The following is a 57,030-nucleotide window of genomic DNA, read 5'->3' as shown; positions in this document are numbered from 1 at the left end:
GTGCGAGCGACCCGAGGCGACGACGAGGCGCTTCTTGGTCTTGGCGACAAGCCCGGGGGCGATGTCGTTGTCGCGGTCGAGATCTACACGGTTCTTCTTACGAGCCATCGCGCGCTTCCTGTTCACCCCGGGCCCGCGCGGCGACGTCCGCCGCGCCGGTGCCCGGTCGATTCTTCTCGACCCACCCCTCGATGTTCCGCTGGGGTGCAACGCTGAGTGCCAGCGCACCGGCGGGAACGTCCTTGCGGATCACCGCGCCGGCACCGGTCTTGGCGCCATCCCCAATCGTAACGGGCGCGACGAAGACGTTGTGCGAACCGCTGTGCACCTCGTCGCCGATCACGGTGCGATGCTTGGTGATGTCGTCGTAGTTCGCGGTGATGGCGCCCGCGCCGAGGTTGACGTGGCGGCCGATCTCGGTGTCGCCGATGTACGACAGGTGCGGGACCTTGCTGCCCTCGCCGATCGAGGAGTTCTTCACCTCGACGAAGGTGCCCACCTTGCCGTTCACGCCGACCCGCGCGTTCGCCCGCAGGTACGCGAAGGGTCCGACCGTGGCGCCGGGTCCGACGACCGCGAGGGTCGCGTCGGTGCGGGTGATCGTGGCATCCTCGCCCACTTCGCAGTCCACGAGGCTCGTGTCGGGACCGACCGTCGCGCCGGCCGCGATCACGGTCGCGCCGCGCACGTGGGTGTTCGGCAGGAGGGTCACGTCCGGCGCGAGCACCGCGGTCACGTCGATCCAGGTCGTGGCCGGATCGATGACGGTGACGCCCTCGCGCTGCCAGTGCTGCACCGTCCGGGCGTTGAGCGTGCGCCCCGCCTCGGACAGCTGGATGCGGTCGTTCACGCCGAGCGCCGCGGCGGCGTCGGGAGTGACGGACGCCGCGACCCCCAGCTCGGCCTCGCGCAGCAGCGCGACGACGTCGGTGAGGTACTTCTCGCCCTGCGCGTTCGCCGTGCCCACGCGGGCGAGGTGCTCGCGCAGCGGCGCCGCGCGGAAGACGTAGACGCCCACGTTGATCTCGGTGACCGCGGCCTCGTCGGCCGTGGCATCCTTCTGCTCCACGATGCGGTGCACGCCGGCGACCTCGTCGCGGATCACGCGGCCGTAACCGTGCGGCTCGTCGACGCGGGCGGTGAGCAGGGTCACCGCCGTGCCCCCCGAGCGGTGCGTCTCGACGAGCTCTGCGAGCGTGTGCGACTCCAGCAGCGGGACGTCGCCGCTCAGCACCAGCACGTCGCCCGCGAAGCCCTCGAGCGCGCCGAGCGCGGCCTCGACCGCGCGCCCCGTGCCGGGGACCTCGTCCTGATCGACGATGACGACGCCCGGGGCGAGCTCGGTGATCGTCTCCGCCACGAGGTCGCGCTCGTGGCGCACGACCACCACGATGCGGGACGGATCGAGGGATGCCGCGGTGTCGAGCACGTGTCCGACGAGCGGACGACCACCCACCGCGTGCAGGATTTTCGGGATGCGCGATCGCATGCGGGTGCCCTGACCCGCGGCCAGGACGACGACGGCGAGCTCGGTCGATGAGGTCATGCTCCGCCGCCAGGATTCGAACCTGGACCTAACAGCTCCAAAGGCTGTCGTGCTGCCGTTACACCACGGCGGACCGTGCCCCGCGGGCACCGGTCAAGTCTGCCAGACGGCGGCGCCGGAGCGTTCTCGACATAATGAACGGGTGAGCCGGGAGAGCGACGAAGTCGATCGCATCGTCGAGGCGTGGGTGCGCCAGCGACCCGACCTCGACTTCTCTCCGCTCGAGGTGCTCTCGCGCGTCGCGCGCCTCTCCCGGCACCTCGACATCGCGCGGAAAGAGGCGTTCCGCCGCAGCGACATCGAGTCGTGGGAGTGGGACGTGCTGTCCGCCCTCCGCCGGGCCGGCGAGCCGTACCAGCTCAGCCCGAAGCAGCTGCTGCAGCAGACGCTCGTCTCCAGCGGCACCATGACCAATCGCATCGACCGGCTCGTCGCCCGCCGGTTCGTGCGGCGCGAGGCCGACCCCGGCGACGGACGGAGCATTCTGGTGACCCTGACCGACGACGGTCGCGTGCGCGTGGATGCCGCGATCACCCGCCTCGTGGATGCCGAGGCCCTGCTGCTGGACAGTCTGTCGCGCGGCGACCGGGAGCGCCTGGCGACGCTGCTGCGGAAGCTCAGCATGGGATTCGACGCGTGAGCGCCCCGGTGGCGAACCCGACCGCGTGGCAACGGGTGAAGGCCTGGCTGGACGTCCGGTTCCGCTCCCCCGCCGCGATCTACGGCCTCATCGTGTTCACGACGTTCGTGACGCTCGCCGACGACGAGGCGCACGACGTGGCCGAAGTGCTGCTGAACTCCACGGCGACCCTGATCGTCTTCTTCATCGCGCACGTGTTCGCCCACACGTTGACCGAGCACGGCGACCACGGCTTCCGCGGCTCGACCCGCAACGCCGTCCGTCACGCGTCCGGCATGCTGTACGCCTCCGTGCCGTCGATCCTGGCCCTCGTGTACGGCATCGTGACGCACCAGTCGGTCTCGGACGCCGTCGACAACTGCGTCACCGCGATGTTCATTGTCCTCGCGATCCTGGGCTACCAGGCGTTCCGTCGGCGCGGCTATCGCGTGTTCGGCCGCCTCATGGGCGCGCTCGCCACGTCGTTCCTCGGCATCGTGATCGTGATCCTGGAGATCGCGGTCCACTGACGCGGTGCGCCTCGCTCGGCGCGTTCCCGTCGCGGGCGCCCGCTCAGCCGATGGCTTCGGTGAGTTCGAACCAGCGCATCTCCAGCTCGTCGCGCTCGGACTCCCACTCGGAGATGCGTTGCATCTCCTTCCCGAGCCCGACGTAGTCCGCCTGGTCGTGGTCGGCGAGAGCCGCCTTCGCCCGGTCGATCTGAGCCTGCAGCTTCTCGATCTTCCGCTCGGTGGCCGACGCCTCCTTCTGCGCGGCGCGGAGGTCCGCCCCCTGGAGACCCGGGGATGCCACGGCCTCGGTCGTCGTCGAGCGTGACGGCTCGGCATCCTGGATCGCCCGAAGGCGCAGGTATTCGTCGACGCCTCCGGGGAGGTGGCGCAGACGCGCGTCGAGGATCGCGAACTGCTGATCGGTGACGCGCTCGAGGAAGTACCGGTCGTGCGAGACCACGATGAGGGTGCCCGACCAGGAGTCGAGCAGGTCCTCCATCGCCGCGAGCATGTCCGTGTCGAGGTCGTTGGTGGGCTCGTCGAGAATCAGCACGTTGGGCTGGTCGAGCAGGATGAGCAGCAGCTGCAGGCGCCGCTTCTGGCCACCGGACAGATCCTTCACCGGCGTCGAGAGCTGCGCGTTCGAGAACCCGAGTCGTTCGAGCAGCTGACCCGGGGTCAGCTCCTGCGCCTTCGAGCCCGAGCCGAAGGAGTACGTGGTGCGCAGGCCCGCGATGACCACGCGCACGGGGTCGTCCATGTGCTGCTCGAGTTCGTCGAGACGCTGGGTGAGGGTCGCGACCTTGACGGTCTTGCCGCGCTTGACGCGGCCGGCCGTCGGTTCGAGCGTCCCGGTGATGAGGCTCAGCAGGGTCGACTTGCCGGCGCCGTTCACCCCCAGGATGCCGGTGCGCTCGCCCGGTGCGATCCGCCACTCGACGTCTCTCAGCACCGTGTGGTCGCCGTAGGTCACGCCCGCGTCGAGGAGGTCGACGACGTCCTTGCCGAGGCGCGCGACGGCGAGGGATTGCAGCGCGACGCGGTCGCGGATCTCGGGGACATCGGCGATGAGCTCGTTCGCGGCGTCGATGCGGAACTTCGGCTTCGACGTGCGGGCCGGGGCGCCGCGACGCAGCCACGCGAGTTCCTTGCGCGCGAGGTTCTGTCGCCGCTGCTCGATCGTGGCGGCCTGGCGGTCGCGTTCCACGCGCTGCAGGATGTACGCCGCGTAGCCGCCCTCGAACGGCTCGACGATGCGGTCGTGCACCTCCCACGTCGTGTTGCACACCTCGTCGAGGAACCACCGGTCGTGCGTGACGACCAGCAGCCCGCCCGCGTTCGGAGCCCACCGCTTCTTGAGGTGCCCCGCGAGCCACGTGATGGCCTCGACGTCGAGGTGGTTGGTCGGCTCGTCGAGGAACAGCACGTCCCAGTCGCCGGACAGCAGCCGCGCGAGCGCGACACGGCGGCGCTGGCCGCCGGAGAGACCACCCAGCCGGGCGTCCCACGGCAGGTCGCCGAGGAGACCGGCGATGACGTCGCGCGTGCGGGCGTCCCCCGCCCACTCGTGCTCGGGCCGATCGCCGACGACCGCGTGGCCGATCGTGTCGTCGTCGTCGAGCGTGTCCTGCTGGTCGAGGACGCCCACCGTCACCCCGCCGCGCACCGTCACGCGCCCGCCGTCGGGTTCGCGGATGCCGGCGAGCATGCCGAGCAGGCTCGACTTGCCGTCGCCGTTGCGACCGACGATGCCGATGCGGTCGCCCTCGTTCACGCCGAGCGAGACGGAGTCGAACACGACCTTGGTGGGGTATTCCAGGTGCAGGGCTTCGCCCCCGAGCAGATGTGCCATATCCGTCCCAGGCTACGCGGCCCGCGAGCCGGTCGGCGGCGGCGGTGTCGGCCAGGTTGCGGCCCGGGTGCACCGCCGGGGCCGCGAGCCGGGGCCGCGAGACTGCAACCGGCTGACGAAACCGGCGCAGCCTGCAGTGGCTTCGTCAGGCGCGTGCAGTCTCGGCGTCCCGGGCACCCCGGACGCGCGCCGCACGGGACGCGCGTGCCCGGACGCGCGCAGCGGGGCCGCCCGGATTCCGGACGGCCCCGCTGGTGTGGCTTCGGCTCAGAGCTTGTTGTCGGCGAGCCAGGCCTTCGCGATGTCGGCCGACGACTGCTGGTCGACGGTCGACTTCACGTTGAGTTCCACGAGGCCCTCGGGGGTGAGGGCGGCGGAGACCTTGTTGAGGACGTCGGACACCTGCGACGCCACCTTCGAGTTCACGACCGGGACGACGTTCGACGCGAGGAAGAGGCCCTTCGGGTCTTCCAGCGTGACGAGGTCGTCGGTCTTGATGCGCGGGTCGGCGGTGTACACGTTCGCGACCTGGATCGTACCGGCGACGAGGTCGTCGACGGTCGTGTCACCGGTGGCCGAGAACTGCACGTTCACGCCGTAGGTGGACTTCAGACCGTCCGGGCCGTACGGGCGCTCGGCCAGTTCGGCGTTGCCGCCGAGGGTCAGCGGCGTGGTGACCTTGGCCAGGTCGGCGATGGTCTTCAGGCCGTTGGCATCCGCGAAGGCCTTGGTGACCGTGTACGAGTCCTGGTCGGTGGCCGACGACTGGTCGAGCACCTCGAGGCCCTCGGGCAGCGCCTTCGGCAGGGCCGCGTAGACCTCGTCGGCGGTGCGCGCCGTCGTCTCCTTGTCGAAGAACTGCAGAAGGTTGCCGGTGTACTCGGGGAACACCGTGACCGTGCCGTCCTCGAGCAGCGGGATGTACGCGTCGCGCTGACCGATCTGGAACTGACGCTTGACCGTGAGGCCGGAGTTCTCCAGGGCCTGCGCGTAGATCTCGGCGATGATCTCGTTCGAGAAGTACGCCTGCGAGCCGACGACGATCTCCGCCGACGACGCGCTCGCGTCGCCGCCGTTGTTGCTCAGGGGGTCGCTCGAAGCGCCGCATCCGGCGAGGGCGAGCGAGGCGACCGCGAGTCCGGCGAGAACGCCGAGACCCTTGCGAGTTCGTGCTGTGAACATGGTTCCTCTTTCTGGTGGTGGGGAGTCGGGTGAGTCAGGAAGCCGAGGGAGGGGTGGCCGGAACGCCGACGGCGACGGCCTCGGCCCGGCGTTCACGGGCCGACCGGGCCCGCGGGGAGGCGGCACCGGCGGCACGGATGCCACGGGGCACGACGAGGTGCTGGAGCAGGGCGAACAACCCGTCGGTGACGAGCGCGAGCACCGCGACCAGGATCGCACCGCCGATCAGGATGTCGAAACGGCGGAGCGGAATGGCCGCGATGATGTACTGGCCGAGTCCGCCGAGTCCGATGTACGCCGCGATCGTCACGGTGGCCAGCACCTGCAGGGTCGCGGCCCGGATGCCTCCGACGAGCAGCGGTAGACCGAGCGGGACCTCGATGCGCCACAGGATCTGCGCCTCGGTCATTCCCATCGACCGCCCGGCATCCAGGACCCGACGATCGATCGCCTCGAAGCCGGTGTAGGCGCCGGCGAGGAGGGACGGGATCGCGAGGATGACGAAGGAGATGATCGCCGCCTCGGGCTTGTGGAGGACGCCGAGGAGCAGCGTCAGCAGGATGAGCAGACCGAAGGACGGAATCGCGCGAGCGGCGCCCGAGATCGCGACCGCGGTCTCTCGACCCTTCCCGGTGTGACCGATGTACCAGCCGAGCGGGATCGCGATGGCCGCGGCGACGAGCACCGAAACGACGGTGTACAGCAGCTGCACGCCGATCGCCGCGGGAATCGAGTCGAAGCCCGTGCCGGGGTTGCCCGAGAAGATCCAGGCGAACGCTTCGCCGATGAGGTTCATGCCTTCACCAGCGTCCGGTTGGCCTGGCGGGAGACGGTTTTGGCGCCCCGCGTCCAGGGCATCAGCGAGCGCCCGGCGAGGACGAGAAGCAGGTCGATCACGAGAGCGATCACGACCACCGCGAGCACACCCGTGAACACCTCGGGCAGGATCCGTCGCTGCAGGCCGTTCGTGAAGAGGTAGCCGATGTTCTGGATGCCGACCAGGATGCCGACGGTGGCGAGGGCGATCGTGCTCGCCGAAGCGACCCGCAGCCCCGCGAGGATCACCGGCCCCGCGAGCGGGAACTCCACGGCCCAGAAGCGCCGGAACGAGCTGTAGCCCAGGGCGGTCGATGCCTGGCGCACCCCGGCATCCACAGAATCCAGTCCGTCGGCGACGGCCCGCACGAGGATCGCGACGGCGTAGATCGCCAGCGCGACCACGAGATTCACGGGGCTCACGATCGAGTACCAGCCGGTGATCACCGGCATCAGGATCAGTAGCGCGAGGGACGGGATCGTGTACAGCAGACCGGTGATCGTGATGACGCTGCTGCGCACCAGCCGGTAGCGCCAGGCGAACCAGCCGAGCGGAACGCTCACGACGAAACCGGCGATCAGCGCGATCAGACTCTGCTGCAGATGCACCAGCGTCAGCTCGCCGATCAGGCCGAGGTTGTTGAGGACCCAGGTCACGCGCGCGGCTCCTCCACGAGAGCGCCCTGCGTGCGGCCCTCGGAATCCACGACGACCGTGCCACGCTCGGTCTTCTTCAGGTGCAGGGCGCGCTTGCCCTTCACCGCCCCGATGAAGCTGGCGACGAAGTCGTTCGCCGGGCGCTCGATGATCTCGCTCGGCGCTCCGACCTGTGCGACGTGGGCACCCTTCTCGAGCAGCACCACCTGATCGCCGAGCAGGAAAGCCTCGTCGATGTCGTGCGTGACGAACACGATCGTCTTGCCGATCTCGTTCTGCAGGCGGATGAGCTCCTGCTGCAACTCGTCGCGCACGATCGGGTCGACCGCGCCGAACGGCTCATCCATCAGCAGGATGTTGGGGTCGGCGGCGAGACCGCGCGCGACGCCGACGCGCTGCTGCTGGCCGCCCGAGAGCTGGCTCGGATAACGGTCGGCCATCGCGGTGTCGAGGCCCACCGTTTCCATGAGTTCCAGGGCACGGGTGCGCGCCTTCTTGCGGTTCTCGCCCTGGAGCACGGGCACGGTCGCGATGTTCTCGGCGACGGTGAAGTGCGGCAGCAGCCCCGAGTTCTGCATGACGTAGCCGATGCTGCGGCGCAGCTGCACCGGTGGGCGGGAGGCGATGTCGTCGCCGTCGATCGAGATGGTGCCGGACGAGGGCTCGACCATGCGGTTGATCATGCGGAGCAGGGTGGTCTTGCCGCAGCCCGACGACCCCACGAAGACGGTCGTCTTGCGGGACGGGATGACGAGACTGAAGTCGTCGACGGCGCGGGTGCCGTCGGGGAAGACCTTCGAGACGGTCGAGAACTCGATCATGCGCGTACCCGACTCAGTCGGAGACCACGACCTTCCGGTCGAACGCGACGTAGCCCGCGAAGTCGGTGCCGACGCGATCGACCGCGCCGGGACGCAGGTCGGGGTAGGACCAGGCGCCGTCGGGCAGGTCCGCGCCGTCGAGCGAGACGTTCCAGTACTGGGCCGCGCCCTTCCAGGGGCACGTATAGGGCGTGGGGCTCTGCGAGAGCGCCCCCTCGCGGACCGCGCTCGGCGGGAAGTACCAGTTGCCTTCGATGGAGACGAGGTCGTCGCGGTCGGCCTCGGCGATGACGACGCCGTCGAGTACTGCCTTCATGGGGATCCTCCCTCTTCGTGACCGCGTGCGGGCACGGCGCTCGCAGGTCTGCGGCTACCTGGGACACGCTAGCGAGGGGCCCCGACACGAAAGGTCAGATTGCCGCGTGTGACGACCTGGGCTATGGTGCCCCCTGGTCAGACCACACGCGCGCCCGCGACGGGCCCGTGGACGTGCAGAGCGGGATATCCCGCGGCGCTCAGGGTCACCTGGAGATCGATGGCCGACGTCTCGTCAGCCGCGAGGAACGCCAGCGTCGGACCCGATCCCGACACCAGCCCGGCGAGGGCGCCGGAGCGTTCTCCGCGCTCGAGCACGCGCCCGAGATCGGGTCGCAGGTGCAGCGCGGGCGCCTGCAGGTCGTTGCGGACCGTCGCCGCGAGCATGTGCGCGTCGCCCTGTCGGATCGCGTGCAGCACGTCCGGGTCGACCGCCGGCACGCGGGGTGCCGGTCCGATGTCGACGGCGTGGCGGGCGCGGTGCGCGTCGAGCTCGCCGTAGACGACGGGGGTCGACAGGCCCTGGTCGTTCGGGACGAGGACCCAGTGGAACCGACCGGAGGCCAGCGCCGGGCTCAGCTCGTCGCCGCGGCCCGTGCCGATCGCGGTTCCGCCGAGCAGCGCGAAGGGCACGTCGGCGCCCAGCTGCGCCGCGAGGCGCGCGAGCTCGGCGGTCGGCATCCCGATCCCCCACAGGGCGTCGCAGGCCACCAGTGCGGCCGCGGCGTCGGCGGACCCGCCGCCCATCCCGCCCGCGACGGGAACGGCCTTGCGGACCGTCATGTGCACACCGTCATCGATGCCGGCGACCCGAGCGAGCATCCGCGCGGCCCGTAGCGCGAGGTTGCGCTCGTCGGTGGGGACGCCCTCGACGTCGACCGTCGAGGTCTCGGCGATCTCGATCGTGAAGCCGTCGGCGGGGACCGCCGTGATCTCCTCGTACAGCGAGACCGCCTGGTACGCCGTGGCGACCTCGTGGTACCCGTCGTCGGCGACGTCGCCGACCTCGAGGAAGACGTTGATCTTGCCGGGCGCGCGGACGCGAACCTCCGCGGACGAGCTGCTCATCGGGCCGACCGTCCTGCCCGCGCCCCCGTCGCGCCACCGTGTGCGAGACTGGAACGTCGGCCCGACGTCGTCCGGCCCGCGAGCGACGGGTCGATGGCGGCCGGTCCGGAGCGGGCGATCTCAGTCACTCTTCGACAGTAGTGCCCCGCTCACCGCCGTTCGGCGCCGCCGCCGAAACGCGCACGTAACGCCGTATCCCTACGGTGTACGAACCGTCCCCACATCCCCCGAGGAGGCACAGTATGCGATCGATGGTCCCCCTTTCTGTCGAGACCGATCCCTGGCGCGCCCTCCTCTCCCGGGCGGACATCCGCATGGTCGACGGCATCCTGCACGTCGTCGATGACGGCTCCACCCCGGCGGACGCCGAGCGGGACGACCTGCTCACGGTCGCTGCCGCGATCGAGGCCGCGGGCGTCGACGTGATGCTGGTACGGGATGCCAACCGCCGGCCGAAGATCGTCGTCGACACCGTGCACGCCGAGCCCGCACTCGCGGCGCTCCGCGACCCCGAGCTCGGCCCCGTGTACCTCAAGGCCCGCGGCGAGGACCCGGTGCCCGCACACAGCGTCCGCCCGAGCCGCAACGCCGTCGAGGCCTACGCCGTGTTCCGTCCCCGCACCTCGACCGAGGGCTCGTACCGCTACGGTTCGGCTCTCGCGCCGCGCCTCGAGCTGTGGCGGTTCGGGGCGCAGACCGTCGAGGCGCCGCGGCCGAGCGCGCTCACGCGTCGGAAGTTCGCCACGGCCGACCTCGATCTCGTCGAGGTCGAGCGCTACGGACGCCGCTGGCGCACGGTGGCGGGCATGTTCGACCCCCACCCGAACGAGTTCACGGAAGACGTCGACATGGTCTTCTCGTGGGTGGACGGCTCGTCGAGCGAGTTCCAGCGTCAGCGCGCCGCGCGCATGAAGGGCTACGTCGTCGGCGACGGCGACGACAACGCCGCCCGCTACCGCCAGGTCGACGAGCTGCGCTACGCGCTGCGGAGCGTCCACATGTACGCGCCGTGGGTGCGGCGCATCTTCATCGCGACAGACTCCCCCACGCCCGAATGGCTCGCCGACCACCCCAAGGTCACGATCGTGCGCAGCGAGGAGTTCTTCGCCGACCCGTCGGTGCTCCCCACGCACAACTCGCACGCCGTCGAGGCGCAGCTGCACCGCATTCCGGGCCTCGCCGAGCACTTCCTCTACAGCAACGACGACATGTTCTTCGGGCGTCCCGTCACCCCGGAACTGTTCTTCAGCGGCGCGGGCATCACCCGATTCGTCGAGAGCGGCATCCGCATCGGCAGCGGTCCCGCCCACATCGACCGCTCGGGACACGACAACGGCCTGCGCGTGAACCGCGCGCTGCTGAAGGAGCGCTTCGGACGGGTCACGACGCTCGACCTCGAGCACTGCGCCACGCCGCTCCGGCGTTCGGTCGCGTACGAGCTGGAGCGCGAGTTCGCCGAGGACTACGCCCGCACCGCCGCGAGCCGCTTCCGCTCGGCGACCGACATCTCGGTGACGAACAGCCTCTACCACTACTACGCCCTGGCCACGGGGCGCGCGGTCATCACGACGGAGCCCCGCACGCGCTACGTCCAGACCACGCAGCTCGACGCCCTGCGTCAGATGGAGCGGCTCGTCTCGCGGCGGGACACCGACATGTTCTGCCTCAACGACGGCAGCGTGCCCGAGATCCCCGAAGAGGTCCGCGTGCCCGCTCTCCGCGCCTGCCTCGAGCGCTACTTCCCCGTGGCGGCGCCGTGGGAGAAGACCGAGGCGGTCAGCGCAGGATCGGCAGCGGCGTCGTCGGCGGCGACACCCGCCCGCTGAGCTCCGCCGTGGCCGGCACGACGATGCCGGCCGAGCGCAGCCGTTCCTGCGACTCCGCGGCGTCGACGTACTGCAGCACCTCGGCGGCGCCGACGGGCACGACCGAATGCACGATCGTCTCGTCGTAGACGTGCACGAGGTTGAAGCCCTGGGCACCGTCCTGCGGCCGGGTCCCGCCGACCGGCACCATCAGATCCTGCGTGTAGCAGGTGGCGGATGCCACGGACACCGGGATGCCCGCGAACGTCGCGAACGTCGAGTAGTGCAGGTGCCCCGCGAGGATCGCGCGCACGTCGCTGCCGCGCAGCACGTCGGCGAGGAGCCGCTGATCGCGCAGCTCGACGGTGGCGGCCAGGTCGAGCACGCTCGGGACGGGCGGGTGGTGCATCGCGAGGATCGTACCGAGCGGCGCCGGTACCGACAGCACGTCGGCGAGCCATGCGCGCTGGGCGGCGGTGACCTCGCCGTGGTGGTGACCGGGGACGGACGTGTCGAGCGTCACGACGCGGAGGCCGTTGAGCTCGTCGACGCGATCGACCGGGGCCGCGGGATCGCCGCCCTCGCCGGGCAGGAAGTGGGAGCGGAACGTCGCGCGGTCGTCGTGGTTCCCCATGACCCAGATCACGGGGGCGCCCAGACGCGCCGCCGCGGGCTCGACGATCGCCCGCACCCGGGCGTACGCGTCGTCCTCACCGAAGTCGGCCAGGTCGCCCGTGAAGATGAGACCGTCGGGACGGATTCCGGATGCCTCGATCGCAGCGACCGCCTGAGCGAGGTGCTCCTCGGAGTCGACGCGGTCGTACAGCGGGGCACCGCCCGCTCGCAGGTGCGTGTCACTCAGGTGGAGCAGCACGCGTTCGGCGCGCGGGTGTTCGGCAAAGCGCATCTCGATCCCTTCGGGCCGTCGGGTACGGCCTCAGCCCGGCGTGATGCTCCCGGTTGAGGAGAAATGTTACCGGCATGTTTCGGGAACTCGTGATGAACGCGACAAGAAATTACGGGACGCGCGAACGGCGCGAGGCGGGGGTCAGAGCGAGGCGATGCGCACGAAGTCGGCGATCGAGAGCTGCTCGCCGCGGAGCGTGGGGTCGACGCCCGCCGTCTCCAGCGCCTCCGACGCGGCGGCGGCGGACCCGCCGAGCACGCTCGACAGCGCCTGACGCAGCATCTTGCGGCGCTGCTGGAAGGCGGCATCCACGATCGCGAACGTGCGGCGCCGGAGGTCTTCGTCGCCGCGGGGCTCGGCATCCCGTTCGAATCCGACCAGCACGCTGTCGACGTTCGGAACCGGCCAGAACACCTGGCGCGAGACCGTTCCGGCCAGGCGCCACGGGCCGTACCAGGCCGCCTTGACGCTCGGGGCGCCGTACACCTTCGATCCGGGCGGGGCCGCGAGGCGCTCCCCCACCTCCGCCTGCACCATGACGACGCCGCGCTGCAGAAACGGGAACGTCTCGAGGAAGTGCAGCAGCACCGGCACGGACACGTTGTACGGCAGGTTCGCGACGAGGACCTCGGGCTCGCCGGGGAGCTCGCGCACCTGCAGCGCGTCGGCGTCGATCACGGTCAGGCGCTCGGCCGGTACGTCGTGCGCGGCCGCGGTCTCGGGGAGCCGGGCGGCCAGCCGGTGGTCGATCTCGACGGCGACGACCGACGCGCCCGTCTCGAGGATCGCCAGCGTCAGCGAGCCGAGTCCCGGCCCGATCTCGACGACCCGATCGGATGCCTCGACCCGCGCGGCCTGCACGATCTTTCGGACCGTATTGGCGTCGACGACGAAGTTCTGCCCCAGCTTCTTCGTCGGCGTGACGTCGAGGTCGGCGGCGAGCCGGCGGATCTCGGCGGCACCGAGGAGCGAAACGGGCATTGTTCCACTGTAACCAGCACGACCGCCAGTCGCCGCCCTGGGGCGCGGACGGCAGTAGCGTGGGTGGGTGAGCCAGACGCAGTCGATCCCCGCCAATGCCTTCACCCTCCGCGGTCCCTACGGACGACGAGCGGTCGGACTCTCGATCGCTGCCGCCGTCGGTGGGTTCCTGTTCGGGTTCGACTCCTCCGTCATCAACGGAGCAGTGGATGCCGTCCAGGGGAACTTCGAGCTGAGCCAGGTGCTGACGGGCTTCGTCGTGGCCGTCGCATTGCTCGGCTGCGCCGTGGGTGCGGTCATCGCCGGCGCGCTGTCGGACCGTTGGGGCCGACTGAAGGTCATGCTCCTCGGCGCCGTGCTGTTCTTCGTGTCGTCGATCGGCGCCGCGCTGACGTTCAGCGTCCCCGACCTGATCCTGTGGCGCGTGATGAGCGGCCTCGGCATCGGCATCGCCTCGGTCGTCGCGCCCGCGTACATCGCCGAGGTGGCGCCGCGCCAGATCCGCGGTTCGCTCGCGTCCCTGCAGCAGCTCGCGATCACGCTCGGCATCTTCGGGGCGCTGCTGTCCGACGCACTGCTCGCCACCTCCGCGGGCGGCGCGGCGAACCAGCTGTGGCTGGGCATGGAGGCCTGGCGCTGGATGTTCCTCGTCGGTGTCATCCCCGCCGCCGTCTACGGCATCCTGTCGTTCACCGTTCCGGAATCGCCGCGGTACCTGCTCGCCAAGGGCCGCAAGGACGAAGCCCGCGCGATCTTCTCGCGCCTGGTGCCGCCGGCCGACCTCGACAAGACGATGAACGAGCTCTCGAGCGCGATCGAGACCGACCGCAAGAACAAGAACGTGTCGCTGCGCGGACCGGTGCTCGGCCTGCAGGGCATCGTGTGGACCGGCATCCTGCTGTCGATGTTCCAGCAGTTCGTCGGCATCAACGTGATCTTCTACTACTCGACGACGCTGTGGCGCGCGGTCGGCTTCGACGAGAGCAACTCTCTGTTGATCTCGGTCATCACCTCCGTCACGAACGTCGTGGTCACCTTCGTCGCGATCTTCCTCGTCGACCGGGTGGGCCGGAAGCCGATCCTCCTGACCGGTTCCGTGCTGATGACGGTGTCGCTGGCCGCGATGGCCCTGTCGTTCACGTTCGCGCAGGGCAGCGGAGACGACGTGTCGCTGCCGGCCCCGTGGGGCGGGATCGCTCTGGTCGCGGCGAACGTCTTCGTGATCGGCTTCGGCGCGTCGTGGGGCCCGCTGGTGTGGGTGCTGCTCGGCGAGATCTTCCCCAGCCGTATCCGCGGCAAGGCGCTGGGTGTCGCCGCGGGTGCGCAGTGGATCGCGAACTTCGCGATCACGGTGTCGTTCCCCGCGATGTCGGGCTGGTCGCTCCCGCTCACATACGGCATGTACGCGCTGTTCGCGGCGCTGTCGTTCCTCTACGTGGCGCTGCGCATCCCCGAGACGAAGGGCATGGAGCTCGAGCAGACCGAGACGCTGTTCGTCCGCAAGGACAAGAGCAAGGCCTGACGGATCGCGAAGGCCGGCGCCCGCGAGGGTGCCGGCCTTCGGCATGTCCGCCGTCGTCGCGCGCGCAACACAACCTCAGCGATCCGCACAAACTCAGCGGCATCCGCCCCGGGCGGGCTGCGGATACCCAGATCCCGGAGCGAGCGCCGTAGACCCGGGAGCGTCCGCACGCCGGCGCGGCTCAGAACTCCCCGTACACCTCGAGCGTGTTGGCGGCGACCTGGGCGGCGAGCTCGTCGACGTCGACACCGAGTTCGGATGCCAGGAAGCGCAGCGTCACCGGGATGAGGTACGGCGCGTTCGGGCGGCCGCGGTACGGCACCGGCGTCAGGAACGGCGCGTCGGTCTCGACGAGGATCCGCTCGCGCGGGGTCACGGCGAGGGCGTCGCGCAGGTTCTGCGCGTTCTTGAACGTGACGTTGCCCGCGAACGAGAGGTAGTAGCCGCGGTCGGCCGCGATGCGCGCCATGGCGGCGTCGCCGGAGAAGCAGTGGAACACCGTCTTCTCGGGGGCGCCGACGCGCTCGAGCGTCTCGAGGACGGCATCGTGCGCGTCGCGATCGTGGATCTGCATCGCGATGCCGTGCTTCTTCGCGAGCGCGATGTGCGCCTCGAACGAGCGGACCTGGGCCGGGATGCCATCCGCCTCGGTCCGGAAGAAGTCCAGGCCCGTCTCACCGATGGCACGCACCCGCGGCTCGGCCGCGAGCTCGTCGATGACCGCGATCGCGGCATCCAGCTCGCCCGCGGCGGCGTACGCCGGCGCCTCGTTCGGGTGGATCGCCACCGCCGCGAGCACTCGCGGATGCGTGGCTGCGGCCCACGCGGACCAGCGCGACGAGTCGACGTCTCCGCCGGCCTGGACGACGCCGTGCACGCCCACGGCCAGCGCCCGCTCGAGCTGCTCGTCGAGCGAAAGGCCGGTCTCGCCGTCCTCGATCTCGAGGTGCGTGTGGTTGTCGTACACGGGCACGCCGAGCGGCTCGGGCGCGGGCGGGTAGCTCACGTCGCGCCGACCGTCGGCCGAGCGCTCGCGCCCGTACTGGCTCGGGTCGCCGCCCTCGATCGTGCCGCGGGGCCGCTCGACGGGCGTGCTCATGCCTGCTCGACGCGCGGGAACAGCGGCGACAGGCCGTTCACAGACGTCCCCGGACGCAGCAGGCCCCAGGCACCGGCCTCGCGGAGCGGCTGGTCTCGCAGACGCCCGATGCTCTCGGCGGCGCCGAGGGCGATCCACAGCTTCTCGGTCGAGATCGGCATGACGGGCGACAGCAGCACGGCGAGGGCGCGCAGCCCCTCGGCCGCGGTGTACAGCACGGTGCCGAGGCGCTCGCGCTGCGCGTCGTCCTTCGCCAGGGCCCACGGCTCGTTCTCGGTGATGTACTGGTTCAGCGCGTCGACGATCGTCCAGATCGCGTCGATGGCCTCGTCGATGCGGAACCGCTCGATGGCCGCGTCGGCGTTGCTCGCGGCATCCGCCACGGTCTTCTGGATCGCGAGGTCGGCCTCGGTGTACTCCCCCGCCGGCGGCACGATCCCTTCGAAGTAGCGCTCGATCATCGCGATCGACCGGGATGCCAGGTTGCCGAAGCCGTTGGCGAGTTCGGCCTGGTAGCGGGCCGACAGGTCTTCCCACGAGAACGACCCGTCCTGACCGAACGCGATCGCGGAGAGGAAGTAGAAGCGGTACGCGTCGGAGCCGAAGACGTCGGTGATCTCGGTCGGCGCGATACCGGTGAGCTTGGACTTCGACATCTTCTCGCCGCCGACCAGCAGCCAGCCGTGCGCGAAGACGCCGCGGGGCACCTCGAGCCCCGCCGCCATCAGCATCGCGGGCCAGATCACGGCGTGGAAACGCAGGATGTCCTTGCCCACGACGTGGTACGCGGGCCAGCGGCGCGCGAACTCCTCGGGGTCGCTGCCGTACCCGACGGCCGTGGCGTAGTTGAGCAGCGCGTCGACCCACACGTAGATGACGTGCGAGTCGTCCCACGGCACCTGGATGCCCCAGTCGAACGTCGACCGCGAGATCGACAGGTCTTTCAGCCCGTTCTTCACGAACGAGACGACCTCGTTGCGCGCCGAGTCCGGCCGCACGAAGTCGGGCACCGAGCGGTAGAGCTCGAGCAGGGGCTCCTGGAACTCGCTGAGCTTGAAGAAGTAGTTCTTCTCCTGCAGCAGCTCGAGGGGCTTGGAGTGGATCGCGCAGACCTTAAGGCCCTCGAAGGGGCCCTCGCCGTCGACGATCTCGGCCTCGGTCTTGAACTCCTCGCAGCCGACGCAGTACAGCGCCTCGAACTCGCCCGCATAAATGTAGCCGCGGTCGTACAACGCCTGCACGAACTTCTCGACGCGCTCCTCGTGGCGCGGCTGGCTCGTGCGGATGAAGTCGTCGTTGGCGACGTCGAGGGTCTTCAGCAGCGGGAACCACGACTCGCTGACGAGCTTGTCGACCCACTCCTGCGGCGTGTGGTTGTTCGCCGCGGCGGCGCGCATCATCTTCTGACCGTGCTCGTCGGTGCCGGTGAGCATCCAGGTGTCGTCGCCGGACTGCCGGTGCCACCGCGCGAGCGCGTCCACCGCCACCGTCGTGTAGCCGTGCCCGATGTGGGGCACGTCGCTCGGGTAGTAGATCGGCGTGGTGATGTAGAAGGAACGGCCGGAAGTCACCCCAGGATTCTACGGGGGACGGCCGACACGTCCGGCCGTGTGTCGGCGTCAGCCCTTCACGGCGAGCGCTGCCTGGTACAGCTCGCGCGACGAGTGCCCGGTGAGCGACGCGACCTCGGCCGCGGCCTCCCTGAGCCGCGCGCCGTCGCGCACGAGTTCGAGCACCTGGGTCACGGCATCCGGGAACGCCACCTCGCGGGCCGACGCTCCGCCGACGACGATCGCGATCTCGCCGCGCACGCCCTCCGCCGCCCAGGTCGCGAGCTCCGCCAGGGTGCCGCGGCGCACCTCCTCGTGGAGCTTCGTCAGCTCGCGGCAGACCGCGGCGGGACGGTCGGCGCCGAACGCCGCCGCGAGGTCGTCGAGTGTGGATGCCAGCCGCGACGGCGACTCGAAGAACACCAGGGTCCGCGTCTCGGCGGCGAGGTCGGCGAACTGCCGACGCCGCTCGCCGGGCTTCCGCCGCGGGAACCCCTCGAACGCGAAGCGGTCGGTGGGGAGCCCCGCGACGGCGAGGGCGGTGACGACGGCGCTCGGGCCGGGGATCGCGGTGACCGTGACGCCCGCCGCGGCGGCGGCCGCGACGAGTCCGTATCCGGGATCGCTGACGGTCGGCATGCCGGCGTCGCTGAGCACGAGGAGGTCGTCTTCGCGGGCGAGTTCGACGAGCTCGGCCGCGCGTTCCTTCTCGTTGTGGTCGTGCAGCGCGAGGAGCCGCGGCCGGTTCGAGATCCCGAGACCGGCGAGGAGCCGCTGAGTGGTGCGGGTGTCCTCCGCCGCGACGACCGTGGCGTTCTCGAGAGCCTCGACCAGGCGCCGCGACGCGTCGCCCAGGTTTCCGATGGGGGTCGCCGCCAGGATGATCACCGCCCCACCTTATGCTGGGGGCCGTGACCGCCGTCCCCCCGCTCCTGTCCTCGGACGAACGGACGCGCCTCGACCGCTGGCGCGACAGCCTGCTCGCCGATCCCCGCAACGCACGGCGGTGGCGCTGGCTCGCCCCGACGCTCATCACGCTGATCGCCTTCCTGCTTCGCGTCGTGAACGTCGGCAACCCGCACCAGCTGGTCTTCGACGAGACCTACTACGTCAAGGACGGCTGGAGCCAGTGGCTCCTCGGTTTCCCGTCGAACTGGCCGGGCGGAGCCGACGAACGCTTCGCCGCGGGCGACACGGACTTCTTCACGGGGGTCGGCAGCTACGTCGTCCACCCGCCCCTCGGCCGCGTCTTCATCGGTGCGGGCATGGCCCTGTTCGGCGCGGACTCCTCGACCGGGTGGCGGATCGCCGCGGTCGTGTTCGGTACGGCCACGGTCCTGCTGGTGTACCTGCTCGCGAAGACGCTCACCGGGTCCCTCGTCTTCGCGTCCGTGGCATCCGGTCTCCTGGCGATCGACGGCCTCGGGATCGTGCTGAGCCGCGTGGCGCTGCTCGACGGCTTCCTGACGTTCTTCATCGTGCTGGCCATGTGGTTCCTCGCCCTCGACCGGCGAGCGATGCGCGAGAGGTGGTCCGCGCGCGAGCCGCGCGAGTCGACGTGGGGTCCGCTCTTCTGGAACCGGCCGTGGCTGGTGGCCACCGGCGTGGCGGCGGGAGCGGCCACGGCGGTGAAGTGGTCAGGACTGTACGTCATCGCCGGGATCGGCATCTACGTCGTGATCACCGACGCCCTCGCGCGCCGTCGCGCCGGTGTGGTGCAGTGGCCCGTCGACGCGGCGCGGCAGGGGCTCGTCTCGTTCGTGCAGCTCGTGCCGCTCGCGGCCGCCGTGTACCTCGCCAGCTGGTCGGGGTGGCTCTTCACGGACGGCGGCTACGACCGGCACGCGCTCGACGCGACGCCCGCCACCGGCTTCTGGGCGTGGGTGCCGCTGCCGTTGCAGAACCTCTGGGGCTACCACCAGTCGATGTACGCGTTCCACGTGGGTCTGTCGACGCCGCACTCCTACGCGAGTCCCGCGTGGCAATGGCCGCTGATGATCCGCCCCACCTCGATGTACTGGCATCAGGATGATTTCGGGGTGAACGGATGCCAGCTCCCCAGCGGCTGCACCGAGGCCATCTCGAGCATCGACAACCCGCTGCTGTGGTGGGCCGGGATCGCGGCATCCCTCTATCTGCTGGTGCGGTTCGTCCTGCTGCGCGACGGACGCTACGGCCTCGTGCTCATGGGCCTCGCGGCGACCTACGTGCCGTGGCTGCTGTACCCCGAGCGGACGATCTTCCAGTTCTACACGGTGGCGATGGTGCCGTTCCTCGTGCTGGCGCTGACCTTCGCGCTCCGCGACGTCGCCCGCGGCCCCCGATCGATGCCCCGGGCGAACGGGCAGGCCTGGGTCGTGGTGTTCCTCGCGGTGTGCGTCATTCTCTCGGCGTTCTGGTACCCGGTGTGGACGGCACTGCCGGTGCCCTATGAGTTCTGGCGCCTGCACAACTGGATGACGACCTGGGTCTGAGGCCGAGGCTCGCCTTCGTTCGCAGATTCGCGCGAAGCTCGCAGGATTCCGCGGGGATTCTGCGAAGAACGCGGGATTCTGCGAAGTCCGACGCGCGCGGGCTCAGGCGAGCGCCGCCGGATCGGTCGTGGGCAGCGCGCAGGTGAAGGCACGGCAGTCGTACGCCGTGGCGGCGCCGTTGCGCGAGACCTTGCCCTCGAACAGCTCGAATCCGGCGCGGGCGAAGTCCTGCGCCTGCGCGGGTGTGACCACCGCGACCACGTCGGCGGCGACCCGGCGCGCGGCGTCGGCGAGGGCGGCATCCGTCTCGCCCACCACGACCACCTGACGCGGCGGCGTCGCGAGGCCGAGGGCGACGTCGAGGATCGCACCGTACGCGAGCGGCGCCGCGAGGGCCGCGGGGGCGGCGGCGCGGACCAGGGTCTCAGCCGCCTCGCGGTACCGCTCCCCCGCCCCGAGACGCCAGAGGTCCAGGGCCGCCGCGGCGAACGCCGACGGACCCGAGGGTGCCGCGCCGTCGCTCGGGACCCCCTGCGGTTGCATTCCCTGCACCGCCAGCACGGGGTCGCCGCCGCCGGGCGGACGGATGCCACCGGCCGAGAGGCACGCGTCGACCAGAGCGCGCGCCCGCTCGGCGTACGCGACCTCGCCGGTGACACGGCCGAGGGCGAGGAGGCCGCGGGCGAGGCCGCCGTAATCCTCGAGCGTCGCCGGGGCGGACGACCGGATCTCGTCGAGCGAAGCGCGGCGGAGCGTGCCGTCGTCGGCGACGTTGTTCTCGAGCACGGTGTCGGCGGCCCAGCGCGCGGCCTCGACGAACCGCGGATCGGTGCGAGCACCGGCGGCGGCGAGGGCCGCGATCGCGTGCCCGTTCCAGCCCGTGACGACTTTGGCATCCAGGGCGGGCGGCGCGAGGTCGGCGCGATCGGCGGTGCGGTAGTAGCCACCCTCGGAGCGCTCACCGTCGATGATCGACTCGGAGTCCTGCGCGGCGGCGACCCCGCCGGACGGCAGCTGCAGCACGTCGACGAGGAACCCCGCGGTCTCGGCGGCGGTCGCGTCGTCGCCCGCGGCGAGGGCGACATCGATGAGCCCGGCGTTGTCGGTGAGCATGCGCTCGTAGTGCGGGACGGTCCAGTCGCGCCGCGTGGCGTAGCGGAAGAACCCACCCTCGACGGGGTCGCGCAGCTCCGACCCCGTCATGGCCGACAGAGCGCGGGATGCCACGCCCGCGGCGTCGGGGACGAGGGAACTCAGCGCGGGGTGCTGCAGCAGACGCAGCACCGGGGTGTTGGGGAACTTCGGGGAATCGAGGGAGGCACCGGCGGCGAACCCGCCGAACTCCCGGTCCTCCCGGGACACGACGTCGGCCACGGCGGCGGCCAGCGCATCGGCGTCGGGGACCGCGTCGGCGGCGGCGGGAGCCGCGGACGCGAGGGCTTCGCGGAGCGAGGCGCCGGTGGCATCCACTTCTCCGCGCCGCTCGGTCCACGCCTCGCGCACGGCGGCGAGCACCTGCCGGAACGACGGGAGCTGCCCGCGCGGCTGGGGCGGGAAGTAGGTGCCGGCGTAGAAGATGCGGCCCTCGGGCGTGGCGAACGCGGTCAGCGGCCAGCCGAGGTGGGGCGTGAACGCGGAGGCGGCGTCGAGGTACGCCGCATCGACGTCGGGATGCTCCTCGCGGTCGACCTTGATCGCCACGAACCCGTCGTTGACGAGCGCGGCGGTCTCGGCATCCTGGAACGACTCCCGCGCCATCACGTGGCACCAGTGGCACGTGCTGTACCCGATCGAGACGAGCACGGGCACGTCGCGCCGGGCCGCGACGGCGAACGCCTCGGGCCCCCAGGGGAACCACGCGACGGGATTGTCGGCGTGGGCCCGCAGGTAGGGGCTCGAGGCGTTCGCGAGGCGGTTCAGCGTCTCGTCCGTCCTCAGTTGAGGTCGTCGGGGTGGGTGCCGACGCGGCCGGAGTCGTCGCCCGGGTCGATCTGGTCGATCGCAGCCATCTCGTCGGCGGTGAGCTCGAAGTCGAACAGGTCGAAGTTCTCCTCCAGGCGCTCGCGGCGCACCGACTTCGGGAACACGATGAGCCCGTGCTGGAGGTGCCAGCGCAGCACCGCCTGAGCGGGCGACTTGCCGTGCGCCTCGGCGGCGTCCTTGACCGCGGGGATCTCGAACAGGTCGTACTTCCCCTGGCCGAGCGGGCCCCACGACTCGATGTGCATGTCGTGCTCGGCGCCCCACGCACGGATCTCGCGCTGGCTGAGCGCCGGGTGCAGCTCGATCTGGTCGACGACCGGGGTGACGCCGGTCTCGGCGACGATGCGGTCGAGGTGCGGCACGAGGAAGTTCGAGACGCCGATCGAACGGGTCTTGCCCGCCTCGCGGATCTCGATCATCTTCTGCCACGCGTGCACGTAGTTGTCGTTCTTCGGCGTCGGCCAGTGGATGAGGTACAGGTCGACCGCGTCGAGACCGAGCTTCTGGAGGCTCTCGTCGATCGCGGCGTGCGGCTCTTCGCCGTCGTGGCGGTCGTTCCAGAGCTTCGTCGTGATGAAGAGCTCGTCGCGCGGGATGCCGCTGGACGCGATGGCGCGGCCGACACCCTCTTCGTTGCGGTAGATCGCGGCGGTGTCGATGTGGCGGTAGCCGACCTCGAGGGCCTCGGACACGGCGCGCTCGGCGTCGTCGGCGGGCACGAGGAACACGCCGTAGCCGAGCTGGGGGATGGAGTTTCCGTCATTGAGCTGGACAGAGGGAACAGTCATGGCATCCACCCTAGAAGCCCCCGCCGACATCGGCTCCGGGGTTGACGCGTCTACGCCAGCGGTGCGGCCGACGCGGCGCGCGCGAGCGCCTCGGCGACGAGCCGGACGTTCTCCACGACCGAGCCCGCCGTGACGCGCACGCGTCCGCCGGCCGGCGCATCCGCCGCGGGATCGATCACGAACGGCGCCCCCGCGGCGATGCCGATCCCCTCCGCCGCCGCGTGCACGAGCGCCGCGCGTTCGTCGCGGACCGGCATCCAGAGATTGATGCCGTCGGGGTCGCCGACGTCGATGCCGAGGCGGCGGAGGGCGGCGGCGAGCCGGTCGAGGCGGTCGCGGTAGATCAACCGGGCGGTGGCCACGGGCGCGGTCGAGCGCGGGTCGGTGAGCAGTTCGTACAGCACCGACTGCAGCAGCCGCGACGTCCAGCCGGGGCCGAGCATGCGGCGCCGCACGATCCGGTCGACGATCGCGGACGGACCGCCGAGCGCCGCGATGCGCAGGTCGGGGCCGTGCGATTTCGAGAAGCCGCGCACGTGCACGACCTGGGCCGGGAGCCACAGCGCGAGCGTCACGGGCGGCGCGCTCGCGATGAGGGCGGAGTGGTCGTCCTCGATCACGGTGACCCGTGTGCCGCCGGGGACGCTCAGCAGCACGTTCGCGAGGCGCCGCGCGCGTTCGAGCGACATCGACACCCCCGTCGGGTTCTGCGCGCGCGGCTGCAGCAGCACCGCGGAGGGCCCGAGCGCCAGCGCGCGGGCGAGGGAGGCCGGGAGCACGCCGTCGGCGTCGGTCTCGAGCGTCAGCGGGACGGCACCGGCGGCCTCGATGAGGTCGAAGAAGTAGGGGAACCCGGGCGACTCCACCGCGACGCGGTCGCCGAAGCGCACCACCTGGTCGAGGGTGCGGGAGATGCCGTCGAGCGCTCCGTCGACGACGGTCAGCGCCTCGACGCCGCGCACGGGCCATTGGTCGCGGAGCACGTCGTACAGATCGGGCAGCACCGGCAGGTCGTGGTAGCGACCGGTGTCGGCGCGCGGCCGGGCGAGGGCCAGCGCCCGTTCGATCGAGGGCAGCATCGCGGGGTCGGGAGTGCCGAGCGACAGGTCGAGCCGGAGCGCCGCGACGTCGCGCCCGGTCCCGAGGCCGCGGGGCGCGCCGGGGACGCGCTCGGCCGCCATGCCCTGCACCCGGGGACTCAGCCACTCGCGACGTTCGGCGCGGACGAAGGTACCGGCCCGGCCGCGCGAGAACACGACGCCGGCGTCGGCGAGCGCGCGCCAGGCCGACGCGACGGTTCCGGTCGACACCCCGAGGGCCGCGGCGACGTCGCGCACGGTGGGCAGCCGCTCCCCCGGCGCGAGCGTCCCATCGCTGACGAGACGGGCGATCTCGGCCGCCAATCCCGCCGACGTGCGCTCAACGAAGGAGTCGGCCGGAATCATCGGGCCCCCAATTTACGGCGGTGTCACTCGTGGAAATCGTGGAGAAATGTTCAGGCGCGACAGTAACAGAACTGGGGCCCTCGCCCGTCGGCGACGACGGAGGCGAGCCACGACGGCCCCGAGGAACGAGGGGACCATGACGACGGTACGCGCCGCGATCACGCAGACCACCTGGACCGGCGACAAGGCATCGATGCTCGACAAGCACGAGCAGTTCGCGCGGGATGCCGCGGCGCAGGGCGCCGAGGTCCTGTGCTTCCAGGAGCTGTTCTACGGCCCCTACTTCGGCATCACCCAGGACCAGAAGTACTACCGGTACGCCGAGCCGGCCGACGGGCCCATCGTCCAGCGGTTCGCCGCGCTCGCGAAGGAGCTCGGCATCGTCACGGTCCTCCCCATCTACGAGGAGGCGCAGACCGGCGTCTACTACAACACCTCGGTGCTCGTGGATGCCGACGGCACGGTGCTCGGCAAGTACCGCAAGAACCACATCCCCCACGTCGAGAAGTTCTGGGAGAAGTTCTACTTCCGCCCGGGCAACCTCGGGTACCCCGTGTTCGACACCGCCGTCGGCAAGGTCGGCATGTACATCTGCTACGACCGCCACTTCCCCGAGGGCTGGCGCGAGCTGGGCCTGAACGGCGCGCACATGGTCTTCAACCCCAACGCGACCAAGCCCGGCCTGTCGAACCGGCTGTGGGAGGTCGAGGGTCCGTGCGCGGCCGTCGCGAACGGCTACTTCGTGCTGCAGCCCAACCGGGTCGGTCGCGAGGACAACGAGTACGGCGACGAGGCCGTGACCTTCTACGGCACGAGCCAGGTCATCGACCCGCGCGGCAACCACGTCGGGGCGCTCGGGTCGAACGAGCACGAGGAGATCCTCATCCGCGACCTCGACCTCGACCTCGTGCAGCAGATGCGCGACGACTGGCAGTTCTACCGCGACCGTCGTCCCGACACCTACGGCGAGATCGTGGAGGCGTGAGATGACCACGACCCTCCTCACCGGCGGCACGGTCGTCTCGGCGACCGGGCGCTCCGCCGCCGACGTCCTCCTCGACGGCGAGACGATCGCCGCCGTCCTCGCGCCCGGCTCGACGCTGCTCGGCCACGACCTCGCGGCATCCGTCGATCGGGTGATCGACGCGACCGGGAAGTACGTGATCCCCGGCGGCATCGACGCCCACACCCACATGCAGCTGCCGTTCGGCGGCACGAGCGCGTCGGACACGTTCGAGACCGGCACCCGCGCCGCCGCCTGGGGCGGCACCACGACGATCGTCGACTTCGCCGTGCAGCGCGCCGGCGAGCGCGTGCAGGACGGCCTCGCGCACTGGCACGAACTCGCGGCGGGCAACTGTGCGATCGACTACGGCTTCCACCAGATCGTCGGAGGGGTGGATGCCGACTCCCTCGCGGCTCTGCCCGGCCTCATCGACGAGGGCATCTCGAGCTTCAAGATGTTCATGGCGTACCCGGGCGTCTTCTACGCCGACGACGCGCAGATCCTCCGTGCGATGCAGGTGGCGGCCGATACGGGACTCCTGACGATGATGCACGCCGAGAACGGCCCCGTCATCGACGTGCTCGCCGAGCAGCTGGTCGAGAAGGGCAAGACCTCGCCGTACTTCCACGGCGTCGCGCGCGCGTGGCAGATGGAGGAGGAGGCCACGCACCGCGCCATCATGCTGTCGAACCTCACCGGCGCGCCGCTGTACGTCGTGCACGTGAGCGCGAAGCAAGCGGTCGAGCAGCTCGCGTGGGCGCGCGACAACGGCCAGAACGTGTTCGGCGAGACGTGCCCGCAGTACCTCTACCTCTCGCTCGAGGATCAATTGGGGGCGTCGAGCGAGGAGTGGGGCGACTTCGAGGGCGCGAAGTGGGTGTGCTCGACGCCGCTGCGGTCGAAGCACGAGGGCCACCAGCACCACATGTGGCAGGCGCTGCGCACGAACGACATCCAGATGGTCTCCACCGACCACTGCCCCTTCTGCATGAAGGACCAGAAGACGCTGGGCCTCGGTGATTTCCGGGCGATCCCGAACGGCATCGGCTCGGTCGAGCACCGGATGGACCTCATGTACCAGGGCGTCGTGACGGGTCAGATCACGCTCGAACGGTGGGTGGAGCTCACCAGCACGACCCCCGCGCGGATGTTCGGCATGTACGGCAAGAAGGGCGTCATCGCCCCCGGCGCCGACGCCGACATCGTCGTGTACGACCCGGCCGGGCACACCTCCATCGGGGTGGACAAGACCCACCACATGAACATGGACCACTCCGCGTGGGAGGGCTTCGAGATCGACGGACACGTCGACACCGTCATCTCCCGCGGCAAGGTCGTCGTCGACGACGGCGCGTACCTCGGTGCCAAGGGCGACGGTCGTTTCGTCAAGCGCGGCCTGAGCCAGTACCTGGTCTGAGAGGGGACCCCATGGATTTCGGCGTCGTCCTGCAGACCAACCCGCCCGCCGCCCGCACGGTGCAGCTCTCGCAGCTCGCCGAGGCGCACGGCTTCAGCCACGTCTGGACCTTCGACTCGCACCTGCTGTGGCAGGAACCGTACGTCGTGCACTCGGCGATCCTCGCGGCCACGCGTCGGGTCACGGTGGGCCCGTTCGTCACGAACCCCGCGACCCGCGACTGGACCGTCACGGCATCCACGTTCGCCACCCTCAACGAGATGTACGGCAACCGCACGATCTGCGGCATCGGCCGCGGCGACTCCGCGGTGCGCGTCACCAACGGACGCCCGACGACGCTGAAGGCGCTGCGCGAGTCGATCCACGTGATCCGCGAGCTCGGCAACTCCCGCGCTGTGGAGTACAACGGCGCGACGCTGCAGTTCCCGTGGAGCCGCGGGTCGAAGCTCGACGTGTGGGTCGCGGCCTACGGTCCGCTCGCGCTCAAGCTCACCGGAGAGGTCGGCGACGGCTTCATCCTGCAGCTCGCCGACCTCGACATCGCGGAGTGGATGATCAAGACGGTCCGCCAGGCCGCGGAGAACGTCGGCCGCGACCCCGACGAGATCGCGTTCTGCGTCGCCGCCCCCATGTACATCGGCGAGGACACCCCGGAGAGCCGCGTGCACATGATCGAGCAGTGCCGCTGGTTCGGCGGCATGGTCGGCAACCACGTGGCCGACATCGTCGCGAAGTACGGCGACGGCTCCGACGTCCCCGCGGCGCTCACCGACTACATCGCGGGGCGCACGGGCTACGACTACAACTCGCACGGCAAGAGCAGCAACGACCACGTCGATTTCGTCCCCGACGAGATCGTGGAGCGGTTCTGCGTGCTCGGCACCGCCGAGGAGCACATCGCCAAGCTCGAGAAGCTGCGGGCACTGGGCGTCACGCAGTTCGCCGGCTACCTCCAGCACGACAACAAGGAGGAGACGATGCGGGTCTACGGCGAGACCGTGATCCCCGCGCTCACTCCCCCGGTGACGGCAAAGCGGTGACCGATCAGGCGATCGCCCCGGGGTCGGTGACCTCGCTGGTCCCCGACGACGGGGGTGGGATGCCACGCGCCCGCCGCCATCGCGGTGTCGGCCTCGCCCGCGTGGGCTGGGGCGTCGCCGGGGTCGCCGCGGTCGTGGCGCTGTGGGAGCTGTACAAGCTGCTCGGCCCCGCCGACGGCGTCACGGTCGGCGGCGACGGCTCCGCCGGATCCGGCGTCATCCTGCTCCCCCGCACGCACGACCGGGCGATGCCGCACGTGTGGGACATGGTCGCTCGCATGTTCGCGCCGACGAGCGGCGGCGACACCCCGCCGCTGATCGTCTCGGTGCTCGACGCCGCCGGCACGACCCTGGGCCTCGCGGCCCTCGGGTGGCTCATCGGCGTGGTGGTCGGTGGCATCCTGGGCATCGTCATGCAGCGCTGGCGGCTCGTGGAGTGGGGCCTGCTGCCCTGGATCGTGGTGAGCCAGATCGTGCCGCTCATCGCCTTCGCCCCCGTCGTCAACGCGCTCGGCAACCAGATCGACCGCGCTGGGGTCTTCCCGTGGCCGCAGTGGTTCTCGGTCGCGCTGATCGCTTCGTACCTGGCGTTCTTCCCCGTCGCCATCGGCATGCTGCGCGGCCTCGAAGCCCCCGACGCGCTGCACCTCGACCTGTTGCACGCGGGAGCGGCCGGCTGGTGGGCGACACTGATCCACCTGCGGCTCCCCGCCGCCGTGCCGCACCTGCTGCCCGCCCTCCGGCTCGCGGCCGCGTCCGCCGTCGTCGGCGCCGTGGTCGCCGAGGTGTCGATCGGGCTGCGCGGCGGCATCGGGCGCATGCTCATCCAGCTCGCTGGGCAGGCCTCGTCCGACCCGGCGGCCCCCTGGGCGCCGACGTTCGGCACCGTCGCCATCGGGCTCGTCGCCGCCGCGGGCGTCGCGCTCATCGGTGTGACCCTGCACCGTTTCCGTCGCGGAGAGGAGATCCGATGACCGCACCCGCCGTCCACGCCGCAGGCGTGGGGAAGGTGTTCCCCTCGACCGGTGGCGAGGTGACCGCCCTCACGGGGGTCGACCTCGACGTCGCCGCCGGCGAGTTCGTCTCGCTGATCGGTCCCTCGGGCTGCGGTAAGTCGACGCTGCTGCGCCTCATCGCCGACCTCGACACCCCCAGCACGGGCGACCTCGCCATCTTCGGCAAGCCGGCCCGCCAGGCACGCATCGACCAGGACTACGGCATCGCGTTCCAGCAGGCGGGACTCCTGCCGTGGCGGACGGTCGCGGCGAACATCGCGCTGCCGCTCGAGCTGCACCGCTGGAGCCGCGCCCGCCGCGACGCGCGCGTCGCCGAACTCGCCGAACTCGTCGGGCTGTCGGAGTTCGTGGGCCGCTACCCCGACCAGCTGTCCGGTGGCATGCAGCAGCGCGTCGCGATCGCCCGGTCGCTCGCGGCCTCCCCGCAGCTGCTCCTCATGGACGAGCCGTTCGGCGCGCTCGACGAGATGACCCGTGAGCGGCTGCAGACCGAACTCGCGCGCATCGCCGCCGAGACCGGCGCCGCCGTGGTCTTCGTCACCCACTCGATCCCCGAGGCGGTGTTCCTCTCCGACCGCGTCGTCGTGATGAGCCCGCGCCCCGGGCGCATCACCGACGTGATCGACACCCGCCCCGGACGCCCGCGCGACGAGGCCCTCCGCGAATCGCCCGAGTACTTCACGCGCGTCACGGCCGTGCGCGAAGCGCTCCACGGCACTCCCCTGCAGCGGGCGAACGAACGATGACCGCCACCCGGCTCCCGTCCTGGCTGCGGTTCGCAGCGCCCGTCGCCGTCGGGCTCCTCGGGCTCGGCGTGTGGTTCGCGTACGTCGCGTCGGGCAACGCCCCGCGGATGCTCCCCGACCCCGTCGCGATCCTCGGCGAAGGCATCCAGCGCTTCCCGCTCATCGTGGAGGCCGCCGCGGTCACGGGCACCAACGCGCTGGTCGGCCTCGTCGCGGGCACCGTCCTCGCCGTCGCGCTGGCCGCCCTGGCCGCCACCTGGCGCCCCGTCGACGGCATGACCGCTCCCCTGGTCGCCGCGCTCGCCGTCGTGCCGATCGTCGCGATCACCCCGATCCTCAACACGATGTTCGGCGCCTCCAGCCAGTTCGGTCGCGAAGCGGTCGCGGCCATCGCGGCCTTCGTCCCGGTGTTCGTCAACACGCTCCGGGGGCTGCGGCAGACGCGCCCGGTCCAGCGCGACCTCTTCCGTGCCACCGCGGCGTCGGGCGCGCAGACGTTCCGCTTCCTCACCCTCCCCACCGCGCTGCCGTACCTGCTCACCGGCATCCGCGTCGCCGCCTCGCTCGCGGTGATCTCCGCCCTCGTCGCCGAGTACTTCGGCGGCCCCTCCGACGGCATCGGCACCGCGATCGCCACCTACGCGAAGTCGGGGCGCGCCGCCCTCGCCTGGGCGTTCGTGGGCGGCGGCATCGTGATCGGTCTCGTCTTCTTCCTCGTCACCTCGCTGCTTGAACGCGTCGTCGCACGGCGCCTCGGTGCGGGGCGTCCGCCGGCCTGACCGGCATCCTTCCCGTCCGCCCTCGACAGAACAGGTTCCACCGCTCCACACCTGCACCACCCGCACCCGAAAGGACTCCCATGACACACAGCACACGCCGCGTCCTCAGCGCGGCCGCGGGGATCGCCGTGGCATCCCTCGCCCTCTCCGCCTGCTCCGGCGGATCCAGCGCGCCCGCCGAATCGAGCGCCGACTTCACCCCGCTGACCTCGGTCAAGCTGCAGCTGCAGTGGCTGCCGCAGGCGCAGTTCGCCGGCTACTACGTCGCCCTCGACAAGGGGTACTTCCAGGAGGAGGGCTTCGGCAAGGTCGACGTCGTCCCCTCCGGCGGCGACATCGTGCCCCAGGACGCCCTCGTCGCCGGCGACGTCGACTTCGCCGTCGCCTGGGTGCCGAAGGTCCTCGGCACCATGGAGAACCAGGGCGTCGAGCTCACCGACATCGCCCAAGTGTTCCAGAAGTCCGGCACGACCCAGGTGTCGTGGAAGGACTCCGGCATCACCAAGGTCGACGACTTCGAAGGCAAGCGCATCGGCTCGTGGGGCTTCGGCAACGAGTGGGAGATCTTCGCCGCGATGGCCGACAAGGGCCTGGATGCCACGACGGTCAAGATCACGACCCAGGACTTCTCGATGAACGCGCTCCTGGACAAGGACGTGGATGCCGCCCAGGCGATGACCTACAACGAGCTCGCGCAGCTGCTCGAGACGGTCAACCCCGCCACCGGGAAGCTGTACACGATGGACGACATCAACGTCATCTCGTACGAGGACACCGCCGGCGCCATGCTCCAGGACGCGATCTGGGCCGACACGAAGCGCCTCGCCGACGACCCCGCCTACGCGGACGCCGCCACGCGCTTCCTCAAGGCCGTCATCAAGGGCTGGGTCTTCGCGCGCGACAACCCCAAGGAGGCCGCGGACATCACGTACAAGGCCGCGACCGCCCCCGGCGTGAGCGCCTTCCCCGTGGGACCGACCCACCAGCTGTGGCAGATGAACGAGGTCAACAAGCTCATCTGGACCGGCGGCGACTTCGGTGTCGTCGACTCCGCCGCGTGGGACAAGACCGTCAAGGGCGCGCTCGCCGCGAAGAACCAGGACGGCCTCAACCTCATCACCACCGAGCCCCCGGCGTCGGCGTACTCCAACGACTACATCCAGAAGGCGCTGAGCGCGCTGAAGGACGAGGGCGTCACCGTGGACGGCGACTACACGCCGATCGACGTCACCCTCACCGAGGGCGGCCAGTAATCCCGCGCGGGGCGGCCGCCGTTCCGGCCGCCCCGCGTTCCACCTCTTTCCCGGAACGGCGTGGTTGACTACCCGGATGACGCAGCCCCCCGCGCAGCACGCGCGCCGTAAGCCCGAGTCCGGGTGGCGCCGTGGAGCGAAGACCCTGGCGATCGCACTGACCGTCGCGGTCGTCGCCGCCGTCGCCGTGGGCGGCTTCTACGCCTGGTCGCTGACCGAGCGCCTGCAGGAGGCCGCGGTCCCGCTCAAGGATGCCCCCGCACAGCCACCGGCGCTGAGCACGTACGACCAGCCGTTCTCGCTCCTCGTCGTCGGCACCGACGAATGCGACGACGAGGTCAAGCAGGCCTTCGGTGCCCGGTGCAGCGATCCCGGCAACGAGGGCTCGCGCAACGACGTCAACATGCTGCTGCACGTCTCCACCAATCCGCGCCGGGTGACCGTCGTGTCCTTCCCGCGCGACCTGCAGATCCCGATCCCCGCCTGCACCGGCAGCGACGGGTCGGAGTTCGAGGGCGCGTCCAAGGCCCCCATCAACAGCGCCTACGAGGACGGCGGTCTTTCCTGCGTCGCCGACACCGTCTCCGAACTGAGCGGCCAGAGCATCCCGTTCGCCGCGAAGGTCAGCTTCGGCAACGTCGTCAACATCACGGACGCGATCGGCGGCGTGGAGGTCTGCATCGGCGGCGAGGGGATCGACGACCCGGATGCCGGTATCGACTGGCCGCCCGGACCGCGGGTCGTCACGGGGTACGACGCTCTGGCGTTCCTGCGCACCCGCAAGGGCATCGGCGACGGCAGCGACCTCGCCCGTATCGGCAACCAGCAGCAGTACCTCTCGCGACTGGTCAACAAGCTCCGCAGCGACGAGGTGCTCTCCAACCCGGCGACGCTCATCAGCCTCGCCAACACGGCGGTGAACAACATCACGCCGAGCCAGAGCCTGGCCGACCCGATCCGCATCGCGCAGCTCGCCTACACGCTCAAGGACGTGCCGTTCGACGACATCACGTTCGTGCAGTACCCCGTCGTCGACGACCCGGCCGACCCGAACCGCGTGATCCCCGACGAGGCATCCGCCGCGATCCTGTGGGACGCGCTCGAACGGAACGCCGCGCTCACCCTCACGGGTGAGGCGGGGGCGAACGGCGGCGTGATCGCCGACCCGTCGGTACCCACCCCCACCCCGACGGAGACCGCCCCGGATGCCGCGACGCCGGACCCCTCGGCGAGCGCGAGCACCGGCCCCGGCACGGTCGACCTGCCGAGCAACATCAGCGGATCCAAGGCCGACCAGGCCACGTGCTCCGCCGGGAACGGCTGACCGCGGTCAGTCGAGGTGCGCGGCGGCGTAGGCCGCCATCGCGTCTCGCACGACCTGGGCCCGCTCCGCACCGCCGAAGTTCGCGGCAAATCGCGGATCGTCCACGTACAGGTCGCCGAGGCCGCGGTAGGCGTCGGCACCCGGCACACGCCCCCACTGCTCGGCGATCCAAGCGTGGTGGGTGCGGATGAGGTCCTGGAACTCCGTGGCATCCGGGGCCAGGCCGCGCTCCGCGGCTTGTCTTACGGCCGCGATCACCTCGTGGCCGTGCGCGTCGTCGGCCCGGCGTTCGACGGCACTCATCGCGGCGCGGCGGGCGGCGCTGCGCTCCCACGCGTCGTCTCCCCAGCGTTCCCGCACCTCGCCCTCCCAGCGCGAGTCGTCGACCCCCGCGAGTACATCGTCGATGTCCATGTCCTTCCCTTCTTCCAGTGCGGCGAGGGCGCTCCTCACCGCGGTGATGCGTCGCTCCATCGCGGAACGCGCCTCCTCGAGCGCGGCGACGTGCGCGCGCATGGTCTCCCCGAGCGACTGCTCGTCGGCGAGGGCCCGGGCGATGTCGGGCACCGGCAGGCCGAGGGCGCGCAGGGCGCGAATCCGGTAGAGGCGCGCGATCTCGGGTTCGCCGTAGAAGCGGTAGCCGTTCGCCGCGACGCGGGACGGGCGGAGCAGCCCGACCTCCTCGTAGTGCCGGAGCGTGCGACTGGTCACCCCGGCTGCGCGGGCGACCTCGGCGATGGGCCATTCGTTCATGGCATCCACCCTGTCGGTTGACGCAGCGGCAGAGTCAAGCCCGGAACGGATCCTCCCGGCGGGACGCGCGATGCGCCACGATCGAGGGGTGAGGAACATCGCGCGGTCGACGATCCTGCTCCTGCTCTCCGCCGTGGTGCTGACGGGCTGCGTTCCCGAACCGGCTCCCACGCCGACGGCGAGCGCGACGACGCAGACGCCCACGCCCACGCCCACCCCGACACCGACGCCGGATCCGCTCGCCGGCCTCAGCCTCGAGGACAAAGTCGGGCAGATGTTCATGGTCGGGACGTCGGTGAACGGCGCCGATGCGACGACCGTCGCCGCGGTGCGCGACGACCACATCGGCGGCATCTTCCTCCACGGGCGTTCGGATGCCGGCATCCAGGCCACCGCCGACCTCGTCAGCGGCTTCACCTCCCTCGTCCCCGCCGGGGTGCCTGCGCTGTGGGTGTCGACGGACCAGGAGGGCGGCGACGTCCAGGTGCTCTCGGGGCCCGGGTTCGATGGCATCCCGTCCGCTCTCGACCAGGGCCAGCAGGCGGATGCCACGCTCCGCGCCAACGCCGCGACGTGGGGACGCCAGCTCGCCCAGGCGGGGGTGAACATGAACCTCGCGCCCGTCGCCGACGTCGTCACGAGCCCCGAGACCGCCGGCGGCAACCCGCCGATCGGGCAGCTGAACCGCGAGTACGGCTACGACGCCGCGACGGTCGCCGCCAAGGCCGGCGCATTCGCTCAGGGGATGCGCGATGGCGGCGTGCTCCCGACGTTCAAGCACTTCCCCGGACTCGGGCACGTGGGTGAGAACACCGACACGTCGTCCGGGGTGACGGACGACTTCGTCACCGCCGACGGCCCCGACGTCGGGGTGTACTCCACGGTGCTGCCGCAGGGCCCGGCGGTCGCGATGCTGTCCACCGCGATCTACGCGAAAATCGACCCGAACGCGCCCGCGGCGTTCTCGCCGACGGTGGTCGGTGTGCTCCGCGGCCGGGTGGGGTTCGACGGCGTGATCACGACCGACGACCTCTCCGCCGCGCAGCAGGTGCAGCCCTGGTCGCCCGCCGACCGCGCGACGCTCGCGGTCGACGCCGGCGTGGACCTGCTGCTGGTCTCGGCCGACCCGTCGGTGTACCCCGAGATGCGGCAGGCCGTGCTCTCGCGCGCTCAGTCCGACCCCGCCTTCGCCGCGAAGGTGGATGCCGCCGCCCGCCGCGTCCTGGCCGCCAAGGCCGCGATGCCCTGACGCCCCCCTCACCGATAAACGCGATTCCTCGGCGGAAACGGTGCGGCAGGGCGTTTCTGCGCGTGGACAGCGTTTATCGGTGGGGGGCAGACCCCTGCGCGCGTCGTGGCCGGGAGAGGGTGGCACTTTGTGCCAGTACGGGCGTAGCCTGACGGCATGACCTCGCGCCGCCGCGACGACATCCTCGCCGCCTCCTTCGCCGCGACGCGGTGCCTCATCGACACCCACGGTCGGGCGAGCGTCACCGAACTCGCCGAGGCCGCCGGGATCTCCCGGCGCACCTGGCACCGGTACTTCCCCGCGAAGGAGGATCTGCTGCGGCCGCTCCTGCGGGACGCGACCGACACGCTGCTCGAGACCTTCGCCGCTCGGGACGCTACCGAGGACGTGTACGTCGCGTTCATCGCCGCCTTCGCCACGGCGGCGGGCGGGATGTTCACGGAACGGACCCGCGAACTGATGCCCATCGTGTTCGCCAGCCCGTCGCTCACCGCGGTCCTGGACAGCGAGACGCTGCGGACCGCTCCGCGGCTCCGTCCCCACCTCGCCCGCTTCCTCGACCGAGACGGCGACGACCCTACGGTGGTCGGGCTCGCCACGGTCCTCCTCGCGTTGGCGCTGTCGGCCCTCCGGGACGCGGCCGGATCCGAGTCCGACCCCGCCGCCCTTCTCGCCGAGCGCGTGGAGGCGCTCGGACTCACCCAGAGGACCCTGCCGATGCCGGCGGGAGAACGGAGATCATCATGAAGGCAATCCGGCTCTACGGCGCCGAAGACGCGCGACTCGACGACATCGAGGAGCCGCGAACGGGCCCCGGGCAGGTGAAGATCCACGTCGAGCGCACAGGCGTCTGCGGCTCCGACCTCGCGCTCTTCCAGTACGCGCCCGTTCCCAACGAGTACCGGCATCCGCTCTTCGGCGAGGAGGGTCCGCACGTGCTGGGGCACGAGTTCGCCGGCACGGTGGTCGAGGTCGGCGACGGAGTGGATTCGGTCCGGCCCGGCGACCTGGTGGCGGTGCGCCCTAACGTCTGGGACGGCACCTGCGCCGCCTGTCGTCGCGGCGAACCGAACCTCTGCGCCGAGTTCGGATTCGTGGGGATCAACGGCGGCGGGGGCGGGTACAGCGAGTACGTGGTCGTCGCGGAGGATCAGGCTCACCGGCTCCCGAACGAAATCGGGGCGGATGCCGCGGCGATGGTGGAGTCGACGACCGTCGCGTGGCACGCGATGAAGGTCTCGGGCGCCGGCGAAGGCTCGACCGCGCTCGTGATCGGCGCCGGGCCCATCGGCCTCGCGCTGCTGCTGTGCCTCCGCGCCCAGGGGGCACGACAGGTCGTCGTCAGCGAGATCAGCGAATCCCGGCGTGCACTCGCGGCGGAGTTGGGCGCCGACGTGATCGACCCGCGCGAGACCGACCCGGCGGAGTACGCCCGCAGCGTCGCGGAAGGCGGAGTCGACGTCTCGTTCGACGCCTCCGGCGTGGGAGACGTCACCCTCCTGCCAGCACTGAACGCGCTTCGCACCGGCGGCACCTCGGTGGTCGTGGCGCAGTTCCACCACCCCGTCCCCATCGACCCGAACCTGTTCCTCACGACCGAGAAGCGGCTGGTCGGGAGCTTCGCGTACACCGACGAGGACTTCCAGGAGGTCGTGGATGCCATCGTCGCGGGCACCATCGACCCGCGGCCGCTGATCAGCAGCGTGGTCCCGCTCGAGAACACCGTGGACGGCGCGATCCGCCACCTCCTCGGCACCGGACGCAACACCGAGGTGAAGGTCCTCCTCGCCCCGTGACGGCGGTTCGGGGCCGCGGCCGCCGCGCCGCCTCGTTCCGTGAGCCGCAGCCCCACCATCAGGCGGGGCCGCGGGGTCACTCGGTGGGGAGCGGAATCGCCACGGGGATCGGTTCGGTCGGCGGAAGCGTGAGCGCCTCGGGCCTTACCGGCGGGTGCGGGTTCACGGCGCCTCGTCGACGACGGTGGCGGACGTCGCGCTGGAGCTGACGACCTCCCCCACGCCCCAGCCGAAGAACGTCGTTCCCGACACCGTGCGTTCGCCGATGACCTGGCCGGTGGCGGGATCGACGATGACCTCGTCGCGGTTGCCCCAGCGCAAAGGTTCGTCGCGACCGATCGCCACTCCCTCGATTCCGTCGAGATTCGTGACGCCCCCCTTCGAGGTGACGCCCGGGATGCGCGACAGGGCGTTCAGCAGAGCGGCGCGCTGAGGGGCGGGCACGAGGCCCGAACGCAGCAGATTGGTGATGCGGACAAAATCGTCCTCGTCGTGCGAGGCGGAGCCGCCGATGTACCGGGCGTGGATCCAGTCGTACGCGGCAGCGCCGTCGAGGGGGATCTGGTCGTACTCGAGATCGAACGGCGGGGCGGACATGCCGAACTCGTCCGGACCGAAGAAGTCGCCGCGAATCCCGCGCAGCGTCTCGACCCCGTCTTTTCCGGGCATCCTCCCCCAGTCGCGGGTCTGCACCCATTCGTCGTCACGGTTCGCGGGTACGTAGACCGAGGTCGTCTCCTCGTTCGTGCCCTCGCACACCATGTCGCCCTGATCGTTCACCGCACACCACGGGTACGTCTCGTGTCGGGTGATGCGCAGGTACTGCCCCGGCCCCGGGGTGAGGTCGGAGAACTGCATCGCGGCCGCCGCGGCCTGCCGGAGCACCTCGCTCGCCTGAGCGGACTGCACACCCAGGTTGACGTTGCCGGCGATCAGGATGCCGGTGAGCGCCGCCGCGGTGCCTGCGGCGATCCACGTCGCGCGGCGGAGCGGCCGACGCCGCCGCCGCGGGGCGACGTGTTCGGCGCGCGGCGCGTCCGCGGTCGGGGTCGAGGCCGCGATCCGGGCCATCAGCGCCGCCCGGCCGGCATCCAGGGTCCGCTCGCTCGGTGCGAGCGTGTCGTCACGCGTGCTGCGCAGCAGCGTCAGTTCGTCCATGGTCCGTCTCCTGTTCGAGGGTGGGGCTTCCTGCGGCACGGCGGAGGATCCGCCGCGCCCGATTGAGTCGTGAGCGCACGGTGCCGACGGGCACCTCGGTCGCCACGGCGATCGCGGCGTAGTCGAGGTGACCCCAGGCGTACAGCAGCAGGGTGTCGCGGTCGGCATCCGAGAGCTTGCGCAGCGCCGCGGTCAGCCGACGCGTCGCGCGTTCGGCATCCATCCGCGCACCGGCACGCTCGATGAGATCGGGCGCGACCTGCGCCGCCATGTCGGCTGCCATGCCCTTCCACGCGACCGCTTCGAGCCGGGCGTGCTTGCGCATGAGCCGCGTGGCGATGCCGAGCAGCCAGGGGCGGGCGTCGGTCACCTCGCGGTCGTACGCGTCACGCCGCTCGAAGGCGACGAGGAAGGTCTCGGACATGACGTCGTCGGCCGCGTGTTCGCCCAGCCGCTGCGCGAGGTAGCGATACACCGCCGTGGCGTGGCGGTCGTACAGCGCCGCGAAGACGGCCGGGTCGAGATGCGACCGGGCGATGAGTTCGTTGTCTGTGCTCACACTCGTATTGCTCTTCTCCCCTGTTCGGGTTCACGGTTTCTTTCCGATCCTCGCGTGCCGGTCGGAGTTGACCCCGCCTTTCGAGGGACACGCACCGCCCAGCCCTCGATGCCCTGCCCCCTCCCCACCGATAAACGCGATTCCTCGGTGGAAACGGTGCGGCACGGCGTTTCCGCGGGGGAATCGCGTTTATCGGTGTGGGGGCGCGCTGCCGCACGCCGCGCCGCCGCGATAGGCTGAAAGGCTGTGTCCTCCCCCGAACCCGTCATCGTCTACCCGCCCGAGCTGCCCGTCAGCGCCGCGCGGGACGAGATCGCGCGCGCCATCCGCGACAATCAGGTCGTGATCGTCGCCGGCGCGACAGGGTCCGGCAAGACGACGCAGCTGCCGAAGATCTGCCTCGAGCTCGGGCGCACGTCGATCGCGCACACGCAGCCTCGCCGCATCGCCGCGAGGACCATCGCCGAGCGCATCGCCGAGGAGCTGCAGGTCCCCCTCGGCTCGACCGTCGGCTACAAGGTGCGGTTCACCGACAAGGTGTCGGCGGACACCCGGGTCGCGCTCGTGACCGATGGCATCCTGCTCAACGAGATCCACCGCGACCGGCTGCTCCGGCGCTACGACACGATCATCGTCGACGAGGCGCACGAGCGCTCGCTCAACATCGACTTCCTGTTGGGATACCTGCGGCGGATCCTGCCGCAGCGTCCCGACCTCAAGGTGATCGTCACCTCGGCGACGATCGACCCCGAGAGCTTCGCGCGGCACTTCGCCGCCCCGCCCGCCGCCCCGGGCGGGGAGCCGGTGCCCGCGCCGGTCATCGAGGTGTCGGGGCGGACGTATCCGGTCGAGATCCGGTATCGGCCGCTCGACGGGGCGGACCGGGCTCCGGAAGAAAGCGGCGATTCCGACCCGGATGCCGGTACACCCACGCCGCAACCGAAGAAAGCCCGGAGCGCGGCACAGGGCAAGCGCGACACCGACGACCCCGACGAGGTCGGCGCCGTCGTCGCCGCGCTCCGCGAGCTCGACCGCGAGCCCGCGGGCGACGTTCTCGTCTTCTTCCCCGGCGAGGCCGAGATCCGGGATGCGGCGGATGCCATCCGCGGGGCGTACCAGAAGGATGCCGCCCCGACCGAGGTGCTCCCCCTGTACGGGCGACTCTCCGCCGCCGAGCAGCACCGCGTCTTCGAGCGCTCCACCGTCGCGGGAGTCCGCCGCCGCGTCATCCTCGCCACGAACGTCGCCGAGACGAGCCTCACGGTTCCCGGCATCCGGTACGTGGTCGACACTGGCACCGCCCGCATCTCGCGGTACAGCAACCGCTCGAAGATCCAGCGGCTGCCGATCGAGGCCGTGTCGCAGGCGTCGGCGCAGCAGCGTTCGGGCCGCGCCGGGCGCACGTCCCCGGGTGTCGCGATCCGCCTGTACTCCGAGGACGACTTCACCCGTCGCCCCGAGTACACCGAGCCCGAGATCCTGCGGACGTCGCTGGCCTCCGTCATCCTGCAGATGCTGTCGCTCGGGTTCGGCGACATCGAGGCGTTCCCGTTCCTGACTCCGCCCGACTCGCGCGGCGTGAAGGCCGCGTTCGACCTTCTCGTCGAACTCGGGGCCGTGAAGCTCCCGACGCCGGGATCCCGCGCGGTCGACACCGACCGCGACGTCCGCGAAGACGGCGACCCGTCGCGGCAGCGCCGGGGCCGGGGCGACGAGCGCGGCCCGCGGCTCACCGCCATCGGGCGCGAGATCGCGCGGCTGCCGATCGACCCGCGCTTCGCCCGCATGCTGCTCGAGGCGCGCGGCGCCGACGTGCTGCCCGAGGTCATGGCGATCGTCGCCGGGATGTCGATCCAGGACGTCCGCGAGCGCCCCGAGGACCGCCGCGAGGAAGCCGACCGGTTCCACGCGCGCTTCACCGATCCGACCAGCGATTTCCTGTCGCTGCTCAACCTGTGGGAGTACCTGCACGAGAAGCAGGCCGAGCTCGGGTCGAGCGCGTTCCGGCGCCTCTGCCGCAGCGAGCACCTCAACTACGTCCGCGTGCGCGAGTGGGTGGACGTCCACCGGCAGCTGACGTCGCTGCTCGGCGCGGGGCGCGGCGAGGGGCGCGGGGCGAAGAAACATGTCCCACAAAGTGCGGCATCGGGCCGCTCGAGGCCGCGCAATTCGGGACATGCCACGTCAGAAGTGGGACGGGGGTCGGAAGGCACCTCCCCCGAGGGCCACGCGCAGGGGGATGCCATCCACCGCGCGATCCTGTCCGGATTGCTGTCGCACATCGGCATCCTGGATCCGCGCACCATGGCCCAGGCCAAGGACCGGAAGACGCCCGGCGACGGTCGCCCCACGAAGGGCGAATACATCGGGGCGCGCGGGGCGCGATTCGCGATCTTCCCCGGCTCGGGGCTCAAGAAGAAGCGTCCGTCCGCGGTCATGGCGGCCGAGCTCGTCGAGACCTCGCGCCTGTTCGCCCGGACCGTCGCGGCGGTCGACCCGGCGTGGGCGGAAGACCTGGCCCCCGACCTCGTGAAGCGGTCGCTGAGCGAGCCGCACTGGTCGAAGGATGCCGGCTCCGCCGCCGCGTACGAGAAGGTCACGCTGTTCGGGGTGGAGCTCGTCGGCCGACGCCGCGTGCAGCTCTCGCGCTTCGACCGCCCGCTCGCACGCGAGATGTTCGTGCGGCACGCGCTCGTCGAGGGCGAGTGGGATCCCTCGGTGCTCGACAAGCGCCTCACGGCGTTCCTCCGCCGCAACCAGGAGCAGCGCCGCCTGCTCGAGAAGATCGAGGAGCGCGAGCGCCGCCGCGACATCCTCGTCGGCGACGAAGCGGTGTTCGCGTTCTACAACGCGCGGATCCCCGCCGACGTCACCGACGTCCGCTCGTTCGAGACCTGGTGGAAGGATGCCTCGAACCGCACGCCGCACCTGCTCGACCTGCGCGAGTCCGACCTCACCGGCGACCGCGCGCAGGGCGACGACCGGGCGTTTCCCGCGCGCTGGCGACAGGGCGATCAGACGCTGAACCTCGCCTACCGCTTCGAGCCGGGCGCCCCCGACGACGGCGTGACGGTGGTCGTCCCCTTGCCGCTCCTCGCGCAGCTGCGGCCGGACGGGTTCGACTGGCAGGTGCCCGGGATGCGGGATGAGCTGGTCACTGCGCTGCTGCGCGCGCTCCCCAAGACGATCCGCCGCAACGTCGTCCCCGCCGCCGACTGGGCTGAGAAATTCAGTGCCGAGCTCGCCGAGAAGGGGCCCGAGCACGCGAACGGTCTGCCGAAGACCACGCTCGTCGACGCGCTCGCGGCGCAGGTGCAGCGGGTCGCGAACCAGCGCGTGAGCGCCGCGGACTTCGAACTCGACCGCGTGCCGGGGCACCTCATGATGTCGTTCCGCGCCGTCGATCCCCGCGGGAGGGCCGTCGGTTCGGACCGTGACCTCGGCGCCCTGCAGCGGCGCCTTGCCGACCGTGCGCGCTCGAGCGTGGAGTCGACGATCGCGCGCCCTCCGGTGCGCACGGCCGCGGCGCGGGTCGCCGAGGCATCCCCCGCCTTCGCCTCGCGGGCGAAGCTCACGACCTGGGATCTCGACGAGCTCGCCGAGGTCGTCGACACCCCGGTCGCCGGGGGTGTCGTCCGCGGCTATCCCGCACTCGTCGACGAGGGCGACAGCGTCGCGCTGCGCGTCGAGGCGACGCCCGAGGATGCCGCGCGGCACACCCGCGCCGGCATCCGTCGACTGCTGCTGCTCGCCGTCCCCTCCCCCGCGACGTACGTGCTCGACCACCTCACCGCGAACGAGAAGCTCGCGCTCGCGGCCTCCCCGTATCAGAACGCGAAGGCCCTCATCGAGGACGCGCGCGTCGCGGTCGCCGACGACGTGCTCTTCCGGCACGCGCCGAGCGGTGTCGTGCGCACGCGCGCCGAGTTCGAGCGCGTGCGCGACGCGTTCTCGGCCGCGTCGGTCGAGCAGACCTTCCAGGCGGTGTCGCTCGTCGCGAGGATCCTGCTCGCGCAGCGCGAGGTGGAGAGGGCGATGAAGGATGCCTCGTCGATCACGCTCCTCGTAGCGCTCAACGACGTGCGCGGGCAGCTGAAGGGCCTGATCTTCCCCGGTTTCATCTCGCGCACGGGCCTCGCCCGCCTCGCGCACCTGCCGCGATACCTCGCCGGTGCGCTCGAGCGTGTGAAGACGCTGCCCGACAACCCCGGCCGCGATCGTCAGCGCATGACCGAGTACGAGCGCGGCGCCGCCGGCTTCGTGGAGGCCGGGGGCGCGACGCCGCTCCCCGCCGACGCTCCGGCGCACCTCGTGCAGACGCGCTGGCTGCTGGAGGAGTTCCGCGTCAGCCTCTTCGCCCAGCGTCTCGGCACGGCGGAGCCGGTGTCGCCGCAGCGCCTCGCGAAGGCGCTGAAGGGCGGGTCCTAGACCCCCAGCGCCCCGCCCCAGGTGCGCAGCAACGCCTCCAGATCGGCACGCTGCGCGCGGCTCAGGCCCTCCAGCAGCCGCTGCTCGTTGCGCACGTGGGCGGCGAACGCCTCGTCGATGACCCGCACCCCCGCGGGCGTCAACGCGACGATGCGTCCGCGTCCGTCGTCGTCGCTCCCCCGACGGACGACCAGACCGGATGCCACGAGCCGGTCGACGCGCTTGGTCACGGCACCCGTGGTCACCATCGTCGTGCGCGCGAGTTCCCCCGCCGCGCACGCGTACGGCTCCCCCCGGCGGCGGAGGGCGGCGAGGATGTCGAACTCGCCCTCGCCGAGTCCGTGGTCGCGGTAGACGCGGAGCAGCTCCTCGCGCAGCCGGTCGGCGACACGGTGCAACCGGCCGATGACCTGCAGGGGCGAGACGTCGAGGTCGGGCCGCTCCTCGCGCCACTCCTCCACGATCCGGTCGACGCGGTCGGTGTCGTTCATACGCTCCAGTTTATCTTCCCCGGAAGCTAGTATGTCTTCCATGGAAACTACCTGGCGTGCGGTCGCCGTCACCGCGGTGGCCCCGATCGCCTGGGGCGCGACGTACGTCGTCACCCGGCATCTCCTCCCCGCCGATGCGCCGCTGTGGGGTGCGGCGCTGCGCGCCCTCCCGGCCGGGATCCTCCTCTGGCTCCTCGCCCGCCGGATGCCGCGCGGCGCGTGGTGGTGGAAGGCGCCCGTGCTTGGCGCGCTGAACTTCGGCGGCTTCTTCGTCCTGGTGTACGTCGCCGCGCAGCTCCTGCCCTCGTCCGTCGCGGCGTCGATCATGGCGCTCGCGCCGTTGGCGCTGGCCGGTCTCGCGTGGCCCCTCCTGCGGCAACGCCCGACGGCCCGCTGGGCGATCGGCTCTCTCCTCGGCATCGCCGGGGTGATCCTCATCGTCGGACTCGGCGCCGACGGTGTCTCCCCCGCCGGGGTCCTGGCATCCGCTGTCGCCCTGGTGTCGTCCTCGCTCGGAGCGATCCTCACGACACGGTGGCGCGACGGCACGCCGCTCCTCGCCACGACGTCGTGGCAGCTCACCGCGGGCGGGATCGCCCTCATCGCCGTCGCGGCCGTCGTGGAAGGACCGCCACCGAGAGTGGATGCCATCGGCGTCATCGCCTACGCCGGGATCGCGGTCGTGGCGACGGCCCTGGCATTCGTGTGCTGGTTCACCGGCCTGCGCCTGCTGCCCGCGGGGACCGTCGGCCTGATCGGCCTGCTCAACCCGGTGACCGGTGTCCTGCTCGGTATCGCGGTCGGCGGCGAGTCGCTCGGCGCGGGCCAGCTCCTCGGCATCCTCGCGGTGCTCACCGCCATCGCCGTCTCGCGCCCACCCCGCCGCGGGACGCGTGAGTCGCCAGGATTTGTCGCTTCCCGCTGGTCGCGGGCGACAAATCCTGGCGACTCACACACCGGATGAACGGACTCAGGACGTGCGCAGCGTCACCGAACCGATCGTCGCCTGCACGTCGACGCGGGGCGTCGCGGTGGGCGAGGTGCGCAGGCCGTTGTCGATCGAGCCCGGCCCCTCGCTCGTGAACCGGTACGTGTCGTCGGGCAGCCCGATGTCGGCCGAACCCGCCGTCACCTCGACGCTCGTGCGCGCCGGCGCCTTGCCGGTGAGGTCGGCCGTGAGGTCGCCGCCGGTGACCTCGAATTTCGCGGCATCCACACCCTCGACGTCCGCCGTCGCCGAGCCTCCCGACACCGAGACGGTCAGCGCGCTCGCGCTCCCGGTCACCGTCGCGCCGCCGCCCGTGACCTGCACGTCGACGTCGCCGTACTCACCGCCGAGATCGAGGCTGCCCCCGGCGACCTCGACGCGCAGGTCGAGGTTCTTGCCCTCTAGCTCACGCGGGAGCGTCAGGGTCGCCTGCGCCCCATTGCCCCAGTCGGCGAACGACCGACGCGGCGTCTCGACCTTGAGGGTCTCGCCGCGGTGCTCGAGCGTCCATCCGCCGACGCTGCTCCCGTCGAGCTGGGCTTCCGAGACGTCGGCGAACGCGACCGTGAGCGCCCCGCCGGCCACCCGGATGTCGAGGTCGCGCACGCCGTCGACGGCGCTCTGCTGCACCGGGGCACCCGCTTCGCTGCTGCGCAGGTCGCGCACCGCGGTGAAGCCGGTGCTCACGAGCGTCCCGAGCATGATGCAGCCGCCCACGATGATCGTCCCGATCGCGACGGTCAGCGCGGCCTTCGACCGCTGAGGCGCGGCCGGCGTGGCGGGCGGCGGCACCGGCGTCGGCTCGAGAGGGGTCTGAACGGTCATGAGGATGCTCCGGTGGTGTCGTGGCCCAGGTGGACCAGTGCGGCGATGACGCGGCGGTTCCCCGTCTCGTCCTGCTCGAGTCCGAGCTTGGTGAAGATCGCGGTGATGTACTTCTCGACGCTCGCGGGCGAGACGAACAGGGCCTGCGCGATCGCCTGGTTCGACCGCCCCTCGGCGATCAGCGCGAGCACTGCGCGCTCGCGCTCGGTGAGCGCCTGCAGCCGGTCGTCCCGCCGACGCCGGGCCAGCAGCTGCCCGACGACCTCGGGGTCGAGGACGGTAGCCCCACTCGCGATCCGGGCGACGGCGTCGTGGAAGTCGCGGACGTCGGCGACGCGGTCCTTCAGCAGGTAGCCGAGCGAGCCCTGCCCGTCGGCGATGAGGTCGCTGGCGTACTCCTCCTCCACGTACTGCGACAGCACGAGGACGGCGAGCCCCGGATGCCGCGAGCGCAGCGCGATCGCCGCGCGGATGCCCTCGTCGGTCCAGGTCGGCGGGAGCCGCACGTCGAGGATGCAGAGGTCGGGGTCCGTCTCGGCGACGGCGGCGTCGAGGCCGGACGCGTCGGGGAGAGCGGCGACGACCTCGTGGCCGTCGTCGGCGAGCAGGCGGACGAGGCCCTCCCGCAGGAGGACGGAGTCCTCGCAGATCAGGATGCGCACGGGACCGTCACCTCCACCGTCGTCGGGCCGCCCTGCGGGCTGTCGATGCGCGCGGTTCCGCCGGCCGCGGTGACGCGGTTGACGATGCCGTCGAGGCCCCCGCCCGGGACGATGCGCGCCCCTCCGAGTCCGTCGTCCTCGACCCGCGCCCACAGCGACCCGTCGTCGCGCACCCGCACGTCGACGCGGCAGTTCCCGGCCCGCGAGTGCTTCGCGGCGTTGGTGAGCGCCTCGGCGATGGAGAAGTACACCGCAGCCTCGGCCGCTCGGCTGCATCGGCGCGGCAGGCGCACGTCGAGGGTCACAGGGATGTGCGACCGCGATGCGAGCGCCGAGAGGGCGGCATCCAGTCCCCGATCTTCCAGGACGGACGCGTGGATGCCACGTGCCAGCTGCCGGAGTTCCGTGATGGCCGATTTCGTCGAGGCGTGTGCTTCGGCGACGAGGGCCTTCGCGGCCTCGGGGTCGTCGTCGATCTTCGTCTGCGCGAGCCCCAGGGTCATGCCGATGGAGACGAGCCGGGGCTGGACCCCGTCGTGCAGATCGCGTTCGATGCGTGTGCGCTCCACCTCGGCGGCGCGGACGGCACCGGCGCGCCGCGTGTCGGACGTGCGGGCCTGCTCCTCGAGCAGCGCTTCGCGGGACGGCACGAGGATCGCGCGGGCCAGGACCCCGTGCAGCAGCCCGAGCCCGACGAGGGCGCCGACGGCGACGAGGGCGAGCAGCGCTCCCACGAGCGGGCCCGCGACGCCGTTGAGTCGCAGCAGGCCGAAGAAGGAGACGGGGGTCCACCCGAAGATGGGGCTGACGGCGAGGGCGAGCCCCCACGCGACAGCTCCGACGAGCAGAAGGGCGACCACACCGAGCACGGTCGAAACCGTGAAAGACGCGATCGCGCGCCACTGCCGCGGGTCGATCGCCTGCAGCCAGATGGTGTGGAGCACGCCGACGAAGCCCGGCTTGGGGCTGCGCCGCACGCGCAGGGAGGGCAGCTCGAATGAGTAGAGCCCCTCGAGACGCGCCTGCTCGAACCACGCGACCGCGTAGAGCGCGTACACGAGACCGGCGAGCACGACGACGCCGATCAGAACGGCGAAGAGGAGCCCGACCCCCGCACCGAGCAGGCTGAACAGCCCGCCGAACACGGCCGGACCGATCGCGCCGAGGGCGGCGAGCTGAGCGATGGCCCCGGCGACGTGCCCGGGCGACGAGATGCGCACCGACGTCCGCGGCGCCGCGCTCGGGAGCGCGGGCAGCGGCGGCGGTGAAGGAGGAAGGACGGATGCCGTGGTCATGTGTCCCACGGTAGGACGCCGCCCGTATCCGGGTCAGCCGGGCCAGCCCGCCTCCTCGTTCGGGTTATCCGTAATGCCCGGTTCCGGGTGAGCCGCGGGCGGTCCGTCCGGTTCGCGAAAACGACGGACGCCCCGCCGCACGAGGCGACGGGGCGTCCGAGGAGGGTGAGGATCAACCGCGGGTGCGGTTCTTGTTCCACACGTCGAAGGCCACGGCCAGCAGCAGCACGAGACCCTTGATGAACTGCTGGACGTCGGTGGAGATGCCCATGAGCGACATGCCGTTGTTCAGCACACCCATGACCAGACCACCGGCGATGGCACCGACCACGCGGCCGACACCACCCTGGACGGCGGCGCCACCGATGAACGAGGCGGCGATGGCATCCAGTTCGAAGAGGTTTCCGGCGCCGGGACCGGCCGAGTTCAGGCGACCCGTGAACACGATGCCGGCGAGGGCCGCGAGGACACCCATGTTCACGAACAGGAGGAAGTCGACGCGACGGGTGTTGATGCCCGACAGCTTCGCGGCGGTGCGGTTTCCACCGATCGCGTAGATGTGGCGTCCGAAGACGCTGCGGCTCATGACCGTCGAGTAGCCGATGATGAGGAGCGCCAGCACGACGAGGACGATCGGCGTACCGCGCGAACCGGGCGCGACACCCAGCAGGTAGGTGAGGTACGCGATGAGCGCGCCGCCACCGATGACCTTGACCAGGAACGCCGCCATCGGCTCGTTCTGCAGTTCGAGCGCCGCACGCTTCGCACGCTGACGCACCTGCGAGAAGACGAACAGCACGAGGGTCAGGGCGCCGAGGGCGACCGTGATCCACTCCGCGGGCGAGGTGGCCGCGGGGAACAGCTCCGGGAAGAGGTAGCCGCCGCCGAGCTGGCGGTACTCGGTCGGGAACGGCGTGATCTGCGTGTTGCCGAGCGTCATCTGCGTGAGACCGCGGAACAGCAGCATGCCGGCCAGCGTCACGATGAAGGCGGGAATCCCGATGTACGCGACCCAGAAGCCCTGCCACATGCCGACCACCGCGCCGAGCACGAGGGAGAGCAGGATGCCGAGCCACCAGGGCAGGCCCCACTGCACGATGAGCACGCCCGAGACGGCACCGACGAAGGCGGCGACCGAACCGACGGACAGGTCGATGTGGCCGGCGATGATGATCATCACCATGCCGATCGCGAGGATCAGGATGTAGCTGTTCTGGACGATGATGTTCGACACGTTGCCCGCGGTGAGCAGACGCCCGCCGGTGAGAGCCTGGAACAGCAGCACGATCACGATCAGCGCGATGAAGATGCCGATCTCGCGCAGACGCGAGGTGAAGAACTGCACGATGTTGCCGGTTCCCCCGGCGGCACCGCCCACGGGGCCCTTCGGCGTCGCCGGCCCCGTCTGGGTCGTGGTGTTAAGCGCTGACATGGTCGGCTTCCTTCTCCTTCGTCATGAGCACCATGAGGGCCTCGGGTGTGGCTTCTTCGATGGGCAGCTGGCCGGTGATGTGGCCTTCGCTGAGGGTGTAGATGCGGTCGCAGATGCCGAGGAGCTCGGGGAGCTCCGAGGAGATCACGAGCACCCCCTTCCCCTGCGCCGCGAGGGAATTGATGATCGTGTAGATCTCGTACTTCGCGCCCACGTCGATACCGCGGGTCGGCTCGTCGAGGATCAGCACCTCCGGGTCGGAGTACAGCCACTGCGACAGCACGACCTTCTGCTGGTTGCCGCCGGAGAGCTTCCCGACCACGACGTCGACGTTGGGGGCCTTGATGTTCATCGACTTGCGGTACCGGTTGGCGACGAGGTACTCCTCGTCGCCGTCGACCCAGCCACGCTTGGTGAGCTTGCGCATGCCGGCGAGCGAGATGTTGCGCTTGATCGTGTCGATGAGGTTGAGGCCGGCGCCCTTGCGGTCTTCCGTGACGTACGCCAGGCCGCTGCGGATCGCCGCGGGAACCGTGGACGTGTCCGCCTTCTGTCCGCGGATGTAGACGTTGCCCGAGATGCGCGAGCCGAAGCTCTTCCCGAAGACGCTCATCGCGAGCTCGGTGCGGCCGGCGCCCATGAGCCCCGCGATGCCGACGACCTCGCCGGCGCGCACGTTCAGGTTCGCCTCGTGGATGACGACGCGGCTGGCATCCGTCGGGTGGTGGACGGTCCAGTCCTCGATGCGGAGGACCTCGTCGCCGATCTCGACGTCGCGGTCGGGGTAGCGGTTCTCGAGCTCGCGGCCGACCATCCCGCGGATGATGCGGTCCTCGCTCGTGCCGCCCGTGGCGACGTCCAGCGTCTCGATCGTGCGACCGTCGCGGATGATCGTGACCTCGTCGGCGATCGCGCGGATCTCGTTGAGCTTGTGGCTGATGATGATCGACGTGATCCCCTGCCCCTTGAGGTGGCGGATCAGGTCGAGCAGGTGCTCGGAGTCGTCGTCGTTCAGCGCGGCGGTCGGCTCGTCGAGGATGAGGAGCTTGACGTCCTTCGACAGCGCCTTGGCGATCTCGACGAGCTGCTGCTTGCCGACGCCGATCTCGTTGACGGGCACGTCGGGGCTGTCGCCCAGACCCACGCGGGCCAGGAGCTTGGATGCCTCGCGGTTGGTGGCATCCCAGTCGATGAGGCCGCGGTGGGTGATCTCGTTGCCGAGGAAGATGTTCTCCGCGATGGAGAGGTAGGGGCTGAGAGCCAGCTCCTGGTGGATGATGACGATGCCGGCCGCCTCGCTGTCGCGGATGTCCTTGAACTCGACGGTCTTGCCGTCGAAGACGATCTCACCGCGGTAGTCGCCCGCGGGATAGACGCCGCTGAGCACCTTCATGAGAGTGGACTTCCCTGCGCCGTTCTCGCCGCAGATGGCGTGCACGGTACCGCGTTCGACGGTGAGTGATACGTCCGCCAGGGCGATGACGCCGGGGAACTCCTTGGTGATCGAGCGCATCTCGAGGATGGTGCTCACGAGGTCCTCCTTGCAGGACCGGCTCTGCGCCGGGTGGGGGTGAGGGAACAGGGGCCTCCGCCGCGCCCGAGGAGTCGGTCGCGGCGGAGGCGGTGCGGGAGGGCCGCGCAGAACGCAGCCCTCCCGCGGGGATCACTTCAGGTCGTCGGCGGTGTAGTAGCCGCTGTCGACGAGAACCTTCTCGTAGTTGTCCTTCGTGACGATCGTCGACTCGAGCAGGTACGAGGGAACGACCTTCTCGCCGTTGTCGTAGGTCTCGGTGTCGTTGACCTGGGGCTCGGTGCCCTTGCGGATGTCGTCGACCATGGTCACGGCCTGCTTGGCGAGCTCGCGCGTGTCCTTGAAGATCGTCGAGTACTGCTCACCCGCGATGATCGACTTGATCGAGCCGACCTCGGCGTCCTGACCGGTGATGACCGGCAGCGCGTTGGCCGCGTAGCCGCCCGAGGTCAGGGCCGAGATGATGCCGATCGAGAGACCGTCGTAGGGCGAGAGCACACCCTGGAGCTTGGTGCCGCCGATGACCGTGAGGATGTTCTCCATGCGCTTCTGCGCGGTCTCGGGCAGCCAGCGGAGGATCGCCGCCTGACCGAACTCGGTCTGGCCCGAGGGGACGACGAGCGTGCCCTTGTCCATGTAGGGCTTGAGCGTGTCCATCGCGCCCTTCCAGAAGAAGGTGGCGTTGTTGTCGTCGGGGCTACCGGCGAACAGCTCGATGTTGAAGGGGCCGGCGGCGCCGGTGTCCTTGCCCGAAGCGTCGAGGACGCCGAGGCCCGTGAGCAGCGACGTGGCCTGCTGCACGCCGACCTTGTAGTTGTCGAACGTCGTGTAGTAGTCGACGTTCTTCGTGCCGTTGATGAGGCGGTCGTACGCGATGACCGGGATCTTCGCGTCGGCGGCCTGCTGCAGCACGTCGGTGAGGGTGGTGCCGTCGATCGAGGCGATGATCAGGGCCTTCGCGCCCGAGGAGATCATGTTCTCGATCTGCGAGACCTGGGTGGGGATGTCGTCGTTGGCGTACTGCAGGTCGACCTGGTAGCCGAGGTCCTCGAGCTGCTTCTTGACGTTGTTGCCGTCGGCGATCCACCGCTCCGACTGCTGGGTGGGCATCGCGACACCGATGGTGCCGCCGGCCTCCTGCGCGTCGCCGCCGCCGCTGCCGGTACGGTCGCCCGCGCAGCCCGCGAGGCCGATGCCGAGCGCCAGGACGCCCGCTCCCGCGATCGCCTTGAGCATGCTGTGCTTCTTCACTCTGGTTCCCTTCGTTGGGTTGGATGTCACGGCCTCTCCCCCGCGGAGCCGACCGCTGCAGCGCGGACGGCACGCCGTTCACGCGGCCGGCGGGGCGAAACGAGGCCGATCGGCGAAGCGGGTGTAGCGCATCGTTCGAAACGTCTTCGTCTCGACGGAGTCGCTCCGCAGCGAGTCCCGTCGGCGTGGTGTGGGCGGTGATGTGACCGTTCACATTGTGTGTGCGATGCTACCCCGCTGATCGCCGTGGCTGTCAAGTCCCTGTGCGCACAGTGACCAGCCGTTGCCAAACCGTGACGTCTCAGCGGTTCGGCGGAGCCGTCGACGAGCGGACGATGAGGCGCAGATGGTCGGGCTCCGGCATCGACTGACCCTCGTGAGAAACACCCAGGTCAGTGAGGAGATCCCACATCGCGCGCTGGCCGATTCCGGCGAAGTCCTGGCGGATCGTCGTGAGCGGCGGCCACAGGTGCGCGGCCTCGGGGACGTCGTCGAAACCGACCACCGAGATGTCCTCCGGAACGGATCGCCCGATCGCCCGGACGGCATGCATGAAGCCCAGGGCCATGTGATCATTGCCCGCGAAGACGGCCGTGGCATCCTCCGTCCGGAGAAGCTCCAGCCCCGCCTCGAAACCGAACTGCGCCGACCAGTCCCCCAGGATCGGCGGGCGCGGCGACAGGTCCTGCGCGTCCATCTCGGCGAGGTATCCCCGCATCCGGTGGTCGGCCTCGAGCCAGTCGCGCGGGCCGGCGATGTGCAGGATGCGGGAGTGCCCGAGGTCGACCAGGTGGCGCACCGCCGCGCGAGCGCCGGCGACCTGATCGTTGAACGTCGCGGTCGGGGTGGCGGGCCCCGTGGAGGACACGATGCGCACCGGCACCGGCAGCTTCATCTCGTCGAGGATGGGGACGACCCGCGTCTGCGGGGCGACCGCGATGAGCCCCTCGATGGACTGTGCGACAAGGTGGTCGATCGACGCGCGGACGTCGTCGGGGGCACTCGTGCCGAGATTGGTGAACGTCAGGCGGTAGCCGGCCCGGCGCGCGGCGGACTCCGCCGCCTGCACCATCGACGAGACGCCGTGGGTGGTCGTGCGCGGCCCCAACACGCCGATCAGGCGCGTGCGGCTGGTCGCCAGGGCACGGGCGGCCTGGTTCGGCACGAACTTCAGCTCGGCGATCGCCTCGCGCACGCGCGCCGCCGTTTCGGGGCGCAGCTGCGGGCTGTTGTTGATCACGCGCGAGACGGTCTGATACGAGACGCCCGCCAGACGTGCCACGTCGCGGATACTCGGCGCCTTGGCCGCGGCATCCGGGATGTCGGTCTCGCTCATCGATCTCGCTTCTTTGCGTCGCCGATCGTGTCGTGACCGGTCACACGAGAATAGCCGACGCGGATGCGGCACCGTTGCCGTCGGGGCGGCTCTGGGCTCTGCGGGGCTCCTTCGACCGCGAGACTGCACGCTGCCGACACGCCGGCTCAGGATGCCAGCAGGGCGCGGTAGAAGCGGATGCCGCGCAGCCACACCTCGACGCGGATCCGCTCGTCGGGGGCGTGCAGCGCGTCGCGCTCGGCGCGCGTCAATTGGAACGGTGCGAAGCGGTACACGTGGTCGGTGAGGCCGGTGTAGAAGCGGCTGTCGCTCGCCCCGAGCTGCAGGTACGGCAGCGGGACGACGTCCTCGCCGAGCGTCTCCCCCACGGCCGCGGCCAGCCGCCGCCACGCGGCACCCTGCCACGGCGACACCGGAGACGGATCGCCGCCGTGGCGCAGCTCGATGTCGATGAGCGGGTCGGCGATCGCGCGACGCAGGTGGATCGCGGCATCCGAGATCGACTCGCCCGTCAGCAGCCGGACGTTGACGGTCGCGCGCGCCGTCGTCGCCAGGACGTTGTCGCCCGCGGAACCCTCGAGGCGCGTCACGACGGCGGTCGTGCGCACGAGCGCGTTGGTTTCGGGCCCGAGGAACGCGAAGGCCGCCGTGAGGAGCGGGGCCGTCAGCGCCGCGCGGCGGAAAGTGGTCCGCAGCGGCTCGGGGGCGTGCGCGGCCGCGGTTGCGAGCATGGCGCGCACCGGCGGCACGAGCCGTCGGGGAAATGGATGCCGCTGCACCCGGCCGATCGCGCGAGCCAGGCGCGCGGTAGCCGGGAACGTCGGCGGCGTCGAGGCGTGACCGCCCGCCTCCCGGGCGATCAGGTCGAACGTGGCGGTGCCGCGCTCGGCCACGCCGATCATCGCCGTCGGCGCGGAGACGCCGGGCAGCGCCCCCTCCACGACCGCACCGCCCTCGTCGAGGACGAGCGCCGGCCGGACGCCGCGGCCCGCGAGCAGCGCGGCCATCGCTCGCGCGCCTTCGCCGAGCGTCTCCTCGTCGTGCCCGAAGGCGAGCCACACGTCGGTGCGCGGGACGACGCCCTCGGCAAGTGCGTCCTCGACCGCTTCGAGGATCGCTACGAGCGCGCCCTTGTCATCGATCGCTCCGCGGGCGTAGATCGTGGCATCCATCCCCTCCCCCTCGACCGCGGCCGCGAACGGGTCGCGCGTCCAGGGCTGCCCGGCGGTGTCGACGACGTCCTGGTGCGCGAGGAGGAGCAGCGGATCGGTCGGCGATTCCCCGCGCCAGCGGTACAGCAGTGCGTGGCCCGCGACGATCTCGCGCTCGAGGTGGGCGTGCACCCGCGGGTACAGCCGCTCGAGCGCCGCGCGGAACTCCTCGAATCGCGCGAAATCCGTGTCCGCGGTGTCGACGTGCGACACGGTCGGGATGGCCAACAGCTCGCGGAAGCGCTCGACGGGCGTCATGACGCGAGCCTACGCGGGCGGCATCCGTCCTGCGCTGGGCGTCCGTCCTGCGCGGGGCATCCGTCCTGCGCTCGGCGTCCGCCCGCGTCCGCGGGAGCGCACCCACCGATACGGTGGAGCCATGACCGGACTGCACTGGGGCATCCTCGCCACGGGCGGCATCGCGCACGCCTTCACCTCCGACCTCCGCACCGCGGGTCTCGACGTCACCGCCGTCGGCTCGCGCTCGATCGAGAGCGCGCGAGCGTTCGCCGATCAGTACGGCATCCCGCACGCGCATGGTTCCTACGAGGACCTCGTCGCCGATCCGGACGTCGACATCGTGTACATCGCCACGCCGCACCCTGGACACGTGGACAACGCGCTGCTCGCCCTCGACCACGGCAAGCACGTGCTCGTCGAGAAGCCCTTCACGCTCAACGCCGAGGAAGCCGCCGCGATCCGCGACCGGGCGGCCGAGAAGGGGCTCCTCGCGATGGAAGCGATGTGGACGCGGTACCTGCCCCACATGGTGCGGATCCGCGAGATCCTCGCCGCCGGCACCCTCGGCGAGGTCCGCGTCGTCTCCGCTGACCACACGCAGAAGATCTCCACCGATCCGCAGCACCGCCTCAACGCCCTCGAGCTCGGCGGCGGGGCGCTGCTCGACCTCGGCATCTATCCGGTGTCCTTCGCCATCGACGTCCTGGGTCTGCCCGAGAGCATCACGGCCTCCGCCCGGCTCTCGGATGCCGGCAGCGACGCCGAGGTGGCGACGGTGTTCGTCCACCCCGGTGGCGCCCTCTCGACCACCGTGTCGTCGTCGCGCGGCGCCGGCATGAACGTCGCGCAGATCGTCGGGACCGAGGCGCGGATCGAGATCGACCGCGTCTGGTACACCCCGACGACCTTCCGGGTCGTCGGCCCCGACGGCGCGATCATCGAGGAGTTCGACGGATCCGTCGACGGACGCGGGATGCAGTTCCAGGCGCTGGCCGCCGAACGCCTCGTCGCCACGGGCGCGACCTCGAGCGACGTGCTGTCGATCGACGACACGGTCACGATCATGGGCGTGCTCGATGAGGTCCGCCGACAGATCGGTGTGGTCTACCCCGGCGGACGCTGAGCGGGCTACCCGCCGCCCCGCCCCGCGGGAGAGACTGGGAGCATGCCGGATCCTCAGAACGCCCGCGTCGCCGTCTACCTCGACTTCGACAACATCGTGATGTCCTGGTACGACCGCGTCCACGGTCGGAACTCCTACTCGCGCGACCGGCAGAAGATCGCCGAGAACCCGATCGACCCCGAGATCGCGGAGCGCTTGACGAAGGCCACGATCGACGTCGGCGCGATCATCGACTACGCGGCATCGTTCGGAACCCTCGTCCTCACCCGCGCCTATGCGGACTGGTCTGCCCCGGTCAACGCCGAATACCGCTCGCAGCTCGTCGCGCGCGCCGTCGACCTGGTGCAGTTGTTTCCCGCCGCGGCATATGCGAAGAACGGCGCGGACATCCGCCTCGCCGTGGATGCCGTTGAGGACATGTTCCGCCTTCCCGACCTCTCGCACGTCGTCATCGTCGCGGGCGACAGCGACTACGTCCCGCTCGCGCAGCGGTGCAAGCGCCTCGGACGCTACGTCGTCGGCATCGGCGTCGCGGGGTCGACGGCGAAGTCGCTGGCATCCGCGTGCGACCGATTCGACAACTACGACGCGCTGCCCGGCATCCCGAAGCTCGCCGACACGAAGAAGGATGCCGCGCCCACCCGCCCCCGAGCTCGCAAGCGCTCGCAGGACCCCGCGGTCAACCTTCTCGAACGCGCGATGCAGCTCGAGGGCGAGCGCGCGGACGGCGAGTGGCTGCACGCCTCCGCCGTGAAGGACCTCATGAAGCGGCTCGACCCGTCGTTCAGCGAGAAGGCGCTCGGGTTCCGCAGCTTCTCGGACTTCCTGAAGGCGCAGACCGACCACGTCGAGGTCGACGAGGACTCCAACATCGTGCAGGTCCGGCCGGTGCCGCGCGCGGCCTGAGCCGCACCGGCTGCGCCCGGCGTAACGGGTCAGCGCCGCTCGGCACTCGGCGTAACGGGGTCAGCGCCGCTCGGCGCCCGGTGCCACGTGCGCGAGGACGCTCCCCCACACCGCCGACAGCGTTACGTGTCCGTTGATCGTGTCGAGGTCGTCGCCGTCGATGACCTCGAGCCGTGCCTCGCGGATGCGACGGGCGTACCACTCGCCGTCGTGCACGCCGGCCGGGCCGTCGCCACCCACCACGACGAGGGTGTCGGCGACGACGTCGTCGAGGAGCGGGGTGTGCAGGTCGCGGCTGAGCGGATCGGACGGACTCTCCACCCCGACGATCGCGAGCCGGTCGACCATCGAACCCATGACGGCCGCGAGGTGGATCGCGATCGGTCCCGCCGACCGCTCCCCCACGAGACCCACCGATGTTCCGGGAGCCTCGCGTTCGAGGAGTCCGCGCAGAGCGTCGAGCGTCAGACCCGCGGGAGTCTGGCCACCGAAGGCCGGCGGATCCTCCAGCTCGGGGGCATCCAGGCCCACCGCGACGATCCGCACGTCGAAGCCGGAGGTCACGCGCGTATCCGGATCGATGGTCGAGACGTCGCCCGTCCGCAGCACCACGACCGCGCGCGGGGCGCCCGGGGTCCCGAAGCTCCGGTATTCGAGTTCGCCATCCAGCCAGGGCACGCGGCTCGTCGGGTCATCCTTCCTCGGGCGCAGCGCCCTGCTCGTCCGACGCGGCACCCGCCTGCGCGGGAACCGTCCCCGCACCGGGCAGCATCGTGCGGAGCGTGTCGATCGTGTCGGCCTCGGCGGCGGGTTTGTCCGGCCGATACCCCTTCACCCGTGCGAAGCGCAGCGCCAGGCCACCGGGATACCGCGTCGAGCGCTGGACCCCGTCGATCGCGATCTCGACGACGGTGTCGGGCACGACCCGGATGCCACCGGGAACACTGCCGATCTCGCGCTCGGCGAAGTGCGCCGTCTGCCATCGCAGCAGCTCGTCGGTGAGGCCCTTGAAGGTCTTCCCGACCATCACGAAACCGCCGGGCTCACCGAAGGCGCCCTCGGGGTCGCGCGCGCCGAGGTGCAGATTCGACAGCCATCCCGACCGGCGTCCCGACCCCCGCTCGACCCCGAGCACGACGAGGTCGAACGTGTGGACGGGCTTGACCTTCAGCCAGCTCTTGCCGCGCCGCCCCGCGGTGTACGTGGCATCCACGCCCTTCACCATGACGCCCTCGTGTCCGGCGCGCAGCGCATCCCGCGCGAACTCCTCCGC

Annotated in this window: 51 protein-coding genes and 1 tRNA gene (2 of these 52 cut by a window edge); 20 read left to right on the top strand and 32 right to left on the bottom strand. The window is 70.9% G+C overall.

Annotation, left to right across the window (positions count from 1 at the left end; genetic code table 11):
• The 3 genes from RKD05_RS12895 to RKD05_RS12885 form a co-directional block, all read right to left on the bottom strand.
• Nucleotides 1–108, bottom strand: partial view of a ribose-phosphate diphosphokinase gene (locus RKD05_RS12895; RefSeq protein WP_424710542.1) — the start only. The gene continues 927 nt to the left of window position 1, outside the view; 108 of the gene's 1,035 nt are visible here — the first part of the coding sequence; the start codon lies at nt 106–108; the stop codon falls past the left edge of the window.
• Complete coding sequence (gene glmU / locus RKD05_RS12890) at nt 98–1,546, bottom strand: bifunctional UDP-N-acetylglucosamine diphosphorylase/glucosamine-1-phosphate N-acetyltransferase GlmU (protein ID WP_424710539.1); 1,449 nt, start codon at nt 1,544–1,546, stop codon at nt 98–100. The genes RKD05_RS12895 and glmU overlap by 11 nt, the downstream gene beginning before the upstream one ends.
• A 1-nt stretch (nt 1,547) precedes the next feature.
• Nucleotides 1,548–1,619, bottom strand: a tRNA-Gln gene (locus RKD05_RS12885).
• Nucleotides 1,620–1,688: 69 nt separating this feature from the next.
• On the opposite strand from RKD05_RS12885, the gene RKD05_RS12880 reads away from it, so the two are divergent.
• Together RKD05_RS12880 and RKD05_RS12875 are read left to right on the top strand one after the other, a co-directional pair.
• The gene (locus tag RKD05_RS12880; protein WP_424710537.1) at nt 1,689–2,186 is read left to right on the top strand and encodes a MarR family winged helix-turn-helix transcriptional regulator; all 498 of its coding nucleotides are present in this window, start codon (nt 1,689–1,691) and stop codon (nt 2,184–2,186) included.
• On the top strand, nt 2,183–2,695 hold the full coding sequence (locus tag RKD05_RS12875) for a hypothetical protein (RefSeq protein ID WP_424710535.1): 513 nt from the start codon (nt 2,183–2,185) through the stop codon (nt 2,693–2,695). Before RKD05_RS12880 ends, RKD05_RS12875 begins: the two co-directional genes overlap by 4 nt.
• A gap of 43 nt (nt 2,696–2,738) precedes the next feature.
• Here RKD05_RS12875 and RKD05_RS12870 read toward each other — a convergent pair whose 3' ends face one another.
• The 7 genes from RKD05_RS12870 to RKD05_RS12840 form a co-directional block, all read right to left on the bottom strand.
• Entirely contained in the window at nt 2,739–4,529 is a 1,791-nt protein-coding gene (locus tag RKD05_RS12870; protein WP_424710532.1) for an ABC-F family ATP-binding cassette domain-containing protein, read from the bottom strand.
• A 267-nt stretch (nt 4,530–4,796) separates the two neighbouring features.
• Entirely contained in the window at nt 4,797–5,711 is a 915-nt protein-coding gene (locus tag RKD05_RS12865) for an ABC transporter substrate-binding protein (RefSeq protein ID WP_424710530.1), read from the bottom strand.
• A 34-nt stretch (nt 5,712–5,745) separates the two neighbouring features.
• On the bottom strand, nt 5,746–6,507 hold the full coding sequence (locus RKD05_RS12860) for an ABC transporter permease (protein WP_424710527.1): 762 nt from the start codon (nt 6,505–6,507) through the stop codon (nt 5,746–5,748).
• Nucleotides 6,504–7,184 carry an ABC transporter permease gene (locus RKD05_RS12855; RefSeq protein WP_424710526.1) on the bottom strand — a complete coding sequence of 227 codons (681 nt, stop codon included), beginning with the start codon at nt 7,182–7,184 and terminating at the stop codon, nt 6,504–6,506. The genes RKD05_RS12860 and RKD05_RS12855 overlap by 4 nt, the downstream gene beginning before the upstream one ends.
• Nucleotides 7,181–8,005: an ABC transporter ATP-binding protein gene (locus tag RKD05_RS12850; protein WP_424710523.1), complete on the bottom strand. Its 825-nt coding sequence runs from the start codon at nt 8,003–8,005 to the stop codon at nt 7,181–7,183. Before RKD05_RS12850 ends, RKD05_RS12855 begins: the two co-directional genes overlap by 4 nt.
• 13 nt (nt 8,006–8,018) lie before the next feature.
• Entirely contained in the window at nt 8,019–8,321 is a 303-nt protein-coding gene (locus tag RKD05_RS12845) for a DUF427 domain-containing protein (protein WP_134127797.1), read from the bottom strand.
• A gap of 137 nt (nt 8,322–8,458) precedes the next feature.
• Complete coding sequence (locus tag RKD05_RS12840; protein WP_424710521.1) at nt 8,459–9,388, bottom strand: 4-(cytidine 5'-diphospho)-2-C-methyl-D-erythritol kinase; 930 nt, start codon at nt 9,386–9,388, stop codon at nt 8,459–8,461.
• A gap of 242 nt (nt 9,389–9,630) precedes the next feature.
• Here RKD05_RS12840 and RKD05_RS12835 point away from each other — a divergent pair, with 242 nt between their 5' ends.
• Nucleotides 9,631–11,214, top strand: coding sequence for a stealth family protein (locus RKD05_RS12835; protein WP_424710519.1), 1,584 nt, complete (start codon nt 9,631–9,633; stop codon nt 11,212–11,214).
• On the opposite strand, the gene RKD05_RS12830 is transcribed toward RKD05_RS12835, so the two are convergent.
• Nucleotides 11,165–12,100: a phosphodiesterase gene (locus tag RKD05_RS12830; RefSeq protein ID WP_424710517.1), complete on the bottom strand. Its 936-nt coding sequence runs from the start codon at nt 12,098–12,100 to the stop codon at nt 11,165–11,167. The genes RKD05_RS12835 and RKD05_RS12830 overlap by 50 nt on opposite strands.
• 141 nt (nt 12,101–12,241) lie before the next feature.
• Nucleotides 12,242–13,081, bottom strand: a complete 840-nt coding sequence (gene rsmA, locus RKD05_RS12825) for a 16S rRNA (adenine(1518)-N(6)/adenine(1519)-N(6))-dimethyltransferase RsmA (protein WP_424710515.1) — start codon at nt 13,079–13,081, stop codon at nt 12,242–12,244.
• A gap of 67 nt (nt 13,082–13,148) precedes the next feature.
• On the opposite strand from rsmA, the gene RKD05_RS12820 reads away from it, so the two are divergent.
• Nucleotides 13,149–14,603: a sugar porter family MFS transporter gene (locus tag RKD05_RS12820; RefSeq protein ID WP_424710512.1), complete on the top strand. Its 1,455-nt coding sequence runs from the start codon at nt 13,149–13,151 to the stop codon at nt 14,601–14,603.
• Nucleotides 14,604–14,784: 181 nt separating this feature from the next.
• On the opposite strand, the gene RKD05_RS12815 is transcribed toward RKD05_RS12820, so the two are convergent.
• Genes RKD05_RS12815 through rsmI form a run of 3 tightly spaced genes read right to left on the bottom strand, consistent with a single transcriptional unit; the run spans nt 14,785 to nt 18,140 of the window.
• Nucleotides 14,785–15,702, bottom strand: a complete 918-nt coding sequence (locus tag RKD05_RS12815; protein WP_424710509.1) for a TatD family hydrolase — start codon at nt 15,700–15,702, stop codon at nt 14,785–14,787.
• On the bottom strand, nt 15,699–17,273 hold the full coding sequence (gene metG / locus RKD05_RS12810) for a methionine--tRNA ligase (RefSeq protein WP_424710507.1): 1,575 nt from the start codon (nt 17,271–17,273) through the stop codon (nt 15,699–15,701). Before metG ends, RKD05_RS12815 begins: the two co-directional genes overlap by 4 nt.
• Before the next feature lie 48 nt (nt 17,274–17,321).
• Nucleotides 17,322–18,140 (bottom strand): 16S rRNA (cytidine(1402)-2'-O)-methyltransferase, encoded by an 819-nt coding sequence (gene rsmI / locus RKD05_RS12805; RefSeq protein ID WP_424710505.1) that lies wholly within the window; start codon nt 18,138–18,140, stop codon nt 17,322–17,324.
• A gap of 23 nt (nt 18,141–18,163) precedes the next feature.
• Here rsmI and RKD05_RS12800 point away from each other — a divergent pair, with 23 nt between their 5' ends.
• On the top strand, nt 18,164–19,726 hold the full coding sequence (locus RKD05_RS12800) for a dolichyl-phosphate-mannose--protein mannosyltransferase (RefSeq protein WP_424710503.1): 1,563 nt from the start codon (nt 18,164–18,166) through the stop codon (nt 19,724–19,726).
• A 102-nt stretch (nt 19,727–19,828) separates the two neighbouring features.
• On the opposite strand, the gene RKD05_RS12795 is transcribed toward RKD05_RS12800, so the two are convergent.
• From RKD05_RS12795 to RKD05_RS12785, 3 genes are read right to left on the bottom strand one after another with little or no spacing between them, the layout of a single operon-like run.
• Nucleotides 19,829–21,646, bottom strand: coding sequence for a thioredoxin domain-containing protein (locus tag RKD05_RS12795; RefSeq protein ID WP_424711841.1), 1,818 nt, complete (start codon nt 21,644–21,646; stop codon nt 19,829–19,831).
• 14 nt (nt 21,647–21,660) lie between these two features.
• Nucleotides 21,661–22,497: an aldo/keto reductase gene (locus RKD05_RS12790; protein WP_424710500.1), complete on the bottom strand. Its 837-nt coding sequence runs from the start codon at nt 22,495–22,497 to the stop codon at nt 21,661–21,663.
• A 50-nt stretch (nt 22,498–22,547) separates the two neighbouring features.
• Nucleotides 22,548–23,942 (bottom strand): aminotransferase class I/II-fold pyridoxal phosphate-dependent enzyme, encoded by a 1,395-nt coding sequence (locus RKD05_RS12785; RefSeq protein ID WP_424710497.1) that lies wholly within the window; start codon nt 23,940–23,942, stop codon nt 22,548–22,550.
• A gap of 136 nt (nt 23,943–24,078) precedes the next feature.
• On the opposite strand from RKD05_RS12785, the gene RKD05_RS12780 reads away from it, so the two are divergent.
• The 8 genes from RKD05_RS12780 (at nt 24,079) to RKD05_RS12745 (ending at nt 32,523) form a co-directional block, all read left to right on the top strand.
• Nucleotides 24,079–24,927: a nitrilase-related carbon-nitrogen hydrolase gene (locus tag RKD05_RS12780; RefSeq protein WP_022880083.1), complete on the top strand. Its 849-nt coding sequence runs from the start codon at nt 24,079–24,081 to the stop codon at nt 24,925–24,927.
• Nucleotide 24,928: 1 nt separating this feature from the next.
• Nucleotides 24,929–26,365 (top strand): dihydropyrimidinase, encoded by a 1,437-nt coding sequence (hydA, locus tag RKD05_RS12775; RefSeq protein ID WP_424710494.1) that lies wholly within the window; start codon nt 24,929–24,931, stop codon nt 26,363–26,365.
• A gap of 11 nt (nt 26,366–26,376) precedes the next feature.
• Nucleotides 26,377–27,405 carry a TIGR03842 family LLM class F420-dependent oxidoreductase gene (locus RKD05_RS12770; RefSeq protein ID WP_424710493.1) on the top strand — a complete coding sequence of 343 codons (1,029 nt, stop codon included), beginning with the start codon at nt 26,377–26,379 and terminating at the stop codon, nt 27,403–27,405.
• Nucleotides 27,402–28,379 (top strand): ABC transporter permease, encoded by a 978-nt coding sequence (locus tag RKD05_RS12765; protein ID WP_424710490.1) that lies wholly within the window; start codon nt 27,402–27,404, stop codon nt 28,377–28,379. Before RKD05_RS12770 ends, RKD05_RS12765 begins: the two co-directional genes overlap by 4 nt.
• Complete coding sequence (locus tag RKD05_RS12760) at nt 28,376–29,167, top strand: ABC transporter ATP-binding protein (RefSeq protein ID WP_424710489.1); 792 nt, start codon at nt 28,376–28,378, stop codon at nt 29,165–29,167. Before RKD05_RS12765 ends, RKD05_RS12760 begins: the two co-directional genes overlap by 4 nt.
• Complete coding sequence (locus RKD05_RS12755) at nt 29,164–29,946, top strand: ABC transporter permease (RefSeq protein ID WP_424710486.1); 783 nt, start codon at nt 29,164–29,166, stop codon at nt 29,944–29,946. The genes RKD05_RS12760 and RKD05_RS12755 overlap by 4 nt, the downstream gene beginning before the upstream one ends.
• Before the next feature lie 80 nt (nt 29,947–30,026).
• Nucleotides 30,027–31,199 carry an ABC transporter substrate-binding protein gene (locus RKD05_RS12750; RefSeq protein ID WP_424710484.1) on the top strand — a complete coding sequence of 391 codons (1,173 nt, stop codon included), beginning with the start codon at nt 30,027–30,029 and terminating at the stop codon, nt 31,197–31,199.
• A 76-nt stretch (nt 31,200–31,275) separates the two neighbouring features.
• Nucleotides 31,276–32,523, top strand: a complete 1,248-nt coding sequence (locus RKD05_RS12745) for an LCP family protein (RefSeq protein ID WP_424710481.1) — start codon at nt 31,276–31,278, stop codon at nt 32,521–32,523.
• A 6-nt stretch (nt 32,524–32,529) separates the two neighbouring features.
• Here RKD05_RS12745 and RKD05_RS12740 read toward each other — a convergent pair whose 3' ends face one another.
• Entirely contained in the window at nt 32,530–33,276 is a 747-nt protein-coding gene (locus RKD05_RS12740) for a MerR family transcriptional regulator (protein ID WP_424710479.1), read from the bottom strand.
• 88 nt (nt 33,277–33,364) lie between these two features.
• Between RKD05_RS12740 and RKD05_RS12735 the strand changes: the two genes are divergently transcribed.
• From RKD05_RS12735 to RKD05_RS12725, 3 genes are all read left to right on the top strand, one after another.
• Nucleotides 33,365–34,525 carry a glycoside hydrolase family 3 N-terminal domain-containing protein gene (locus RKD05_RS12735; protein WP_424710478.1) on the top strand — a complete coding sequence of 387 codons (1,161 nt, stop codon included), beginning with the start codon at nt 33,365–33,367 and terminating at the stop codon, nt 34,523–34,525.
• Between the two features lie 156 nt (nt 34,526–34,681).
• Nucleotides 34,682–35,272 carry a TetR/AcrR family transcriptional regulator gene (locus RKD05_RS12730; protein ID WP_424710475.1) on the top strand — a complete coding sequence of 197 codons (591 nt, stop codon included), beginning with the start codon at nt 34,682–34,684 and terminating at the stop codon, nt 35,270–35,272.
• Nucleotides 35,269–36,321 (top strand): 2,3-butanediol dehydrogenase, encoded by a 1,053-nt coding sequence (locus RKD05_RS12725; RefSeq protein WP_424710474.1) that lies wholly within the window; start codon nt 35,269–35,271, stop codon nt 36,319–36,321. The genes RKD05_RS12730 and RKD05_RS12725 overlap by 4 nt, the downstream gene beginning before the upstream one ends.
• Nucleotides 36,322–36,483: 162 nt before the next feature.
• Here RKD05_RS12725 and RKD05_RS12720 read toward each other — a convergent pair whose 3' ends face one another.
• Together RKD05_RS12720 and RKD05_RS12715 are read right to left on the bottom strand one after the other, a co-directional pair.
• On the bottom strand, nt 36,484–37,479 hold the full coding sequence (locus RKD05_RS12720) for a CU044_5270 family protein (protein ID WP_424710472.1): 996 nt from the start codon (nt 37,477–37,479) through the stop codon (nt 36,484–36,486).
• A complete protein-coding gene (locus tag RKD05_RS12715) occupies nt 37,445–38,038 on the bottom strand; it encodes an RNA polymerase sigma factor (protein WP_424710469.1) in 594 nt (197 codons plus the stop codon). The genes RKD05_RS12720 and RKD05_RS12715 overlap by 35 nt, the downstream gene beginning before the upstream one ends.
• 246 nt (nt 38,039–38,284) lie before the next feature.
• Between RKD05_RS12715 and hrpA the strand changes: the two genes are divergently transcribed.
• Nucleotides 38,285–42,466 (top strand): ATP-dependent RNA helicase HrpA, encoded by a 4,182-nt coding sequence (gene hrpA / locus RKD05_RS12710; protein WP_424710466.1) that lies wholly within the window; start codon nt 38,285–38,287, stop codon nt 42,464–42,466.
• Here hrpA and RKD05_RS12705 read toward each other — a convergent pair.
• Nucleotides 42,463–42,957, bottom strand: coding sequence for a MarR family winged helix-turn-helix transcriptional regulator (locus tag RKD05_RS12705; protein WP_424710464.1), 495 nt, complete (start codon nt 42,955–42,957; stop codon nt 42,463–42,465). The two genes, hrpA and RKD05_RS12705, sit on opposite strands and share 4 nt — an antisense overlap.
• A gap of 40 nt (nt 42,958–42,997) precedes the next feature.
• Between RKD05_RS12705 and RKD05_RS12700 the strand changes: the two genes are divergently transcribed.
• Entirely contained in the window at nt 42,998–43,921 is a 924-nt protein-coding gene (locus RKD05_RS12700; protein ID WP_424710462.1) for an EamA family transporter, read from the top strand.
• Between the two features lie 6 nt (nt 43,922–43,927).
• Here RKD05_RS12700 and RKD05_RS12695 read toward each other — a convergent pair whose 3' ends face one another.
• The 8 genes from RKD05_RS12695 to RKD05_RS12660 all read right to left on the bottom strand — a co-directional run bounded on the left by RKD05_RS12695 (nt 43,928) and on the right by RKD05_RS12660 (nt 53,746).
• On the bottom strand, nt 43,928–44,770 hold the full coding sequence (locus RKD05_RS12695) for a hypothetical protein (protein ID WP_424710460.1): 843 nt from the start codon (nt 44,768–44,770) through the stop codon (nt 43,928–43,930).
• Nucleotides 44,767–45,432 (bottom strand): response regulator transcription factor, encoded by a 666-nt coding sequence (locus RKD05_RS12690; RefSeq protein WP_424710458.1) that lies wholly within the window; start codon nt 45,430–45,432, stop codon nt 44,767–44,769. The genes RKD05_RS12695 and RKD05_RS12690 overlap by 4 nt, the downstream gene beginning before the upstream one ends.
• Entirely contained in the window at nt 45,420–46,727 is a 1,308-nt protein-coding gene (locus RKD05_RS12685; RefSeq protein WP_424710456.1) for a histidine kinase, read from the bottom strand. Before RKD05_RS12685 ends, RKD05_RS12690 begins: the two co-directional genes overlap by 13 nt.
• A gap of 172 nt (nt 46,728–46,899) precedes the next feature.
• Entirely contained in the window at nt 46,900–48,159 is a 1,260-nt protein-coding gene (mmsB, locus tag RKD05_RS12680; protein ID WP_022878996.1) for a multiple monosaccharide ABC transporter permease, read from the bottom strand.
• Nucleotides 48,146–49,672: a multiple monosaccharide ABC transporter ATP-binding protein gene (mmsA, locus tag RKD05_RS12675; protein WP_424711840.1), complete on the bottom strand. Its 1,527-nt coding sequence runs from the start codon at nt 49,670–49,672 to the stop codon at nt 48,146–48,148. The genes mmsB and mmsA overlap by 14 nt, the downstream gene beginning before the upstream one ends.
• A 150-nt stretch (nt 49,673–49,822) precedes the next feature.
• Nucleotides 49,823–50,926, bottom strand: a complete 1,104-nt coding sequence (gene chvE / locus RKD05_RS12670) for a multiple monosaccharide ABC transporter substrate-binding protein (RefSeq protein ID WP_051038748.1) — start codon at nt 50,924–50,926, stop codon at nt 49,823–49,825.
• Nucleotides 50,927–51,242: 316 nt separating this feature from the next.
• Complete coding sequence (locus RKD05_RS12665) at nt 51,243–52,277, bottom strand: LacI family DNA-binding transcriptional regulator (protein WP_424710454.1); 1,035 nt, start codon at nt 52,275–52,277, stop codon at nt 51,243–51,245.
• A 146-nt stretch (nt 52,278–52,423) separates the two neighbouring features.
• Entirely contained in the window at nt 52,424–53,746 is a 1,323-nt protein-coding gene (locus tag RKD05_RS12660; protein WP_424710451.1) for a M20/M25/M40 family metallo-hydrolase, read from the bottom strand.
• 121 nt (nt 53,747–53,867) lie between these two features.
• Here RKD05_RS12660 and RKD05_RS12655 point away from each other — a divergent pair, with 121 nt between their 5' ends.
• Both RKD05_RS12655 and RKD05_RS12650 read left to right on the top strand, forming a co-directional pair.
• On the top strand, nt 53,868–54,851 hold the full coding sequence (locus RKD05_RS12655) for a Gfo/Idh/MocA family protein (protein ID WP_424710449.1): 984 nt from the start codon (nt 53,868–53,870) through the stop codon (nt 54,849–54,851).
• Nucleotides 54,852–54,893: 42 nt separating this feature from the next.
• On the top strand, nt 54,894–55,757 hold the full coding sequence (locus RKD05_RS12650; protein WP_424710446.1) for an NYN domain-containing protein: 864 nt from the start codon (nt 54,894–54,896) through the stop codon (nt 55,755–55,757).
• 60 nt (nt 55,758–55,817) lie between these two features.
• Here the strand turns inward: RKD05_RS12650 and RKD05_RS12645 are convergent, their stop codons facing one another.
• Both RKD05_RS12645 and RKD05_RS12640 read right to left on the bottom strand, forming a co-directional pair.
• Entirely contained in the window at nt 55,818–56,435 is a 618-nt protein-coding gene (locus tag RKD05_RS12645; protein WP_424710444.1) for a hypothetical protein, read from the bottom strand.
• 13 nt (nt 56,436–56,448) lie between these two features.
• A protein-coding gene (locus tag RKD05_RS12640) for an ATP-dependent DNA ligase (RefSeq protein WP_424710442.1) crosses the window boundary here: on the bottom strand, nt 56,449–57,030 show its final stretch. Its footprint extends 1,008 nt past the window's final position; only the last 582 of its 1,590 coding nucleotides appear in the window; the start codon falls outside the window, past its right edge; the stop codon is at nt 56,449–56,451.

The organism is Microbacterium sp. SLBN-111 (assembly GCF_049739645.1).
GTDB lineage: Bacteria > Actinomycetota > Actinomycetes > Actinomycetales > Microbacteriaceae > Microbacterium.
This window is presented reverse-complemented; position numbering and strand designations above follow the sequence as displayed.

Bases quoted from the DNA above. Each gene is read 5' to 3' on its own strand.
- RKD05_RS12840 (WP_424710521.1), bottom strand. From the start codon at position 9,388: ATGAGCAGCTCGTCCGCGGAGGTTCGCGTCCGCGCGCCCGGCAAGATC.
- RKD05_RS12835 (WP_424710519.1), top strand. From the start codon at position 9,631: ATGCGATCGATGGTCCCCCTTTCTGTCGAGACCGATCCCTGGCGCGCC.
- RKD05_RS12760 (WP_424710489.1), top strand. From the start codon at position 28,376: ATGACCGCACCCGCCGTCCACGCCGCAGGCGTGGGGAAGGTGTTCCCC.
- mmsA (WP_424711840.1), bottom strand. From the start codon at position 49,672: ATGCGCTCGATCACCAAGGAGTTCCCCGGCGTCATCGCCCTGGCGGAC.
- mmsB (WP_022878996.1), bottom strand. From the start codon at position 48,159: ATGTCAGCGCTTAACACCACGACCCAGACGGGGCCGGCGACGCCGAAG.
- RKD05_RS12860 (WP_424710527.1), bottom strand. From the start codon at position 6,507: ATGAACCTCATCGGCGAAGCGTTCGCCTGGATCTTCTCGGGCAACCCC.
- glmU (WP_424710539.1), bottom strand. From the start codon at position 1,546: ATGACCTCATCGACCGAGCTCGCCGTCGTCGTCCTGGCCGCGGGTCAG.
- RKD05_RS12780 (WP_022880083.1), top strand. From the start codon at position 24,079: ATGACGACGGTACGCGCCGCGATCACGCAGACCACCTGGACCGGCGAC.
- RKD05_RS12790 (WP_424710500.1), bottom strand. From the start codon at position 22,497: ATGACTGTTCCCTCTGTCCAGCTCAATGACGGAAACTCCATCCCCCAG.
- RKD05_RS12830 (WP_424710517.1), bottom strand. From the start codon at position 12,100: ATGCGCTTTGCCGAACACCCGCGCGCCGAACGCGTGCTGCTCCACCTG.
- RKD05_RS12845 (WP_134127797.1), bottom strand. From the start codon at position 8,321: ATGAAGGCAGTACTCGACGGCGTCGTCATCGCCGAGGCCGACCGCGAC.
- hydA (WP_424710494.1), top strand. From the start codon at position 24,929: ATGACCACGACCCTCCTCACCGGCGGCACGGTCGTCTCGGCGACCGGG.
- RKD05_RS12705 (WP_424710464.1), bottom strand. From the start codon at position 42,957: ATGAACGACACCGACCGCGTCGACCGGATCGTGGAGGAGTGGCGCGAG.
- RKD05_RS12815 (WP_424710509.1), bottom strand. From the start codon at position 15,702: ATGAGCACGCCCGTCGAGCGGCCCCGCGGCACGATCGAGGGCGGCGAC.
- RKD05_RS12740 (WP_424710479.1), bottom strand. From the start codon at position 33,276: ATGAACGAATGGCCCATCGCCGAGGTCGCCCGCGCAGCCGGGGTGACC.
- rsmA (WP_424710515.1), bottom strand. From the start codon at position 13,081: ATGCCCGTTTCGCTCCTCGGTGCCGCCGAGATCCGCCGGCTCGCCGCC.
- RKD05_RS12745 (WP_424710481.1), top strand. From the start codon at position 31,276: ATGACGCAGCCCCCCGCGCAGCACGCGCGCCGTAAGCCCGAGTCCGGG.
- RKD05_RS12655 (WP_424710449.1), top strand. From the start codon at position 53,868: ATGACCGGACTGCACTGGGGCATCCTCGCCACGGGCGGCATCGCGCAC.
- RKD05_RS12870 (WP_424710532.1), bottom strand. From the start codon at position 4,529: ATGGCACATCTGCTCGGGGGCGAAGCCCTGCACCTGGAATACCCCACC.
- RKD05_RS12720 (WP_424710472.1), bottom strand. From the start codon at position 37,479: ATGGACGAACTGACGCTGCTGCGCAGCACGCGTGACGACACGCTCGCA.
- RKD05_RS12725 (WP_424710474.1), top strand. From the start codon at position 35,269: ATGAAGGCAATCCGGCTCTACGGCGCCGAAGACGCGCGACTCGACGAC.
- RKD05_RS12650 (WP_424710446.1), top strand. From the start codon at position 54,894: ATGCCGGATCCTCAGAACGCCCGCGTCGCCGTCTACCTCGACTTCGAC.
- chvE (WP_051038748.1), bottom strand. From the start codon at position 50,926: ATGCTCAAGGCGATCGCGGGAGCGGGCGTCCTGGCGCTCGGCATCGGC.
- RKD05_RS12660 (WP_424710451.1), bottom strand. From the start codon at position 53,746: ATGACGCCCGTCGAGCGCTTCCGCGAGCTGTTGGCCATCCCGACCGTG.
- RKD05_RS12865 (WP_424710530.1), bottom strand. From the start codon at position 5,711: ATGTTCACAGCACGAACTCGCAAGGGTCTCGGCGTTCTCGCCGGACTC.
- RKD05_RS12750 (WP_424710484.1), top strand. From the start codon at position 30,027: ATGACACACAGCACACGCCGCGTCCTCAGCGCGGCCGCGGGGATCGCC.
- RKD05_RS12850 (WP_424710523.1), bottom strand. From the start codon at position 8,005: ATGATCGAGTTCTCGACCGTCTCGAAGGTCTTCCCCGACGGCACCCGC.
- RKD05_RS12785 (WP_424710497.1), bottom strand. From the start codon at position 23,942: ATGATTCCGGCCGACTCCTTCGTTGAGCGCACGTCGGCGGGATTGGCG.
- RKD05_RS12695 (WP_424710460.1), bottom strand. From the start codon at position 44,770: ATGACCGTTCAGACCCCTCTCGAGCCGACGCCGGTGCCGCCGCCCGCC.
- RKD05_RS12730 (WP_424710475.1), top strand. From the start codon at position 34,682: ATGACCTCGCGCCGCCGCGACGACATCCTCGCCGCCTCCTTCGCCGCG.
- RKD05_RS12685 (WP_424710456.1), bottom strand. From the start codon at position 46,727: ATGACCACGGCATCCGTCCTTCCTCCTTCACCGCCGCCGCTGCCCGCG.
- RKD05_RS12665 (WP_424710454.1), bottom strand. From the start codon at position 52,277: ATGAGCGAGACCGACATCCCGGATGCCGCGGCCAAGGCGCCGAGTATC.
- RKD05_RS12755 (WP_424710486.1), top strand. From the start codon at position 29,164: ATGACCGCCACCCGGCTCCCGTCCTGGCTGCGGTTCGCAGCGCCCGTC.
- RKD05_RS12770 (WP_424710493.1), top strand. From the start codon at position 26,377: ATGGATTTCGGCGTCGTCCTGCAGACCAACCCGCCCGCCGCCCGCACG.
- RKD05_RS12700 (WP_424710462.1), top strand. From the start codon at position 42,998: ATGGAAACTACCTGGCGTGCGGTCGCCGTCACCGCGGTGGCCCCGATC.